The organism is Bradyrhizobium sp. HKCCYLRH2047 (assembly GCF_051168175.1).
In the GTDB taxonomy this organism is placed as follows: domain Bacteria; phylum Pseudomonadota; class Alphaproteobacteria; order Rhizobiales; family Xanthobacteraceae; genus Bradyrhizobium.
The window spans coordinates 1-56474 of the sequence record NZ_JBNPUM010000019.1 but is presented as its reverse complement, the minus strand read 5'-3'; the positions used below and the strand labels follow the sequence as shown (position 1 = coordinate 56474).

Below are 56474 nucleotides of genomic sequence, written 5' to 3'. Positions count from 1 at the left end.
GGATCGATCCGGCACCGGCGATCGCGCGCCGCGTCGTCGACCTGCTGGGCCCCCCGGCTGGCGACGCCGACGATGGCGGCGCCACCATGATCTTCACCTCGAACAAGCCACATCAGCTCGGCCGCGCGCTCACGCCCTATTTCGGCGGCCGCGTCCCGGCCTGACGGAGACCGCCGATGTCCGCACCGCGCCAACCGCTCAACCGCCTCAAGCAGGCCTGGCGCGACAAGCGGCCGACGTTCGGCGCCATCGCCACCATCCCGAGCATCCAGACCGTGCGCATCATGGCGCAACAGCTCGACTGGATCATCGTCGACCTCGAGCATGGGCCGATCGATCTCTCCACCGCGCACGCGATGATCACCGCCACCGCGGGCACGCCCTGCGTGCCGCTGGTGCGGATCGCCGCCAACGAGCCGCATCTGGCGAAGGCGCCGATGGACCTCGGCGCGCTCGGCATCAACTTCCCGATGATTTCGAGCCGAGCGGACGCCGAGAAGGCGGTGCGCAGCGTGCGCTACCCGCCCCGCGGCGACCGCCTGTGGGGTCCCTTCCACGCGCCGTTCCACTGGAACGTGTCGATGGCGGATTACATGGCGACGGCCGATGACGACATGATCTGCATGGTCACGATCGAGCATGTCGAAGCGGTCGAGCGCATCGACGAGATCATGGCCACGCCCGGCATCGACATCGCGGTGATCGGCCCGGGCGATCTCGCGACCTCGATCAACAAGCGCGGGCAACTCGATGATCCCCTGGTGAAATCCCTCATCGCCCGTGCCGAGGCCGGCATCCTCAGATCGGGCGTGCCGATCGGCGGCGCCGCGCGCAGCGCCGATCAGGCCAATGCGATGATCGCGCGCGGCTACGTCGCGCTGGCGCTCGGCTTCGACTGGTCTCTGTTCCAGCGCGGCATTGCCGCAAGCTTCGAGGGGATCAAGCGCTGATTCAGGGCCGCTTCACGTTCCAAACGAAAAACAGGATTGGGGGAGAAGCCCATGACGAAGAAGACGATTTTGGGCACGTCGCTGGCCGTGTTCGGGCCGCTGGCCGCACCGGCGCCCTAGAGCGGCGCTTCCGTAACCCGGCCTGCGGTGTTAACAGCAGCCGCCGCCGGGGAGCCGGATCAGGCCAAGCACAACAAACGGGAGCGACAGGTTCAGGATGCGCGGAACGACCAGGCCGATTTCGCTGCACCGCCGTCTGATCATCGATCTGATGCATGCCTCGCGCGGCGTGCCGTTCGTGTCGCTGGCCCGGACGATCCAGATCGGTCCGCTGCTGGAGGCCCGCGCCGCGGCCGTCCACCCGCCCGGTTTCGCCGCGATCTTCGTCAAGGCGTTCGCCCTGGTCGCCCGTGACGAGCCGGTCCTGCGCACGCTCTACACCGGGTGGCCGCGGCGCTGCCTTTACGAGCTGCCGCGCAGCGTCGCCACCGTCACCATTGCCCGGGTCGAGAATGGCGAGGATTGCGTGCTGCCGCAGCGCGTCTCCGGGCCTGAGGCCATGTCGCTGGCCGAGATCGACGCCCTGATCCGCCAGGGCAAGGAGGCGCCGGTCGACGACGTCGCCATGTTCCGCAAGATCATGCGCGCGACCCGGCTGCCGCTGCCGCTGCGCCGGTTCGCCTGGTGGGTCGGGCTGAATTTCGGCCGCCAGCGCGCCAACTGGTTCGGCAATTTCTCCGTCACCAGCATCGCCGCCTGCGGAGGCGGCCAGTTGCACGCCCTGAGCCCGGGACCGTTCATCATCAATTACGACGTCGTCCAGCCCGACCAGACGATTCCCATCCTGATCCGCTGGGACCACCGGGTTACCGACGGCGCCATGATCGCCCGGACCGCGATCCGACTCGAGCAGGTGCTGAATGGCGAGATCGCAGCCGAGCTGAGGGCCTGCCCGGTTTCCGGGCGCAGTCCGGCGGAAGCCGACCTGGGATGCGAGGCGGGGCGGCGGAAAATGACCGTCCTGAAGGGGCCGAAAGGGTGATTTTGCCGGCAAAAGCGGCCGTTGCGGTTTGACAAGCCGGCAGTTTCTCGCCTAAGAACCCCCTGCTCGCGGGCCGCTTTCGGCCCGCGTTGCGTTTCGCGACCCGTGGCCTTCTCCCTTCATGCTTTGGGGAGGGGTCTGTCGGTGGACCGGATTTCCCGGACACACAGGAGGGCGCGTTTCCTCAAACCCGAACGAAAGACTTGAAGAGGACGCGATGACTAAGCGCAGTGAGGCGAAGTACAAGATCGATCGCCGCATGGGCCAGAACATCTGGGGCCGCCCGAAGAGCCCCGTCAACCGCAGGGAATACGGCCCCGGCCAGCACGGCCAGCGCCGCAAGGGCAAGCTGTCCGATTTCGGCGTGCAGCTGCGCGCCAAGCAGAAGCTGAAGGGCTACTACGCCAACATCTCCGAGCGCCAGTTCCACGGCATCTATGTCGAGGCCGGCCGTCTCAAGGGCGACACCGGCGAGAACCTGATCGGCATTCTCGAGCGCCGTCTCGACACCGTCGTGTTCCGCGCCAAGTTCGTGTCGACCATGTTCGCCGCGCGCCAGTTCATCAACCACGGCCACATCAAGGTGAACGGCCGCAAGGTCAACATCGCGAGCTACCAGGTCAAGCCGGGCGACGTGATCGAGGTCAAGGAAGCCTCGAAGCAGCTCGCCGTGGTGCTGGAAGCGAGCCAGCTCGCCGAGCGTGACGTGCCCGACTACATCGAGGCCGATCACGGCAAGATGACCGCGAAGTTCATCCGCATCCCGGCGCTGTCGGACGTGCCGTTCGCGGTGCAGATGGAGCCGCATCTGATCGTCGAGTTCTACTCGCGCTGATCTTGACCGGACCGCGGTCCGGCACCATCTGATAATCCGAAGGCCCTGGCACGCGCCGGGGCCTTTGCTTTTTGGGGTTTCGGATGCGGCGAACCGATTCCCGAATGCCACACTTGCCACGAATTCGCCCCAACCTGGGCTGACAGGGAATCCGTCCCGTGATTCACTGTCTGCAGTTGTAAAGTAGCGGGGCGTTCGCCATGGAGTTCAACAGGCGCAATATCATCTTTGGTGCGTTGCCGACCGATGCGGTCGGCGCCCCGCCTCTGCCGCCGTTGCGGGCGCCGCCGCTCACCGCTCCGCCGTTACGCGCACGGACCTCCGGCGTCCGCTATCGCTTCAACGACGGCCTCTATCCCTCGACCGTCTTCGACCTCCTCGAACGCTCCTGCTGGCACGTCCAGTCCGATGCGACAGCCCATGTGATCCGCCATGTCGGGACCGGGCTCACCTTTGCCGATGCGCAGCTTCGCCACGATCCCTACGCGCTCGAGCTTCTCCACTGTTTCGACGACTCGCGCGAGCTCACCGACGAATGGCACACCATGCTGGTGGGCTGGGCCGCAGTGAACATGGGCTGGAACGTCAAGCGGCAGCGCCCGGGCGCCGTGCTGCTGCTTTCACCCTCTCGGCAGAGCCCGCTCGAACCCTGGGTGTTCGACTGCACCGCGGCGCCGCCGCTGGTCGCCGAGCCGATCGAGAGCAGGCCGTTGCGGCGGCCGGACATCTGGCTCAACCCGCCGCGCGCGGCGTAGTCGAGGAGGCGTTTTGCGGGAGCGTTGCGAGTTGGGTAAGGTCGGGTCGTGATAAGCGAACGAGGACTGCCGATGTATTACACCCCGCCCCCGCGCGATCCCAAGGCGCCGCCCGTGCGCGTCAATCTGCTGTCGGACACGCAGACCCGCCCGACGCCCGCAATGCGCGAAGCCATGGCGCGGGCCGAGGTCGGCGACGAGCAGATCGGCGACGACCCGACCGTGCACGCGCTCACCGCCCGCGTCGCCGCCCTGCTCGGCAAGGAGGCGGCGGTGCTGATGCCGTCGGGCACGATGTGCAATGTCGCGGCGACCTTGGTGCATTGCCGGCCGGGCGACGAGATCCTGGCGCACGAGACCGCGCACATCATCTCGCGCGAGGGCGGCGCGCATGCGGCGCTCGGTGGTTTCCAGGTGACGCAGCTGAAGGGCCCCGACGGGCAGTTCACACCGGAGACCTTTCGCGCCGCGCTACATCCGCGCAGCCGCTACCAGCCGCCGCAGACCGTGGTCAGCGTCGAGCAGACCGCCAATATCGGCGGCGGCACGATCTGGAAGAAGGCTGATCTCGACGAGATCGTCGAGATCGCCAAGGCGAATGCAATGGCGACGCATATGGACGGCGCGCGGCTGCTCAACGCGACCGTCGCCACCGGCATTCCCGCGGCCGAGATGACCGCGGGCTGGGACTCGGCCTGGATCGATTTCTCCAAGGGACTGGGCGCGCCGATCGGCGGCGTGCTCGCCGGCAGCGCCGCCTTCATCGACGAGGTCTGGCGCTGGAAGCAGCGGCTCGGCGGCGCGATGCGCCAGGCCGGCGTCGTCGCGGCGGCCTGCATCTACGCGCTCGATCATCACGTCGGCCGGCTCGCCGAGGATCACGCCAATGCGCGGGCGCTGGCGCGCGGTCTGTCGCAGATCCAGGGCGTCGAGGTGCAGGAGCCCGAGACCAATCTGGTGTTCTTCAAGCCCGACGGCGCCGGCGTGTCAGGCGACAAGATGGTGAGTGAACTACGCAAGCGCGGCGTGCTGCTGGCGATGATGGACGGTCGCATCCGTGCCTGCACGCATCTCGACGTGTCAGCCGCTATGATTGAGGAAGCGGTCGGCCATGTCAGGGAGATCGTGCGCGGCGCATGACGATCATGACGCGAGGGCTGCGTAAACCAGCCGGCCACACAGGCGGCCGCCGTTATCGCGGCGACCGCTTGCGAGCGCGGCTCTCGATCGCCTTACTCAACGCCTCATCGTGCAGCTCGGCGCTCGCCTCGGAGAAGCAGCAGAACACGATCTGCGACAGCGAGGTCTCGCCGCTGATGGCCTCGATCGTAGTGGCGACCGCAATCGAGGCAGCGCGATCAGCGGGAAAGCGAAAGATGCCGGTCGAGATTGCGGGAAAGGCGACGGAACACAGCAGGTGGTTGTGACACAGCTCAATCGAGCGGCGGTAGCACGAGGCCAGCAGCTCCGGCTCACCGCGGTCGCCGCCCTGCCAGACCGGGCCGACCGTGTGGATCACATGATGGGCGGGCAACCGGTAGCCCTTGGTGATCTTGGCCTCGCCAGTCTTGCAGCCATGGAGCATGCGGCATTCCATGACGAGGTCCGGTCCCGCCGCACGGTGGATCGCGCCATCGACGCCACCACCGCCGAGCAGAGACGTGTTCGCGGCGTTGACGATGGCGTCAACGCCGAGCTTGGTGATGTCGGTGACGACGACCTCGAATCGGGTCGCGCCGATCTTTCGGACCGGGTAGCTCAGGCGGAGGCCGCCGTGCCGACCGGGATGCCCTTGTCGGTGAACAGCTGCTGCAGCTCGCCGCTCTGGAACATCTCGCGCACGATGTCGCAGCCGCCGACGAACTCGCCCTTCACGTAGAGCTGCGGAATCGTCGGCCAGTTCGAGAACGTCTTGATGCCGTTGCGCAGCTCGGCGGATTCGAGAACGTTGAGGCCCTTATAGCCGACGCCGACGTGGTCCAGGATCTGCACGACCTGGCCCGAAAATCCGCACTGCGGAAACTGCGGCGTCCCCTTCATGAACAGGACGACGTCGTTCGACTTCACTTCATTGTCAATGAATTGCTCAATGCTCATCTTCGCTTCCTCTAGGGCGCCTCAAGGAACGCCTGGGGCTCGGTCCGCGCTGATCGCCATCGGACGGATTTCGTCCGCAGCCGATCGCCACTCTTCTATATGTAGCGCAAACCGTTGTTCAGCCAAAGTAAAATGCCGAGGATCGGCCCGCGACCCAGGCCCCCCGGCCGGACCATAGGCTGACGGCAGCAATATTATAGCCGCCACGAGGGTTTCATCCCGTAACCAAGCCCCTATTTAGGACGAACTGTCGAAAGGAACTTGTTCCGTCGAACATCGTTTTCTGCTGGCAAACGGAGACCCTCGTGACCAGTTCTGCCTCCGCTACGGCCTCCATCCCCGACACTGATACGCTTCAGACCGGGTCCGGCTCCCTCGCCGGGCGCCTGACCGAGGCGTACCTCGCCGTTCGGGGCGAGACCGAGCGGCGTGCGGCGCCGCTGAGCCCGGAAGATCAGGTCATCCAGTCGATGCCGGACGCCAGTCCGGCCAAATGGCATCGCGCCCATACGACCTGGTTTTTCGAGCAGTTCGTGCTGGGCGAGCACTGCCGGGGATATATCCCTTTTCACGCCGATTACGCGTTCCTGTTCAATTCCTATTACGTCAGTGCCGGCCCGCGCCACACGCGGGGCGAGCGCGGCCTGATCACCCGGCCGGGCGTGGCCGACATCACGGCATATCGGCAACACGTCGACGCGGCGATGGCGGACTTCCTGGGCAGCGCCGAGCCTGCCACATTGGCCGCTGTGGCGCCGCTGGTGGAGGTCGGCCTCAATCACGAGCAGCAGCACCAGGAGCTGATGCTGACCGACATCCTGCACGCATTCGCGCAGAACCCGACGGCCCCGGCCTATGATCCATCCTGGACCTTTCCTGCCCCGGCAGGCCGGGGCGCGGATTGGATTCACCTCCCCGAGGGCATCCATACCGTCGGACACGCCGGTGATGGTTACCATTTCGACAATGAGGAGCCAGCCCATCGCGCACTCGTCGGGCCGGTGGGCATCGCGCGCAATCTCGTCACCAATGCCGAGTGGCTCGCTTTCATGGATGACGGCGGCTACCGGACCGCCACGCTCTGGCTCATGGACGGCTTCGCCGCCGCCAGTCGCGAGGGCTGGCAGGCGCCCGGCCATTGGTACAAGGTCGAGGGCGAATGGCGCATCATGACGCTGGGAGGGCTGCGGCCGGTCGATCCGGATGCACCCGTGTGCCACGTCAGCTACTATGAGGCCGACGCATTCGCACGCTGGCGCGGCAAGCATCTGCCGACCGAGATGGAGTGGGAGGTCGCCGCGCGCGGCAACCAGCTCAGCGACGCCTTCGGCATTGTCTGGCAGTGGACCCGCAGCGCCTACAGCCCCTATCCCGGCTATCGTGCCACGGAAGGCGCGCTCGGCGAGTACAACGGCAAGTTCATGGTCAATCAGCTGGTGCTGCGCGGCTCATCGCTCGCGACGCCGGCGGGCCACAGCCGCGTCACCTATCGCAACTTCTTCTATCCACATCATCGCTGGCAATTCACCGGGCTCCGGCTCGCGGACTACGCCTGAGCTATCAGCATTCGTTGCCCGACAGTCGCGCGTGTGCGCGTCCAGGAGAGTATCATGAACGTGCACGTCAACGCGCTGCTCGATGCCCATCTCCCCGACGACAAGACGTCGGCCTTTGCGACAGACGCAGTCGCAGGCCTCACCCAGCAGCCCAAGCAGCTATCGCCGAAATATTTCTACGACGCCGCCGGATCAGACCTGTTCGAGCAGATCACGCGCCTGCCGGAGTACTACCCGACGCGCACCGAGCTCGGCATCCTCAGGGATCGCGGCGCCGAGATCGCGGCGGTCATTCCCGACGATGCTGCGCTGATCGAGTTCGGCGCCGGAGCCACCACCAAGGTGCGGCTGCTGCTGGAGAGCTGCCGCTTCGCGGCCTACGTGCCGGTCGATATTTCCGGCGAGTTCCTGACCGCACAGGCCGACAGCCTCCGCCGCGACTTCCCGCAGCTGGCCGTGCACCCGGTCATCGCGGATTTCACCACGGCATTCAAACTGCCTGATGCCATCGAAGGCAAGCCGAAGGTCGGCTTCTTTCCGGGATCGACGATCGGCAATTTCGAGCCGCATGAGGCGTGCCGGTTCCTGCGCTCGGCACGCGAGATCCTGGGGACCGGCGCGCTGATGATCGTCGGGGTCGACCTGGAGAAGGACGAGCGCGTCCTGCATGCCGCCTACAACGACGCCGCCGGCGTGACCGCGCGTTTCAATCTCAATCTGCTGTTGCGGATCAACCGGGAGCTCGGCGGCAATTTCGACCTGTCCGCCTTCGTTCACCGCGCGATCTACAATCGCGAGCAGCACCGCATCGAGATGCATCTGGTGGCACGAAAGCCGCAAACCGTGCGGCTGCTCGGCACCACCCTCTCGTTCCGGGCCGGCGAGAGCATCCACACCGAGAACAGCTATAAATACAGCATCGAGCGCTTCGGCGCGCTGGCCCGCGGCTCCGGCTGGAAAGTCCAGACCGTGTGGACGGATGCGGAAAAAATGTTCTCGGTTCAGGCGCTCGTCGCCGAGGCGTGAGGCTCCGGCTTCGACCGCAGCGACAGCGTCTCCCACAGCGCGACGATCGCCAGCAGCGCGCTCGTCAGCGCTGAGAGCACGAGCGGCGACAGTTCGGTCGCGAACCAGCCGAGCCCGATCAGCGCCAGCAGGCCAGCGCCGTGCGACAGCTGCAGGAAGCCGCGGATGTTGAACTTGAAGAGGATGGTCCCGAGCAGAAACACGAACGGACCGCCGATCGTTGTCGCCGCCGTATTCAGGCCGGTATGCCCGAGGGGGTGCTTCAGGATGATCTCGTCCGATACCGCCGAAACGATGATGCCGGCGACGATCGGCATGTGCAGGTAGGTGTAGGCCGAGCGCGCCATCAGCCCGGATTGCGCCGACTGCGAAATCACCTCCGATCCCGCCTCAGCGCCGCGGTTGAAATACACCGCCCACATCGCCACCGTACCGATGAAGGCACTGGCAAAGGCGGCAATGTTGGCTCCGGTCCAGTCGAGCTCGGCAAAGGTCGCGCCGGTGACGACGATGGATTCGCCGAGCGCGATGATGATGAACAGCGCACAGCGCTCCGCCATGTGGCCGCCTTCGACCATCCAGTCCTCGACGGTGGATGCACCCAGCCCAGGGACCCAGAAGCGGACGGCCGGCGACACATATTCCAGGGTGAGCGCCGCCCCCCACAGCCCCATCCGCGCCGGGCCCTCGGCAAGGCCGCCGAGCAGCCAGAGCACGGCGGAGGCACTGAGCCAGGAGAGAATGCGGGCGGCGTTGCGGCGGACGGCCAATCGCTGCGGCGGCGTCGCGGTCAGCCAGAACGCGGTCCGGCCGACCTGCATGGCGGCGTAGGCCATGGCGAACCACAGGCCGCGGTCCTCGAACGCCCGCGGGATCGACATCGACAGAACGAGGCCCGCCAGCATCAGCGCGAACAAGAGACCTCGGACGAGCGCCTTCTCGGGATCGAGCCAGTTGGTCACCCAGGCGGTGTAGACCCACACCCACCAGACCGCGAGAAACAGAACGGCCGTCTGGGCGGCGCCGAGCGGCGAGAAATGGCCGATCAGATAGTGCGAGATCTGCGTGACCGCGTAGACGAAGACGAGATCGAAGAACAGCTCGACGAAGGTGACCCGGCTGTGCCGGTTCGGCTCGATGACGCGAAACAGCGCACCACGCGGATTGTCCACCGCCATCTCCCCCGGATGCGTGCTGCGCGATCTGCCCCTGAATGGTCAGCGCTGGTCCGGCACCCCGGTCTGCAGCGCCAGAGCATGCAGCACGTCACCCATCTGGCCGCGCAGCGATTGATAGACGAGCTGGTGCTGCTGCACGCGCGATTTGCCGCGGAACGATTCCGAGATCACCGTCGCGGCGTAGTGGTCGCCGTCGCCAGCGAGATCGCGAATCGTCACCTGGGCGTCAGGGATGGCAGACTTGATCATCTGCTCGATATCGTGGGCATCCATGGGCATCCCGGTGCATCTCCTTGTGTCGGGTCGGCGCCGCATCCCGTAGACGATGTAGCCCGCAGGGCCCGCGGCTTGGCTGCAGCTCCCATCAGTGGCCCGCCGAGCACGGCGAATCAAGGCATTCTCGCGGGACCGTGATAGTGAAATCTAGCGCGAACCGCTTTCGAGGTCACGCGCGGAACCACTATATACCGGGATCAGACGAGATACGTCGGACTGGGTGACGCACCCAAAAGGCCGAATCGGGAGGACGACGACATGAAGCTTCCAGGACCGGATCATCCGATCACCGTCACCCCCAACCCAAAACGCGTACGGGTGATCGCCGACGGCGTCGTGATTGCCGACACGACCCGCGCGTTGACGCTGAAGGAAGCGAGCTACCCCGCGGTTCAATACGTGCCGCGGGCCGACGCCAACATGGCGGCCTTGCAGAAGACTGATCGTGTCACCCATTGTCCATACAAGGGGGATGCGAGCTATTTCAGCGTCGTCGCCAACGGCAAGACATTGGACAATGCGATCTGGAGCTACGAGGCGCCCTTCCCGGCGATGACCGAGATCTCGGGCCACCTGGCGTTCTATCCGGACAAGGTGCGGATCGAGGAGGTCGCAGCTGATTGAACCCGGTGACAGCCCGCCGCGCGGCGGGCGCGAGGCGATACCGGCGCGGCGGTTGTTTCGATCACTGACCTGATGGCGTGCTACACTCTGAAAATCGTAAGCCCGAGAATCAGGAGCACGAGGAAGATCACCAGGAAGATATAGAACAGGATCCGCGCAATGTCGGCGGAAGCTGCCGAGATGCCGGTGAAGCCGAGAATACCGGCCACCACCGAGATCACGAAGAACAGCAGCGCCCATTTGAGAAGTGTCACGGTATGGTCCTCCGGTTCTGCGCCGTGCCGGCGCGGCGCCTCACTAACGATGAGGCGGGGAACCGGTTCCTTCGGCCATCGGTCCCGGCGCCGAAGAAATGCGCAACCCACGACCGTCCCGGCCGTAACTTCATAGGTCGTCGGTTCGTAAGGATATCGAGAGCGGAAATCGGCATGTGTGAGAAACCGGCTTGCGGACCGCGGCACTTGCTGATTTGCAGCACCAAAGACGACATCTGGTAGTCCGGCGCCGTCATTCGCCCGCTTGCGGGCGACTCCAGCGAATGACGGTGCCATAGGTCACACGAGCTCATCCACTCATTCCGGCTCGCGCAGCCTTGGACGACGTTTGCATGACGCCCCGCGGCGAGGGGGATGCGAACGTCCCATCCGCTGCACGGGCCGGGCAGCAGCGACGCCGGGGGGCGTATGGTCATATCGGTTACACAATCGGCGGCGGCCGCGAAGATCGAGCTTCAGGCCCGCCCGCGCGCCCGGGCGCGCAACGCCGCGCTCGATCACGCCCGGACATTCCTGACGCTGGTGGTGCTGCTCCACCACGCCGTGATTCCCTATACCTATTTCGGGCACACCGATCCGACGTTCTTCCTCGGCTTCGATGCCATCGTGCTGGCCACCGACAGCTTCTTCATGGCCATGTTCTTCTTTCTGTCGGGCCTGTTCGTGTGGTCGGGCCTTGCTCACAAGTCGACGCTGCAGTTCCTGCGTGACCGGCTATTGCGCCTTGGCCTGCCGTTCGCCATCGCAGCCCTGACCGTCATTCCGCTTGCCTATTACGCGATCGAGCTGCGCGCCAATCCGGACGCCACCTTCGCTGCCTTCTGGTGGAAGACGGTCACGGTCGGTCCATGGCCGAGCGGGCCGATCTGGTTCATCTGGGTGCTGCTGGCGTTCGACACCTCGGCAGCCCTTTTGTACCGCGTCTCGCCACGCCTGCTGGATCCGATCAATCGGCTGTCGCAGCGCGCCTTCGAGCATCCGCGCGACTTCTTCTTTGCCTTCCTGCTGATCACAGGCGGACTCTACATCCCGTCCCGGCTCTATTTCGGCCCGACGTTCTGGTTTGAAGCCGGACCGCTCTCGGTGCAGGCCAGCCGCGTCCTGCTCTACGCCGCCTATTTCTACATCGGGGCTGGCATCGGCTCGGCCAATGTCGAACGCGGCCTGCTGGCCGCAGAAGGGCAGATGTCGCAGCGCGGACTCGGGGCCTGGATCGTGGTCACGCTCGTGCCCTATACGCTGCTCTGGGTGCTCATCACGATCAAGCGCCAGGTGCTGGGCAATCCCCCCGTGTTGCCGCAATGGTACGAGGCAGCCTATGGCTTCCTGTTCGTCATCTTCAGCGCCGCGATCCTGTTTGCGATCCTGTCCTATTTCCTCAACAACCGCCGCTCGGAATTCTCCGTGCTCGATCGCATGCAGGCCGACGCCTATGGCATGTTCCTGGTGCACTATCCGATCGTGCTGTGGATCCAGTACTGGCTGTTCGACTTCGGCCTGCCCGCCATCGCCAAGGCGACGATCGCCTTTGTCGGCAGCATGCTGCTGAGCTGGGGCGCGACCTGGGTGCTCAGGCAGATTCCGGGGGCGAAGAACGTGTTGTAGGACGGTCCTGCCTCCTCCGTCATTGCGAGGAGCGCAGCGACGACGCAATCCAACCTCCCGCCGGAGCTCTGGATTGCGTCGCTGCGCTCGCAATGAGCGCGTGGAAAGGCACCGCGCTGACAACGTACTCCGCTGTCGTCCTGCGAACGCAGGGACCCATAACCGCAAGATCTTGTTGTTGGCGCAGGTCAACGACCAGTCCCGCCGACTACTCCGTACACCGAGTGGGTCCCGGATCGGCGCCACGTCGGCGCGGTGCGCCGCCGTGGCTTGTCCGGGACGACAACGGTGTGTCAGGCAGCCGCCCCGCCCATATATTCTGGTAGCCAGCTCTCGAACCGGCTCTTCAGCGTATCCACTTCCACCGAGGCCTCGCCGGCGATCGCCAGCGCAGTGCCGCCTGTCGTGCCGATGCGCGTGCACGGCACGCCGGCGCCGCGCATCTTGGCGAGCACGCGGCCAGCCTCGGTCTCCGGCACCGTCACGAGATAGCGCGCCTGGTCCTCGCCGAACCAATAGGCATGTGGTACGATCGAGGCAGGCGCGGCCAGCAGCCGCGCGCCGACGCCGGAGGCCATCGCCATCTCGGCGAGCGCGACGAGCAGACCACCGTCGGCCAGATCATGCGCAGCCGTCGCCGTGCCCGCATGGATCATGCCGCGCACGACATCGCCGATACGCTTCTCGGCGGCGAGGTCGACCGGCGGCGGAGCGCCCTCCTCGCGGCCGCAGACGTCGCGCAGGTAGACCGACTGGCCGAGCCAGCCATGGGTCTCGCCGATCAGCAGGATCGCCTCGCCCTCGGCCTTGAAGGCGATGCTCGCCGACTTGGTGAAATCATCGAGCAGGCCGACGCCGCCGATCGAGGGCGTCGGCAGGATCGCGCGGCCGTTGGTCTCGTTGTAGAGCGAGACGTTCCCGGAGACGACGGGGAAGTCGAGCGCGCGACAGGCCTCCGAAATGCCCTTCAGGCAGCCGACGAACTGGCCCATGATCTCGGGCCGTTCCGGGTTGCCGAAATTGAGATTGTCGGTGATCGCAAGCGGCCGGCCACCGACCGCGGTGATGTTGCGCCAGGCTTCGGCGACGGCCTGCTTGCCCCCCTCGAACGGGTCGGCCTCGCAATAGCGCGGCGTGACGTCGACGGTGAGCGCCAGCCCCTTCGGCCCGTCCTGCACGCGCACCACGGCGGCATCGCCGCCCGGGCGCTGCACGGTGTTGCCGAGGATCACATGGTCGTACTGCTCCCAGATCCAACGCTTGGAGCACAGATCGGGCGTTGCGACGAGCTTCTCCAACGCCGGGATGATGGCCAGGGGCGGCTTGACCTCGCGGGCGTGGATCACCGGCAGCGCCGATGAGGCCACGTGCGGGCGATCATACAGCGGCGCCTCGTCGCCGAGCTCCTTGATCGGCAGGTCGGCCATGACGTCGCCGCCATGCTTCACCACGAACCGCTTGCTCGGCGTGGTGTAGCCGACCACCGCGAAATCGAGCCCCCACTTGCGGAAGATCGCTTCCGCCTCCTTCTCCTTCTCGGGCTTCAGCACCATGAGCATGCGTTCCTGACTCTCGGAGAGCATCATCTCGTAGGCGCTCATGCCGATCTCGCGGGTCGGCACGGCATCGAGATCGAGATCGACGCCGAGGTCGCCCTTGGCGCCCATCTCGACCGCCGAGCAGGTCAGCCCGGCCGCGCCCATGTCCTGGATCGCGATCACGCAGTCGGCGGCCATGATCTCGAGGCACGCTTCGAGCAGCAGCTTCTCGGCGAAGGGATCCCCGACCTGCACCGTCGGGCGCTTCTCCTCCGAGGAGTCGTCGAATTCGGCCGAGGCCATCGAGGCGCCGTGGATGCCGTCGCGGCCGGTCTTGGAGCCGAGATAGACGATCGGCATGTTCACGCCGGAGGCGGCCGCATAGAAGATCTTGTCGGCGTCGGCGAGGCCGACCGCCATCGCGTTGACCAGGATGTTGCCGTCATAGCGGGTGTGGAAGCGGGTCTGGCCGCCGACCGTCGGAACGCCAAACGAGTTGCCATAGCCGCCGATGCCGGCCACCACCCCGGACACCAGATGCCGCGTCTTCGGATGCTCCGGCGCGCCGAACGACAGCGCGTTCAGGCAGGCGATCGGGCGTGCGCCCATGGTGAACACGTCGCGCAGGATGCCGCCGACGCCGGTCGTGGCACCCTGGTACGGCTCGATGTAGCTCGGATGGTTGTGGCTCTCCATCTTGAACACGACCGCCTGGCCGTCGCCGATGTCGATCACGCCGGCGTTCTCGCCGGGGCCCTGAATCACCCAGGGCGCCTTGGTCGGCAGGCCCTTGAGATGGATGCGGGACGATTTGTACGAACAGTGCTCGTTCCACATCGCCGAGAAGATGCCGAGCTCGGTGAAGGTCGGGACCCGCCCGATCAGCTTCAGGATGCGCTCATATTCGTCGGGCTTCAGGCCGTGGGCGGCGACGAGCTCGGGGGTGATCTGCGGTTCATTGCGCATGGAGAAATGCCTTTGCCCCGTGGGCCGCTGGTCCCTTAAACCCTGCTTCATAGATACAGAGGCAGAAGCGGAAAAGGCCTTTTACGGCCCTATTCCGCCCTGTCCAGAGCTTTGGCCCGGACCCGCCAAGCGGGATATTTGCAGATTGGCGGCCAATCGGATTTAAGACGGTAAATCAACAGTTAAAGGCCCTTGCACGTGCACGATCTGACCCGTTCCGCCTTCGAGAACCGCCCCGGCATCCATATCGCGACCGACGGCGAGTTCGCCGGCTGGCGCACCTGGATGCGCGACAGCTACGAATCCCATACCGGACCGTTCTGGCACCGGATGGAGGACGACGGTTCGATCCGCTGCGCCTTCCGGGTCGAGAAGAAGCACTTGAACGGCGGCGGCAACGTCCATGGCGGCTGCCTGATGACCTTCGCGGATTACTGCCTGTTCGCCTTCGCCGCGCCGATCATGCAGGGCCCGGGCGTCACGGTCTCGTTCTCGTCCGAATTCCTCGACGCCGCGCGCGAGGGGGAATTGATCGAGGCCACCGGCGAGGTCACCCGCGCCGGCGCGTCGCTGATCTTCCTGCGCGGCATGCTGCATTCCGGCACCAAGCCGCTGTTCTCGTTCTCAGGGACCATCAAGCGCGTCAAGCGGCGGACGCCGGAGGCAGCGAACTCGCCGTAGCCTGATTTGATTTGTAGCCCGGATGAGCGCAGCGATATCCGGGATCTCACGCGCTCCCTCGGTGAACCCGGATGTCGCTGCGCTCATCCGGGCTACGGCCTCACCCCGCGAGCTGCTTCTCGGCGATCGATATCCACTCGGCCTGCGCCTTGCGCACATGGCGCGGGGCGCGCTTCATCTGGATCAGCAGCTCGGTGAATACGATCTTGGCCTCGTCGATGCGGCCGGCCAGCTTGAGCAGCAAGCCGTAGCGGACCTTCGCCTCGCTGCCCGGCGCGTAGTCCAGCAAGGCCTGGTACTCCTCCAGGGCCTCGTCGGTGCGGCCAGCTTCCTGCAAAGCCCGTGCATAGAGCAGATGCGCCTCGGCCGAATTATAGTCCGGCCAGGCCTTCTGCAGCTCGTCGAGCGTCGCCAGCGCATCCGCGGGGCGGCGGCGCGCGAACTGCGCCTTGGCCTTGCCGAGCGCGAACAGCGGCTCGTGGCCCATCGGCAGGCTCAGGATGTGATCGTAATGCCGCTCGGCCTCGTCATGGCGACCGACGGCGACGCATTCCTCGGCGAGCGCGGCGCGGTTGGCAATCGTATCCGTCACGGCGACGCGATCCGACAACTCACGATAGTATTTCTCAGGGTCCAGCTTGTTGGCGACGCGCTTGCGCGCCTTCTGGACGTCGTGGCTGCCCAGCCATTCCGGCACCAGCTCGACGACGATGTAGGCGAGCGCGCCGATCAAGGGGACCAATAAGATGATGAACGCCCAGGGCTGCATCCGCCCGGTCCGCGACGCATGATAGATCAGCGATATCTGAAGAAGTATAATGACGAGTGCAACCGGCACGGCGGTCCCCACGGCCAATCCCTACACGCCAACGTTGATAGCGTGGCCGCGCGCGGCCGACAATCCCGTCCGCGCCAGCTCAATTGACGATGCCGGTTTGACGCATGAGGACAACGGCCGGTTCGAGCAGCGGAGCAAGGCTCGTTCGATGGCCGTACGGAAGGCAATCCTGTCGCGAAAAAGGGCGGAAGCGCGTCGCGCCCCCGCCCTCGAGCCGCCGTCGTATCGCCACGCCGCTATTGCTGCTGGTCGATGACCTGCACCACCTTCTGATCGCGCGGGTCGACCAGCACGACCTGCTCGCCGATCGCCAGATACTGGTAGTTGGCGAGCTCCGGATTGCTGCGCGCGAGCTCATCGGGCACCCGGCGCAGGCTCAGGCAGCTCGTTCCGGACGAGGTCGATGACGATGTCGTCGATCCGACGGTGCCGGTCTCGGTCGCGGCGCGGCGCAGTATCTGGCGCTGATCGTCGGACAGCACGATGCGGGTCGAGCTCACGCCGTAGCCGCCGCGCTCATAGCCGCGATCGGCGCGCATGCCGTCCTGGGGGATGACATCGACGATCTCGCGGCTGCGCGGATCGACGATGGCGATCTCGTCATGCACGATGGTGTACTCGTAGCCGCGATATTCCGGAACGATGGTGACAATGTCCGACGGCAGCGGACGCGGCCGCACGCGCTCGGGCAGGCGCTCGCCGACGTTGATGCGGATGTCGATGTCGGTGCGGGCACGGTCGAAGTCGTGATCACGCTTGAGCTGGTCGACCACGCGAGTCTTCTGTTGCTCGTTGACCGAAACCTGCGTGCTGGAGCGGGTGTTGTTGGTCTGGGTCTGGTTGCTGGCCTGCCCGGTCGCGTCCGGCTTGCCCGCAGCGGCACCGGCCGGACCGGTCTGCTGGTTCTGCTGCGCGCTCGTGCTCTTGCTGTCCGTTGCGCCCGGCTGATTGGCCTGCTTGCTGCGGCCGGTCTGCTTGTCGGCCGCCTGGTCCGACGTGCCGGCCTTGCGCTCGTCCTGGCTTTGCCGGCTCTTGTCGCTGCCGCTGCGCTCGGCCTCGCGGTCGGACTTGCGATCCGTGGCGCCCGACTTGGTTTCGGCGGCGCGATCCTCGCCCTTGCGCGGCTCGTCGGCGCGTCCCTGCTGTTGCTTCGACTCAGCCTTGCTCTTGCTGTCAGACTGCTTGTCGGCCTGCTTGCTGTCGGCCTGCGACTTGCTCTCGGCGCTGTCCTTGGCGTCGCGCTCGCGCTGTGCCGAGGCCGGCCCGCGCTCGCCCTTGCTCTGCTCCGCGCTCTGCTTCGCATCGTGCGCCGAGCGCTCCTGAGCCTGCTCGCGCGCGGCCGATGACGGCTCGCTGCGACCCTGCGCGCTCTGCTTCGCCTCCGACGCGCCGTGTTCCACGGCCGCGCCAGCGCTCTTGGCCTCGCTGCCGGGCCGGATCGCTTCGCGTGCGGTCGGGGCAGCGGCGCCACCCTCGCGCTTCATCTCGGACTGCGCCGATGCGGCACCTGATGCCGTGCCGATCGCCAGAATGATCGCGGCCGTTCCCAGCCAATGTTTCGTCGTCATATGAGAACCTCCTTGGTTCCTGTCCCGTGGAATCGGGCGGACAACGCAAACAGCCGCCCGGCGTTGCCGGACGGCGCGAGAAAAAACTACGGAACGATTTCGATGAACGGCGTCAGGCCGCGCGGTCGAGATGGGCGACGAGGCCGGCAAACAGGCCACGGCCGTCGGTGCAGCCCATGATGTCTTCGACGTGATTCTCGGGATGCGGCATCATGCCGAGCACATTCCCGTTCTCGTTGACGATGCCGGCGATCGAATGCGCAGCGCCGTTGATGTTGCTGAGGTCGCCAACCTCGCCATCGGCCGAGCAGTAACGATAGAGCACGCGCCCATCGCCATTGAGCCGCTTCAAGGTCTCCTCGTCGGCCGCGTAATTGCCCTCGCCGTGAGCGACGGGCACGCGGATGACCTGTCCCGCATTGTAGCCGCGGGTGAACGGAGAATCCGAGCGCTCGACCCGCAGATGCACGTCCTTGCAGATGAATTTCAGCTTATCGTTGCGCATCAGCACGCCCGGCAGCAGGCCGGACTCGCACAGGATCTGGAAGCCGTTGCAGACGCCGAGCACGAGGCCGCCCTTGGCGGCGTGATCGCGCACCGCGTCCATGACCGGCGCCCGCGCCGCGATCGCGCCACAGCGTAAGTAATCGCCATAGGAGAAGCCGCCGGGGACGACGACGAGATCGGTGCCCTTCGGCAGCGACGTCTCGGCGTGCCAGACCATCGCCGGCTCATGGCCGGAGATCATGCGCAGCGCGCGCGCCATGTCGCGCTCGCGATTGATGCCGGGGAAGACGAGGATGGCGGATTTCATGCTTGCGACCTATTTGCTGGCTTCCTGCAGAGCCTTCTCGAATCGCGCGAGATTGGCTCGGCTGGCGTATTCGTCGTTCGACGAACTGATCAAAACGTATTGTGATGTAGCGCTGTCGACGATACCGGAGAGTCTGTGGCTCGTCGTTCGCACCTCGGGCGGCTCGCCCGAGAGCTCAGCGGCCATCTCATCCCACTTGCGCAGGATGCCCGGAAGCAGCGCCGAATGGGGCGGCTTGCTTTGGCAAACAAGCCGAGACCCAGGCACACAGTCGACACGTGCGCATACGAAGACATGCAGGCCGTTCGGTCCAGCGGTGTAGCGCCATCCGTCCATAGTGACCGGAGCCGCTGCGCTCGCCATCGATACCGATAGAAGGAGACCAACTGCCGCGACGCCCAGTCTGACTTCGTTTCGGCGGATCATGTCTCCCCCTCAGCGCCCTACCCCAGCAGTTCCACCCGGTAATTCTCGATCACCGTGTTGGCGAGCAGCTTGTCAGCGGCGGCCTTCAGGGCCGCCTCCGCCTGGGCCTTGTCGGCGCCGGCGAGCTCGATGTCGAACACCTTGCCCTGGCGCACGGACGCGACGCCGTTGACGCCGAGCGACTTGAGGGCGCCCTCGATCGCCTTGCCCTGCGGATCGAGGATGCCGGATTTCAGCGTCACCGTGACACGCGCTTTCACGTCTTTATCCCTTTTAGCTCTTGACCAGGACCGGGCCGGAGCCCGCCGGACGCTCGTTCTCGATGAGGATGCCGAGCCGCTTGGCGACCTCGGTATAGGCCTCCAGAAGGCCGCCAAGATCACGGCGGAAGCGGTCCTTGTCGAGCTTCTCGTTCGACTTGATGTCCCACAGCCGGCAGGAATCGGGGGAAATCTCGTCGGCGACGATGATCCGCATCATCTCGTTCTCGAACAGCCGGCCGCACTCCATCTTGAAGTCGACCAGACGAATGCCGATGCCGAGGAAAAGGCCGGTCAGGAAGTCGTTGACGCGGATGGCCAGCGCCATGATGTCGTCGATCTCCTGGGGGGTCGCCCAGCCGAACGCGGTGATGTGCTCCTCCGACACCATGGGGTCGTTGAGCTGGTCGTTCTTGTAATAGAATTCGATGATCGAACGCGGCAGCTGGGTGCCTTCCTCGATGCCGAGGCGCTGCGACAGCGAGCCCGCCGCCACGTTGCGCACGACGACCTCGAGCGGGACGATCTCGACCTCGCGAATCAACTGCTCGCGCATGTTGAGCCGGCGGATGAAGTGAGTCGGGACCCCGATGTCGTTGAGGTGCTGAAACAGGTACTCCGAGATCCGGTTGTTGAGGACGCCCTTGCCTTCGATCACCTGATGCTTCTTGGCATTGAAGGCGGTGGCGTCGTCCTTGAAGTGCTGGATCAGGGTGCCCGGCTCGGGGCCTTCGTACAGGACCTTGGCCTTGCCTTCATAAATGCGACGCCGACGGCTCATTGGGATGTACCGTGTTTTGTTGAAATCCATGAAATGGTGGGCTCCGGATGACTTTGGACAGGACCACGACGGAGCTGCCGCGAGGGCCCGGACGGACGGAAACAGAACAGGAACCGGGCCTGTGGGAAACCTATCTCATTGGTGTCCCGAGCACAATCGATCCAGACCTCGGGGGCGGAGTTTTACCGCCCTTCCCTGCGGCCTCGTACCCGTTGTATTGGCAAGATGTTCCAATTATTTAGGCGTGCGGCCACCGCCCCGCAACCGCCTGCGCGGTTAACCCTCTTCGGCAACACTGGAAGTTCCGACCATGACCACGTTCGACAAGCGCGAGGACGCCTTCGAGAAGCAATTCGCCCATGACGAGGAATTGAAGTTCAAGGCAGAAGCCCGCCGCAACAAGCTGCTCGGCCTGTGGGCCGCCGAAAAGCTCGGCAAGTCCGGCGCTGACGCCGACGCCTACGCCAAGGAGGTCGTCGCGGCCGATTTCGAGGAAGCGGGCGATGCCGACGTGCTGCGCAAGGTGCTGGGAGACCTCAACGCCAAGGGCGCCGCCGTCACCGAGGCGGACGTGCGCGCGAAGATGAGCGAGCTGCTGTCGACCGCCGTGGCGCAGGTCAAGGCGGGACAATAACGGGCGAGTTGCGAATGGCGAGTAGCGAATAGGGCAAGAAGATCCCTATTCGCCACTCCCTATTCGCCTATTCTTCCTTGAAACCGTACTCCGGCACGTTGCCGCTGGCGCCGTAATATTTGTACGGCAGGAACTTGCCCGACATCGTGATCTTGACGCGGTCGCCCTTGGCATTGGGCAGGCGCTCCATCACCATGTCGAAATCGATCGCCGACATGATGCCGTCGCCGAACTCCTCCTGGATCAGCTCCTTCCAGGCCGGGCCGTTGATCATCACCAGCTCGTAGAAGCGATAGATCAGGGGATCGGTCGGCGGCATCTGCACGCCCTCGCCGCGCATCGGCGTCTCGTTCAGCATCGCGATCTCGGACTTCGACAGGCCGAACAGCTCGCCCGCATTGGCGGCCTGCGGCTTGGTCAGCTTCATCTGGCCGAGAATGGCGCCGACGATCAGCACCTCGGAATAGCCACCGATCGTCTCGCAGATGTACTTCCAGCTCCAGCCCTTCTCGCGCTTGATGTCGAGCAGCTTCTCGGTGAGGTCGGATCGCTTCATGCTTGGTCTCCCTTGATGGATCTTCGTTGATGGGTTTCTTCCGGCTGGCCGTCAGCGGGCGACCGCCAGCGGCGTATCGCTCTCGACCGGCTTGGACGCGACGATCGCCGGCTCGGTGCGCCCGATCTTCACCACCGGCACCTTGCGCGGGTCGTGATCCGGCGTCTCGGCAGTGAAGGTCCTGCTGCGGCTAACCAGGAAATCGATGATGTGATTGCGTAGCGCGTAGTACAGCGGATGACGATGCAGGTCGCCGCGCAGCCGGTCCTTCGGCAGCGGGTTCTCGACGATCTCCGCCAGCACCGCGCCGGGACCGTTGGTCATCAGCACGATCTTGTCGGCGAGATAGATCGCTTCGTCCACGTCGTGGGTGATCATGAACACGGTCTGCCCGGTCTCGACGCAGATGCGGCGGACCTCGTCCTGCAGGGTGCCGCGCGTCAGCGCATCGAGCGCGGAGAACGGCTCGTCCATCAGCATGATCTTCGGCGTGATCGACAGCGCCCGCGCGATGCCGACGCGCTGCTTCATGCCGCCGGACAGCTCCGAGGGACGCTTGTGCTCGGAGCCGGCAAGCCCAACCAGCTCGATATATTTCAGCGCATGCGCCTTGACCTTGGCGCGATCCCATTTGCGCCATTTCGACGAGACGGCATAGGTGACATTGCCGAGCACCGTCCGCCATGGCAGCAACGCATGACTCTGGAAGATGACCGCGCGGTCGAGGCTCGGGCCTTCGATGGCCTGGCCGTCGACGATGACGGCGCCTTCGCTCGGTGCGTCGAGGCCGGCAAGAACATTCAGCACCGTGGTCTTGCCGCAGCCGGAATGCCCGATCACGCAGACGAACTCGCCGCGCGCCATCGCGAGCCACAGGTTCTCGAAGATCGTCGTGCTCCGCGCCCCGTCGTAGCGCTTGGCGATGCCCTCGATGGAGATGAACTTGTCTGAGGTCATCGAGCAGACTCCGCGAGGACGGTGCGCTCCCTCTCCCCGTTCTTCACGGGGAGAGGGTTGGGGTGAGGGGCAGCCGCACGAAAGGTGCCTATGGAAAGAGATGATTCGGGGCACACGCGCCGGGAGTGTCCGTGGATGGACCTGTACCCCCTCACCCGGATTGCATCTACGATGCAATCCGACCTCTCCCCGCAAGCGGGGAGAGGTAAGACGGCCGCTCTGCTTGGGATCACGACCGTCATCCCCCTACTCCGGAAACGTCACAAGCCGCGCGACACGGGCCAGGATCTGATCGAGCATCATGCCGACCAGACCGATCATCAGGATCGCAATGATCACGTTGGTGATCGAGAGGTTGTTCCACTCGTTCCAGACGAAGTAGCCGATGCCGGTGCCGCCGACGAGCATCTCGGCGGCGACGATGACGAGCCAGGCGATGCCGATCGATATCCGCATGCCGGTGAGGATCGTCGGCGCCGCCGCCGGCAGGATGACCGTGAAGGCGCGGCGGAAATTCCCGACCTCGAGCGTGCGGGCGACGTTGATCCATTCCTTGCGCACGCCGGCGACGCCGAAGGCGGTGTTGATGAGCATCGGCCACACCGAGCAGATGAAGATCACGAAGATCGCCGACAGGCTGGAATCCTTGATCGTGTAGAGCGCCAGCGGCATCCAGGCGAGCGGCGAGATGGGCTTGAGAATCTGGATGAACGGATCGAGCGCCTTGCTCATCAACGGCGACATACCGATCAGGAAGCCGAGCGGGATCGCGACCGCGACCGCGATCAGGTAGCCGAGCATGACCCGCCCCAGCGAGAAGGCGAGCTGGATGCCGAGCCCCTTGTCGTTCGGGCCATTGTCGTAGAACGGCCGCCGGAGATGCTCCCACAGCTTGGCGCCGACATCGAGCGGCCCGGGCATCGCCGACTTGCCTTGCGTCGCGGTCATGCCCATCAGCTTGGCGTATTCCGGGCTCATGTTGGCAGCCGTGCCGGTGCTGCGCGTGGCGATGTGCCAGGCGCCGAGGAAGACGGCGAGCAGCACGATTGAGACGACGGCGGCGCGCAGACGAAGTGAGGCGGTCATGCCGTCGCTCCACCACCGGCGTCATCCCTGCGAACGCAGGGACCCATAACCACCGAAATCAATGGATGGATAAGATTGTCGCTACTGCTCCTGCCACAAGCCAGGTTACGGCGTATGGGTCCCCGCGTTCGCGAGGACGACACCGGTGGTGTGGCCGGCAGCGTGCCCATCGCTCCCATCACGACGCCTTCTTGATCTTGAAGCTGGCAACGTAGTCGTCCGGCTTGGTCGGATCGAACGGCTTGCCCATCACCGAGAACGATTTGTAGGAGTCCTTCGGCGGCGTCAGGCCCATGTCGATCATGACCTTGCGGGTGTCGGTGGCGAGATAGATCTGCTCGGCGACCGCCTTGTAGTCGACGTCGCCCTTGATCTGCCCCCAGCGCTTCATCTGCGTCAGCATCCACACCGCGAAGGACTGCCACGGGAACGGATCGAAATCGACGCGTTTCGGATCGGTCTTCACGCCGCCGAGGCCATCGGCGTAGGTGCCGGTCAAGACCTGCTCCATGACGGTCACCGGCGCATTGATATAATTCGCCGGAGCGATCGCCTCCGCGATCTGCTTGCGGTTCTCGGCCTTCGACGCGTACGCGGTGGCATCGACGATGGCGCGGGTGAGCGCCGCGAAGCTGTTCGGCGCCGTCGTGATGAACTCGCGGCTCGCCGCGAAGCTGCAGCAGGGGTGACCGTCCCAGATCTCCTTCGACAGCACGTGCAGGAAGCCGACGCCGTCGAAGATCGCCCGCTGGCAGATGTTGTCAGGCGCGAGAAAACCGTCGATGTTGTCGGCGCGCAGGTTCGCGACCATCTCCGGCGGCGGCACCGAGCGCAGCTGCACGTCGGTGTCGGGATCGATGCCGTGCTCGGCGAGATAGTAACGCAGCAGATAATTGTGCATCGAATAGTCGAACGGAATGGCGAACTTCATGCCCTTCCAGTCCTTCGGGTCACGCTTGTCCTTGTGCTTCATCGCCAGCACGATGCCCTGCCCGTTGATGTTCTCGATCGCGGGCACGGTGAACGGGATCGGCTGTGCACCGAGGCCGAGCGAGATCGCGATCGGCATCGGCGCCAGCATGTGCGAGGCGTCGTATTCCTTGTTGATGGTCTTGTCGCGGATCACGGCCCAGCCGGCGGTCTTGACGACCTCGACGTTCAGCCCGGCCTTAGCATAGAAGCCGAGCGGCGCTGCCATGATGATCGGCGTGGCGCAGGTGATCGGGATGAAGCCGACCTTGAGATCCTTCTTCTCCGGCGCGCCCGCTTCGGCGAAAGCTTCAGTCGCCGTCTTCAGCGGAAAGAATTGCGAGACGGCAGCGAGCGCGGTGGCGGCGCCGACCGACTTCAGGAACGCGCGGCGGGTGGCAGCTTGCGGAAACACCGCGCGCAGCACGGCGGACGCGACCACGTTCTCGTAGCGCTTCTCGGTGGACTCCGCCACGGGCTCGCAGCGCAGCGCCAGCATGGCGTGCTCATGTTCGGCCGGGCTGCGATGCTGGCCGCAGATACAACCAGCATTCACGCGTGAATCGGCATCGAACGGATCATCGAAAATCGACATGTGCTGCGCCCCTTTGTCACACCTGCGCTATCAGCGCCTTCGAACTGCTCATCCGGCCGCGTTTTTCAGCGGCCGGACGTGCTCAACATGCAGCTTCTATGCCGCCTTGCTGGTCATCGCCGGCATCGGAAGACCTTCCTCGATCGGCAGCGACGGATCGCGCGACCACTCGTTCCACGAGCCGAAGTACATCCGCACATCCTTCACGCCGGCGTTCTTCAGCGCCAGGAAGGTGTTCGAGGCCCGCGCGCCCTTGAAACAGTAGAGATACACCGGCGTGTCGACGGTGATGCCGACGGTGGCGCATTCGGCGAGGATCTCGTCCTTCGACTTGAAGCGCGGCCCCTCTCCGGTCGGCTTCATCATGCGGTACCATTCGAGCCAGACGGCACCGGGGATGCGGCCCTTGCGCGGACAGAAATCCTTGCCGTAGGGCGAGGAGGAATCGCCGATCCATTCGTCGACATCGCGGACGTCGAGGATCGCGATCGCGGGATTGCCGACGGCGGCCAGCATCGCCTTGGCGTCGATCAGGATGCTCCCCGCCTCCGGAACGATGCTGAACGATGCCTTCGCCGGCGACGGCACGTCGGTCGTCACGGGCAGGCCGGCGGCGACCCAGGCGTCGTAGCCGCCATGCAGCACCTTGATCTTGGGATAGCCGAGCATTGTGAGCAGGAAATAGCCGCGGCACGACTGGCCGAAGCCGGAGTTCATCGACTGCTCGTAGACCACGGCGGTCTCCGCACCCGACAGGCCGGCGGCGCCGAACGCATCGGCAAACTTCGTCTTCAGCTCCGTGATGCCTTCCGGCGTGGAGGTCGCGAGATAGGTGAAGATCTCGTGGACGTTGACCGCGCCGGGAAGATGTCCCGCGGCATAGGCATCGGGATTGCGGGTGTCGATCACGACACACGGCTCGGTCTTGATGAACTCGGCGAGTTCACCGGCAGTAATCAGAACGTCCGTCATGGCAGGCCTCTCCTGGTGGGATTTGTTGGTTGCCGTTCTCGCCGGCGTCAGCCGTCGGCGAGCATCTTGCGGAGCTGCTTGGTCGCGGGGGTCACGATCGCGACGAAATAGGCCTCGCGCAGGCGACGTTCGGCGCGATTGCCCTTGAGGTAGCCGCGGGCTCCGCAATGGAGCATCGCGGCATGAGCCGCAGCGACGCTGGCCTCGCCGGCCCGCAGGCGCAGCGCGACGACCTTGCGCCAGTAGGTCTCGTCGGTGTTGAACGGATCGCTGGCGAGGATGGCGGTCTCCCGTGCGAGCTCGTCGGCGAGCGCGCTGAAGTCGACCGGCTGTTGCGGCAGATAACGGTTGACGTGGCCGAGCGGCGCCTCGACCTCCTGCATGATCTTGATGCAGTCCTTGATCAGGCCGAGCGCCATGCCGGCCTGCAGCAGGATGAATCCGGCGCGGATCTTCTTGACGAAGGGACCGGCGGGGTCGGCCAGGATCAGTTCGTCCGGAACGAACAGGTCGCGGAACTGAATGCCGTAGGTGCCGGTGCCGTCCATCGCCAGGAACGGCTGGCAGGGCTGCAGGGTCACCGCCGGATCGGCACAGTCGGCGATGAACATCACGATCTCGCCGGGCGCGTCCTCACGCTCGAAGATGGTACCGAACATGTGGTCCGGCCCGAGGTTGGAGACCCAGGGCAGCACGCCGCGCACGACGTAGCCGCCCTCGACCTTGCGGCCCTTCAACTTGAGCTTCTCGATGCCGAAGAAGCTCTTCATCGGGTTCGAGAGCCCGGTGCCACCGAGCAACCGGCCGCTCGCGGCGTCGTCGAGAAGACGGTCGACGAGCGCCTTGTTGGGTGAGTTGGCGATGTACCAGACCAGCGTGTTCTGGCACCACGCCATGAAGGCAGAGGCGCCGCAGACCTCGCCGATCGCGCCGATGGCGTCGATCGCGCAGTTGAGATCCGCCGCGCCATTGTCCGGCACGTGGCTGCTCCACGCGCCGACCTCGCCGAAGCGGCGGAGCACGTCGGCCGGGTACACCGTCCCGGCGTCGATGCCAGAGGCCAGCGGCGCGAGCTCCTTGCGCGCGATCGCCGTGACCTGCTCCACGGTCGACGGCACGGGCATCACGCCCGCACCGTCGACTGCCAGATGCTGTCCGAGTGAACCCATGACGTCCTCCGCTACTCGCAGGCCCTCGGCCGATCAGATTCCGACTTCGAGATTGACCGGGCGGGTAAACGTGTTGGCAACCGGCGACCACTTCTTGACGTGATCGATCAGCGCCTTGACCTCCTCCTGCGGAATGCCCTCGCACTCCATGTCGACCTTGACGCGGACGTCGGTGAAGCCGACCGGCTTCTCGCTGACGTCGCCGGTGCCCCAGACTGCGGTGATGTTGAGATCGCCCTCGAGCTCCAGCTCGAGCTTGTTGACGATCCAGCCGCGATGCACCGCATTGGCGTGCAGGCCGACGGCCAGGCACGAGCCGAGCGCAGCGAGCGAGGCTTCCGACGGATTGGGCGCGGTGTCGTCACCGAGCAGCCCCGGCGGCTCGTCGACGATGTACGGCGCGAGGTTGCGGATGTAGTTGGCGTGGCGGAACTTGCCCTCGGCGACGGTCTTGCACTTCAGGGTCTTGATGACCTTGGGGTTGGCCTTGCCGTTGACGATGAGCTGCTCGAGCCCACCTCTGTCGATGGGCGCGAGGCAGCCCGTCAGCGCCGTCTTCTGAACCACAGCGGTCATCTCATTTCTCTCCCTGGGATGAGGATACCGAACGGTCTGTATCCTGCACGAAGCGTGCCAGGGAGGCCGAAAATCAAAAGCCGGAGTGATCCTCGCGGCTTACGCGATCATCGCGGCAAGTGGCGAACCGCTGCGTCCCCTCCGCTGCCCAAGCGCAGTGCAGAATGCCGCCTTCGGAGATCAAATTGCGCGCAACGCTGCCTCGCGCACATCAGCAGTCTTGCTGACTCACGCGCACAGCGATTAAGCTCGCACGCATGGCAAAGTCAGTTGCGGGCAAACAATCCGGCAAGAAGCAGGCGATCGCGAGGACGATCTCGGCCGGCGATGACGAATCCGCGCGCGGCCGTCTGCTCGGCGCCGCTACGCGGCTGTTCTGCAAGAACGGAATCAATGCCACCGGCATCGATGCGATCATCAGCGAGGCCGGCACCGCGAAGACCACGCTCTACAAGCTGTTCGGATCGAAGACCGCGCTGGTCACCGCCGTGCTCGAAAGCGAAGGCAAGCAGTGGCGCGAATGGTTCATCGCGGAAATGGAGACCGGCGGCGGTGACGCCGAGACCAAGCTGGCACGCATCTTTCCGGCGTTGAAGAGCTGGTTCGGCGAGGAGCGCTTCTACGGCTGCCCCTTCATCAATGCGGTCGGCGAGCACGACAAGGATCAGAAGCAGTTTCGTACCATCGCGATGCGCCACAAGAAGGTGGTGCTGGCGCATATCGAGAGGCTCGCCCGCGAGATGGGCGCCGCCGAGCCGGAGAGCTTCTCGCATCAGCTCGCATTGCTGATCGACGGCGCGATCGTGGCGGCAATGGTGTCACGCAATCCCGAGGTCGCGGACACGGCCGGCCTGGCCGCGAAGGCGCTGATCGAGCCGGCGAAGCTGAAGGCGGCACAGCGCAACAGCAAGGCGAACCCGCAGCTCGCGACGGCGTGAGCCGCCCTGCTCCACGACCGAGCGTCTGGATTAGCGGAAATACTCCGTCACCAGCTTCAGGTCGGCCTGGTCTGCGCACGCGCCGTTGAGGCTGGCATCGATGACGCGGCGGCAGGCGGCGACCGCAGCCTCATCGCCGAGCTCGTTGGCCGCTTCGAGCACGTGCCAGGCCGCATCGGCCGCCGCGCGGTCCGCACGCGCCTCGCGATGGCCGAGCCGTTGCTCTCTGCGAAGAGGGAGTTCCGTGCCGTTCATCCGCGATCACCTCCGTCCGTCGCTGCAGATTCAATACGCCGCCGCGCGCGGCGTGGACGCCTTGCCGCCTTTGCCCGGATTCTTGCGGGACTGATAGAATTCGAGCACGCTGCGCGACGTCTGCGACTGGAGCTTGGCATAGTCACGCTCCAACTCCTGCAATTCACCGGCCGTGATGCGATGTTCGCGGGCGCCGAGGAAGGCGAGCGCCATCATCGTATCCCAGGTGAAGCCGAGCGCCTTTGCGAGCATCAGCAGCATCTCGCGGTTACGGTCGAACAAGGCGCGCTCGACGACGTCGACCGGCAGTCCCGACAGCAGCGCGAGGCCGATCGTCACCTCCTCGACCTTGTGCGCCGTCGCATAGCTGGCGATCGTGCTCTCGTGCAGATTGCCGAGGCGGTGCTGGATCGTCACGGTGCGCTTGGCGACGAAGTAGTTGCGCGAGCCGGGTCCGAACTTCGACTGGAGGTCGCCGGCGATGTTGGCGACCGAGCTGTTGATTTCACCGAGCAGTTCAGGGCGCTCGCCGGCCAGCCGCTTGCCGACATCGTCCGAGGCCTTGGCGATGAGCTGCTGGAACAGATGGCGCGGGATGTCGAGCCGACGGCCGAGATGCTCGGCGAGGATCGAGTCGTTCTCGGCGCGCTTGACCATGTGCAGGAATCCGGCGCCGGAGAACTGGGCGCCCTGGTTGCGCGCCACCGCCGTGGCGACGGCGCGGTTGCCGCGCGTCGCCAGCACGTCGGTCACCGCCGGGCTCAGCGTTCGGCGTTCGGCGATCGCGAGCAGATGGTCCTGGCTCTTGGTGCTGGCGTTCTCGACCAGCGTGGCGTCATCGAGCCGCTCGGATTCGCGCAGCACCGGGCCGGCGACCCAGATCTCGTCGTCGAAGGCGAGCTTGCGGATGACGCTGGCCGGTGAATATTCGATCCTGGCGAGGCGATCGGCGAGTTTGGCGCGCGCTTCGACCTCGATCTCGTCAGCCAGCCGGCCGATGACCTCGCCGAAGGTGGCGATCTCCTCCTCGCAGTACCGTCCCGCGATCAGCAGGTCGGTCGCATGCCACAGCGCGCGCTCCCGGCTGTCGGCGGTCCCCCGCGCGATCGCATCCTCGAGGTCCCGCAACACCGATCTGGTTTCGTTCATGATGAAAGGCCGCACCGCTGCAACAATGGAAGGGCAATGCGCAGATCATACCGTTCGAACCCGAGCGTTCCGTAACCCGCCGCGTGCGGATTTGACCGGGCATTTTCACTCAAATGCGCGCGTGCGCGTTAAGCATGCGCGCACGCGCATGCTGTCTACGGCATGACGTGGAGCGCGCGCGCCTCTGCCTCGGCGACCGACCGTTCGCGCGACGTCCACCGGCACTCGGCGAGAGCCCGGTCGATCAGCTGCATGGCGTCGCCCTCGCGACCCTGGTGGAGCATCAACTCGCCGGCGAAGAAGCTCGCCTCGCAGCGCCGTGCCTGGCGCGTGGCGGGAGCACCGCGGTCCGCCGCCGCAAGCACGGCCTCTGGCGTTTCCTGGCCGAGAAACAGGCGGACGATCGGCGCCGGCCATTTGCCCATGTCGAGCCGCTTGGCGTGGTCGGCAAGCTCGCTCGCGAGCCCGGCACGGCGGCGCGCCAGGTCCAGCCACAAGGCCGCATCGGCATTGTTGGGATCGATCTCGCTGAGCCATCGGAAGTCGTCCTGCGACTGCTCCAGGAGACCCGCCTGGAAGCTTGCGATCCCCAGCGCGCGATAGGCTTGCGCGCGGTAGCCATTGCGACCGAACGCCCGCCCGAAACCCGACCCCGGCTGCGGCTCGCTCTCGCGCAGATCGGGGCCGGCGCGATCGAATGCGGCAAGAAGACCGGCCGAGGACTGCTCGATGACGATCTTGTAGTCGTCGATCGCATGCTCGACATCTCCCTTGCGGAAATAGGCGCCGGCGCGTGCGAAACGGGCTTCGATCACCTGCGGCGTCGCCGGCTTGCCGTGCTCGATCACGACAGTGCAGCCGGCGATGCGCTCGTCGGCGCCGAGATCGGCCGCGGTCGTACACCGCTTCGGTGCCGCCGCCTCGGCGCTCGCCGACAAGCCGAAGATCGAACCGGTGATCAACGCACCACTCAAAAACGAGCGCCATCGTCGCGTAGCCATGAATGCCCCCTTAGGTCTTGCTCTTTGTGCTGCGATCTAACCAGAACCGATCGGACGAGCCACAATCTGGAATTGCGTTCGCAAATCATCGTTCAGCCGGTGTAAACGTGATCGCAGACTCGAGGCCCGCCGGGGCGCGGATGAATTGCCAGGGCCGTGTGAGCCGCGCGACAACTCAATCGACAATTGCGCGCGATGGACGGATGCGCGAAGCCATCGATAGCCGCCACGCGGCACGCGATGCGACCGTCGGCGACTACTTGGCTGCGCCGATCAGCGCCTGCAGCCGCACCAGTTCGGCCTCCAGATTCGCCTCGACATCCGCCGCCTTCACCTCGGTGACGCGATAGTCGCGGCTTTCCAGCCATGCCCGCCGTGCTCTGCGATCGGCGACGACGCCCTCGCTCTCGTCGGGGCCGACGAGCTCGATGGCCAGGCGGTGGATGAAGGAGACGAAATCGGGGATGTGGCGGCCGACCGGGGTCTGGCGCTTGAACTGGCCGGCGAAGCGGCGGTCGCGCGACAGCGCGTGCCACAGCGCCCGCTCGGCGTCGGTGGGATTGCGGCGGAGCAGCCGCGCCAGCCCGCGCAGCGAGCCGCGCGAATCCGGCAGGTTGGCGACGGTACCCTGCTCGGCGATCAGCGCGCGCAGCCGCGTCGCCTGCTCGCTGTCGAGCACGCCGCCCTTGGCCGGTCCCTTGCGTCCCTCGGCGATCGCCATCACCACGCCGTGCAGGGTGTGGATGTCCTGCCGCGACGGCTCCATGCGGAAGAAGATGTTGCGCAAATTGACCAGCATGGTCTCGCGCTTCTCCGGCGGGCGCAGGAATTCGACCCGGTCGAGCTCGCGCACCAGGTTCTCGAAGAACGCTTCCATCTGCCCCTGGCTGGCGCGCTCCGAGCGCTCGGGCATGGCGAAGGGCAGCGCGCCCGACGTCGCCAGCTTGAACCACTCATAACCCATCAGCAGCACGGCCTGCGCGAGGTTCAGCGAGGCGAAGCCCGGATTGACCGGATAGGTGATGATGCGATTGGCGCGGGCGACCTCCTCGTTGGTGAGCCCCGCCCGCTCGCGGCCGAACAGAATGCCGGCGCGGCCGCCGGCGGCAATCTGGCCCTGCATCTCCCGCGCGGCCGCCTCCGGGCCCATCACCGGCTTGGCCTGGTCGTGGGCGCGGGCGGTGGTGGCAAACACCAGGTCGAGGTCGGCGATCGCCTCCGGCAGGGTGTCGAACAGCCGGACATGATCGATGATGTGGTCGGCCCCGGCGGCGGCCCGCTGGGCGGCGATGTTCGGCCAGCCGTCGCGCGGGTTGACCAGTCGCAGCTCGGACAACGCAAAATTGCCCATGGCGCGCGCGGCCATGCCGATGTTCTCGCCGAGCTGCGGCTCGACCAGGATCACCACCGGGCCCGTGATCTCCAATCCCGCCTTCGTCTTGTCGGTGCCCGACACGGTCAATCCTCGACTTCCAGATCCGGTTGAAGGGCGCGCCCGCGCGCCCTGCCCGCTCCGTTGGCCCGGCTGGCGAGAATTCTCAAGCAAAATAATCGGCTTAGCCAAGAATTTTACGGTTTGCGCGAAACCGCAGCCGGCCGCCTCGCCGCCGTTGCCCAGCGCATGAGCGGGCTGCGAAAATCACCACCGTGGGCCCACCGGGTGCGCTTCCGCCCGCGGTGCAGCAGTGCTATGACGCGCTTGATTTCACAAGCGCTTTCCATTCCTGGCGCGCTGTTCCCAAGAAGGCCCCATCGATCATGGCAAAAATCAAGGTGACCAACCCGGTCGTCGAGCTCGACGGCGACGAGATGACGCGGATCATCTGGCAGTACATCAAGGACAAGCTGATCAACCCGTTCCTTGACATCGATCTGCAGTATTTCGACCTGGGGATGGAGAGCCGCGACAAGACCAACGACCAGATCACGATCGATGCCGCCAACGCCATCAAGAAGGTCGGCGTCGGCGTCAAGTGCGCCACCATCACCCCGGACGAGGCCCGGGTGAAGGAGTTCGGCCTCAAGGAGATGTGGAAGTCGCCGAACGGCACCATCCGCAACATCCTCGGCGGCGTCGTGTTCCGCGAGCCGATCATCTGCAAGAACGTGCCGCGCCTGGTCCCCGGCTGGACCAAGCCGATCATCATCGGCCGCCACGCCTATGGCGACCAGTACCGCGCCACCGACTTCAAGTTCCCCGGCAAGGGCGTGCTGACGATGAAGTTCGTCGGCGACGACGGCACCGTGATCGAGAAGGAAGTCTTCAGGGCGCCCGGCGCCGGCGTCGCGATGGAGATGTACAACCTCGACGAGTCGATCTACGACTTCGCCCGCGCCTCGCTCAACATGGGCCTCGCCAAGAACTACTCGGTCTACCTGTCGACCAAGAACACCATCCTGAAGGTCTATGACGGCCGCTTCAAGGACATCTTCCAGGAGGTGTACGACAAGGAGTTCAAGGACAAGTTCGAGGCCAAGAAGATCACCTATGAGCACCGCCTGATCGACGACATGGTCGCCGCGGCGCTGAAGTGGTCGGGCGGCTATGTCTGGGCCTGCAAGAACTATGACGGCGACGTGCAGTCCGACACGGTGGCCCAGGGCTACGGCTCGCTCGGCCTGATGACCTCGGTGCTGATGACGCCGGACGGCCAGACCGTCGAGGCCGAGGCCGCCCACGGCACGGTGACCCGCCACTATCGCGAGCACCAGAAGGGCAAGGAGACCTCGACCAACTCGATCGCCTCGATCTTCGCCTGGACCCGGGGCCTGTCGCACCGCGCCAAGCTCGACAACAATGCCGAGCTCGCGAAGTTCGCCTCGACCCTGGAGAAGGTCTGCGTCGACACCGTCGAGTCCGGCTACATGACCAAGGACCTCGCGCTGCTGGTCGGCGCCGACCAGCGCTGGCTCTCGACCACCGGCTTCCTCGACAAGATCGCCGAGAACCTGACCAAGGCGATGGCGGCGTAAGTTTCCCCACTTTCGCCTTCTGGTTTCGTCACCTATCAACGGGCCGCGCCGCCAGCGCGGCCCGTTTTCGTTTCACTCCTGCCGTCGAGGAACCTGATCATGCGCTTGACCTCATCGCTCGCTCTGCTGGTGCTCGGTGCCCAGATCGGCTCCTCCCACGCCGCAGAGACCACGATTCCCGACGCGCTGGTCGCCGCCGGCGAAAAGGCCGTGCTGACGCTGCATGCCGAAGGCGCGCAGGTCTACGACTGCAAGGCCGACAAGGACGGCAAGCTCGCCTGGACCTTTCGCGAACCGATCGCCAGTCTGTTCGAGGACGGCAAGACCGTCGGCCGGCACTACGCCGGCCCGAGCTGGGAGCATCAGGACGGCTCGATCATCGGCGGCCGCGTGCAGGGCACCGCGGTCGGCGCCACCGACAACGACATCCCCTGGCTGAAGCTCGAGGTCGTCTCCCATCGTGGCGCGAAGGGCGTGCTCTCGGATGTGACCACCGTGCAGCGGATCAACACGGCCGGCGGCAAGCTGGCAGGCGCCTGCGACGCCGCCGGGCAACTCCGCAGCGTCGCCTATTCCGCGGACTACGTGTTCCTGCGGAAGCAGTAAGGCGCCTCACGCTTCGCGATAATCCAGCAGGATCAATCCCACCAGCACGAACGCCACCGGCCAGACCCAGGCGGCGACGCGGCTGATGCGGCCGTCCATGCGCAGCTCCAGCCAGCGCGCCCAGCCGGCGGTGATGCCGCACAGCGCCAGCGGCGTGTGGCTCATCTCGATCAGGAGCTGGTCCTTGATGTTGGCGATGGCGTGCGAATGCGTCAGCAGCAGCGCGCCGCCGGCGGCGACCGTCAGCGGAAACACCAGCGCCGCCCGCCCCGCCTGCTGCCCGCGCAGCCGCACCCGCCATTCGAACAGGCCGAACAAGATGATCAGCACCACGAACAGCCGGTGCTGCGCCACTTCCGGATCGCGCCACGAGGCCCAGAAACCGATCGGGCCGAGCGGCCAGGCCATCTCGTCGGCGCGCAGGAACAGGAACGCCGCCATCACCAGGAACAACAGCGGCCAGTGCCGCGCCCACCTGCCCCAGGCAAAGCGCTCGATCAGCGCGAGCAGGCCGATCAGCACGACGAAGATGCCGGCCCAATGGTGGTTGTATTCCGACCAGGCGATGTCGGCGGCGCTGCGCGGCAGGATCACGCCCTCGCCCGGCACATAGGCTTGCGGCGCCGTCAGGCGCTGCGCGTCGGCGGCGTCGATCCTCGCCTGGAGCTGCGAGATCGTGAGCTGGTCGACCGAGGGGCTCGTCAGCCGCGGCCATTGCGGCGCGGCGCGCTCGACGATCTCGCTTAAGCTCAACCGGTCCTGGCTGAGATCGATGCCGGGCGGCAGCGACGTCAGCGAGCCCGCGGTCAGGAGCACCGTCAGCCCGATGCCGAGCTCGACCTCGACGAAGCGCTTCATGCGCGAGAGCGGTGCTGCGGGATCACCGCGGCGCAAACGTTCGACGGCGAAGAAGTTGCCGGCGCCGAGCGCGAGCAGCATCAGCAGCATCGCGACCTTGGCCGACATCATCACGCCATAGGCGGTGCCGTAGATCGCCTCGAACGAGCCGAGATAGGCGATCGCCATCACAATGCCGCCGAGCACGATCGCCGCCACCGAGACCATCGACATCAGCGAGTAGCGCCGTCCGATCAGGCGCTGATCGTCATCCGCCTTGCAGCCGTGCAGCGCCATCAGGAAGTACGGCAGGCCGCCGATCCAGATTCCGGCGCCGAGCATGTGCAGGAAGTCAGCGGCGAGCAGCGGCCAGCGCACCTCGAGCCGGCTCGCCGCGTGCGTCAGGTTGAGCTGCAGCAGCAGCGCGGCACCAGCCAGCACGGCCAGTGCCACGACGCGCCAGGCGGCCCAGCTGCCGGTCCGGGCGAGCGCCGCGATGCCGAGCGCGCAGGCGCCAACGGCCATGCCGGAGCGCGCGAAGTCGGCGCCCGCCGCCGCGCCGAGCGACAGGTCGAGCGTCCCGATCAGCGCCGCCATGTTGACCGCGAGCGAGGCCAGCACGACCGCGAACCAGCCGAACGCGCTTCGGCGCAGGAAGCGCTGGCTGCGCTTCCCCACGACGATCGCGTCGGCGGACAGCCTTTGCTGTAGCGGGCGAAGCAGCAACAGCAGAAACGCCAGGCCGCCCACGGTGAAGCATTGTGCCAGCAGGGTCAGGCCGCGCAGCACCACCGAGAGATAGCCGAAGATGTCGAGGAAGAGCGCCACGGCTAGCGCACGTTGAAAGGAATGTCGCCACGGGTGATGTGGCCATCGACGCTGAGCACCTGCCATTGCAGATGCCAGGCGCCGGGGCTGAGCGCCCTGGCCTCGGCGTCGATCTCGTCGGCCGGCGCGTCGGCGGCCGGCGTGAGCGCCTGCTCGGCGCCGTCGGGCGCGCGCAGCTTCAGCCGCGAGCGGGCGTGATCGATGCGGCTGTTGAAGCGCAGCCGGATCAGTGTCGGCTGCTTCTCGATGGTCCCGCCCGCCGCGGGCTGCGACGAGACGATGATAGCATGGGCCGAGGCGGCGCCGGGGGCGGCCAGAAGCAGCGCGGCAAGGGTCGGCAGGTGACGGAATCGGATGACGGACGACATGGGACGCGCGGGCGGAGGCTGCGGCGGGAACGTTCGGGCTGGACCGGGTCGAACAAAACTCTACCGTTCAAATCTAAGCGCCCTTCCTGTTCCCCGCGTAGCCACAAAGTCGTGACTGCGCCGAACCGGGACCTGCGGCTGTGGACAGCCGCACGCCGGCCCTGCCCGCGGAGCATCCCGGAACGGCGAAATTTAGGGTCGAATCATCAAGCACTTCGCTGTATGCCTCGCCGCATCATTGCCGTCTGTCCGGCCCGGCCTGCCGGCCCGCAGACCAACATTGCCCTTCGAGGAACGCCTGAGGAAACCCGTCATGCCCGCCTATCGCTCCCGCACCTCCACCCATGGCCGCAACATGGCCGGCGCCCGCGGCCTGTGGCGCGCCACCGGCATGACCAACGAGGATTTCGGCAAGCCGATCATCGCCGTCGTCAACTCCTTCACCCAGTTCGTGCCGGGCCATGTCCACCTCAAGGACCTCGGCCAGCTGGTCGCCCGCGAGATCGAGAAGGCCGGCGGCGTCGCCAAGGAGTTCAACACGATCGCGGTCGATGACGGCATCGCGATGGGCCATGACGGCATGCTCTACAGCCTGCCGTCGCGCGAGCTGATCGCCGACAGCACCGAATACATGGTCAACGCGCATTGCGCCGACGCCATGGTCTGCATCTCCAACTGCGACAAGATCACGCCCGGCATGCTGATGGCCGCGATGCGCCTCAACATCCCCGCGGTGTTCGTCTCGGGCGGCCCGATGGAGGCCGGCAAGGTCAACATCGAGGGCAAGCTGCGCAAGGTCGATCTGATCGATGCGATGATCGTGGCCGCCGACGACAAGGTCTCGGACGCCGACGTCGAAGTGATGGAGCGCTCGGCCTGCCCGACCTGCGGCTCGTGCTCCGGCATGTTCACGGCCAACTCCATGAACTGCCTGACCGAGGCGCTCGGCCTGTCGCTGCCCGGCAACGGCTCGGTGCTGGCGACGCATGCCGACCGCCGCGGCCTGTTCGTCGAGGCCGGTCACCTGATCGTCGATCTCGCCCGCCGCTATTACGAGCAGGACGATGCGTCGGTGCTCCCGCGCTCGATCGCCAACTTCAAGGCGTTCGAGAACGCGATGAGCATGGACATCGCGATGGGCGGCTCGACCAACACCGTGCTGCATCTGCTCGCCGCCGCGCATGAGGGCGAGATCCCGTTCACGATGACCGACATCGATCGCCTGTCGCGCAAGGTCCCCTGCCTGTGCAAGGTCGCTCCCGCCGTGGCCGACGTGCACATGGAGGACGTGCACCGCGCCGGCGGCGTGATGGGCATCCTCGGCGAGCTCGCCCGCGCCGGCCTGCTGCACACCGAATTGCCGAGCGTCCATTCGGCCTCGCTGGCATCAGCGCTGGAGCGCTGGGACATCCGCAGCACGGCGAGCGAGAGCGTCAAGAACTTCTACATGGCCGCCCCCGGCGGCGTGCCGACGCAGGTCGCGTTCAGCCAGGACCGCCGCTACCAGGAGCTCGATCTCGACCGCGAGAAGGGCTGCATCCGCGACCTCGCGCATGCCTATTCCAAGGATGGCGGCCTGGCCGTGCTGACCGGCAACATCGCGCGCGACGGCTGCATCGTGAAGACCGCGGGCGTCGATGCCTCGATCCTGAAGTTCTCGGGTCCTGCGCGCGTGATGGAGAGCCAGGACGCCGCGGTCGAAGCGATCCTCACCAACAAGATCAAGGCCGGCGACATCGTCGTCATCATCTATGAGGGCCCGCGCGGCGGCCCCGGCATGCAGGAGATGCTGTATCCGACCAGCTATCTGAAGTCGAAAGGCCTCGGCAAGGCCTGTGCACTGATCACCGATGGCCGCTTCTCCGGCGGCACCTCGGGGCTGTCGATCGGCCATGTCTCGCCGGAAGCCGCCGAGGGCGGCCTGATCGGCCTGGTGCAGGACGGCGACCGCATCGAGATCGACATCCCCAACCGCACCATCCATCTCGCAGTGTCGGATGAGGAGCTCGCCCGGCGCCGCGCCGCGATGGAGGCCCGGGGGGACCAGGCCTGGAAGCCGGCCAAGCGCGCCCGCAAGGTCTCGACCGCGCTGAAGGCCTACGCCGCGTTCGCCTCAAGCGCCGCGAAGGGCGCCGTGCGCGTGGTGAGGGATTGAGCCTCTAGCCCGCAGGACGGAGAAAGCATCTGCCTTCGCTCGACAGAGTGAAGGCAGATGCGTGCCTGCCGTCCTACTATGAGGCCGATTACTACGACCGACGGGCGGTGGGCACGGCGCGTCCGCTGACACTCCGCACCAGCCTTTTACTCAATCTGAAATTGCATTCAGCTCGTGATGGTTGATTCAGGTCAACGCCCGATCTAGCGCCGTGCCGATACTGCGTCAGCACAGGGCCGCACGCGTCCCGGCGGTCACGTCCGGCCCGCATGGATGGGAGACGATCATGTCACAGCAGCCGCTCCTCGACGAGCCGCGCCTTGCCTACCAGATCATCGTCACCGCGCCGGGCACGAAATCGCAGAACTGGCACGGCGTGCTGTACGATCAGAAGGGCGAGCCCGTGACGATCGCCGCCGGCGCGACGGTCAAGACCGGCGTCGGCGTGTTCGTCGGCGTCCCCGAGGACCGTCCTTTCCATCCCTTTGGTGCGATCCACGCCGACACCATTGCCTGGATGAAGACGGCGCAGGGCAACGTCATCATGGACACCGAGCCCTGGGCCTACCGGCTTCATGTCGGCGCGGAAGGCTCCAAGAACGAAGGCTGGCAGGGCGAGTTGCTGCATGGTCGGGGTGTGGTCGGGCCCCAGCCCGGCAAGTTTGAAACGCCGATGGGACCGTTCATCTGGTTGGAACGGACTCACCCCTGGGGCCTCGGCGGCTGGTTCCACGCATCCTGGTCGGCGGCCCAACGACAGGCACCGGCCAAACAAAGCGGCGCGGCCTGAGACGCGCGCGGTCGGCGCGCCTGGGTTTCCATCTGACGGCTCAACCCGCCGGGTCAGAACTTGTATGTGGGCAGGTCGCTCGCGCACCCCTGCCTAATCTACGTACTATGGCTGTGACCCAGTGAGCTTCGGTGTCGTTGTCCGAAGCTCCAATGCTCCGGCTCCCGCTCCGGCGTCGCGGAACGACACCAGCCGGCGCTGCTGTTCGTCCCACAGCACCAGTCGGACGCAGCGCAGGCTCTCGGGCAGCGTGATGCGGCCGATCTCGCGCAGCTCGGGATGATCGCGCAGCACGACCGGCAGCCGGTAATAGGGAATCCGGCTCGAGAGATGGTGGACGTGGTGGATGCCGATGTTGGCGGTGAGCCAGTGCAGCCATGCCGGCAGGTCGTAATGTGAGCTGCCGTAGAGCGCAGCGTGCTGCTGCGTCCAGCGCTCGCCCCGCTCCCAGACGGTGTGCTCGAACTGATGCTGGACGTAGAACAGCCACACCCCGGCCATGGCGGCGAGCAGCATGATCGGCAGATGCACGACCAGGAACGCCTGGATGCCGATCAGCCACATCAGCCCGGCGACCACCAGGGCGATGCCGAGATTGGTGGCCATCGTGCTGACCCAGGGCGACCAGCCGGCCCGCATGAGACCGAACGGAAGACGGTGCTGCAGGAAGAACAGGTAAGCGGGTCCGGCCACGAACATGACCAGGGGATGGCGGTAAAGCCGGTAGCGCAGCCGCGCCCAGGACGACCGCGCCTGATATTCCCGCACCGTCAACGTATCGATATCGCCGATGCCGCGCCGGTCGAGGTTGCCGCTGCTGGCGTGGTGGATCGCATGCGTGCGCCGCCACCAGTCGTAAGGCGTCAGCGTCAGCACGCCCAGGATGCGGCCGACCCAGTCGTTCGCCTGACGCCCGGCGAAGAAGGTGCCGTGGCCGCAATCGTGCTGGATCATGAATAGACGCACCAGAAAGGCGCCGGCCGGAATCGCGATGAGCAACGACGCCCAGGCGTGGCCGAGCGAGAACGCGAACCAGGCGGCCGTCCACAGCGCCACCAGCGGCACGGCCGTGATCACCAGCTCCGTCACGCTGCGCAGGCGGTTTGGCGTGCGGTAGCTGCTGAGAATCTGCATCCAGTACCTTGCGTCGGCCGCCGCGCGGCCCCCGTCGTCGCCGGCGCGCAGCGTGGCGCGGTCCTTGGGCGGCACAGTCGCCATCGCGACTGGCTGATCGAACTGCAATGTCGTCTCCACCTTGTGTTCTTGGCGATCGCGCAGGGCGCGACCGCGGCCAAATGAACCCTGCGGACCGCCGCAGGCGTTCGAAACCAGAGCTTTCGCGGATTCAACCGGGGTCGAAGCCAAATGATTCATCATGCGCCCGACGATGAGCCGGTCTGAAAGAGCAGCCTGAGACATGCCCGCGGGGAGAGAGGTCAAGGGCGCAGGACAGAACGTAACCCGCCGGACTCCGCATTGCTAGGAGATGGCGGATTACGATCCGTTAATTCCCTCTTGTTTGCCGCGCCGATATGGCGCTGCGCTGTTTTCTCCGGGTTATTGCGGGGTGGGCCCGGGCTTCGTAGCCACAACTGCACGAGATGAGACGAGCGCAGCGATGATCCCGCCAATGACGGCCTTTTGGTGGTCATGAATCCGGGCCGGCCCCTGGCGCTTCTGCCCGGGAATGACGGGAGCAGAATTCGAGTCATCCTCACGGTGGCGGTCATCGGCCCATCGTGACGTGCCTCATCGTCCAGTACCCTGCGTGGTGTCGTGCACGAACGCCCCATCGCCGCGCGCGTCGGAGAACATGTTCCAGATCGCGATGAACATTGCGGCGATGACCGGCCCGATGATGAAGCCGTTCAGACCGAACGCCTCGATCCCGCCGAGGGTCGAGATCAGCACGACATAGTCGGGCATCTTGGTGTCCTGGCCGACCAGGAGGGGACGCAGCAGATTGTCGACAAGCCCGATCACCAGGGCGCCATAGGCGATCAGGATCACGCCGTGCCAGACCGATCCGGTGGCCAGCAGATAGAGCGCGACCGGAAACCACACCAGCCCTGCTCCGACAGCCGGAAGCAGCGACAGAAACGCCATCACGACGGCCCATAGCAGCGGCGCGGTGATGCCGAGGAACCAGAAGATCAGACCGCCCAGAGCGCCCTGCGCCAGCGCCACGACCAGATTGCCCTTCACCGTCGCGCGAATGACGACCGTGAACTTGCCCAGCAGCGCGTGCCGCTGCTCCGCGCGCAGCGGAATGGCGTTGGCGATACGCGCCGACAACGCCTCCTGGTCGCGAAGCAGGAAGAACAGCAGATACAGCATGAGGAACAGATTGACGAAGAACTCGAAGGTCCCTTGGCCGATGTTCAGCGCCTGGCCCGCAATCATCTGGCTGCCTTTCAGCAGGCCGGCCGACAGCCTGTCCTTCAGTCCGTCCAGGCTGCCGAGTCCAAAACGGTTGAGGAGATCGACCACCCATGTCGGAAGCGCCTCCAGCATCTTCTGGAAATACTGCCCGAGGTCCAACTGGCCCGACTGCGCCTGGCCGTAGACACCGGAGGCCTGCTGCGCCAGCGCCGCCCCGATCAGCGACAGCGGCAGAATGACGATCAGGACGACCAGCAGTACGGCGACGGCTGCGGCAAGCCCATCTCTGCCGTGCATCGACCGCGACAATCGGCGGTGGAGGGGAGAAAACACGATGGCCCCCACGACGCCCCACAGCACGGCGGGGTAGAATGGCAGCAGGATCCAGCCGAGCAGCAGCGTGATCACCACGAGCAGGAACAACAGAACTCGGTCTTCGAAGCTGCGCATGTCAACTTTCCAGTCTGGCCGCGACATCTGGACGCGTGCCGTGGTCTTTCGAGCGTCGCGAGTCGGCTATCGCCGAATCTAACAGGGGTCATCGCGGGCAGCCGCCATTCGGGCTCCAAGCTGGTCGCGAGATCGATGCGGCACGTTGCATGACATCCACCATCGCGTCGCAGTCCATATCACGCTCTGCGCCGGTCGACCGAACCCGACGCCAGCGACTCCGATGTCGCCTGCCCTATCGCAGCGGACAGTGCGAGCCTGGACTCTGTAACCACGACAGCTCGAGATGAAGCGAGCTGGGCGTGGGCTCACCTCATCCTCGCAGGGGCCATCCTGAATATGGATTCCGGCTCGGCCACTGGCGCGGCTGCCCCGGAATACCCTGGAATGACGACAGATTACGTGGTCACTCGCTGCGGCAAAACACCGATTTTGCCCACGCGATCAACCACAAGACCGGTTTCAAGAGCCCTCGTCCAAAATAAATCGCTTCCGAAAATCAGCAAATCAGGCGTATGCTGCCCGCGTTCCGGTCCGGATGAGGGACGTACGCGTCGTCACGATACGTTGGGCCGGCAATGCGGTGGACGTGAGGGCATCGGCGCGCATCATGTGCGGACGAACGATGCACTTGCGGACGTGAAGTCGCGTGGTCCTGACACCCCGAAGCTGGTGTCCCCGCGGCGGCGTGCGAGAAGCGCGTCGTCGCGTACGGTGGCCAACAAGCCCGGTGCACCGAGGAGAGCGCGTATAAGCGTTAAAACCTCCGCGCAGGGAATGCCGGGATGTCTCGGCTGACCTGTGGTGACTGCCGCCTGCTTTTTTTCTGCAGGCGGGCCATGGGTGCGGCCAGCGCCCGGCATTCCCTGCGCCCTCATCATGTCACGAGGGCCCGCCTATCGCATGACCCGGACGCACTGGGCGTCGCGGCGATGCTGCGGCTCGTCCTGATCCGGATCCTCGTCTGCGGCCTCCGCCCCGGTTGCCAACCGCGCGATGAGTCGCAATAAACAGCGCTTCCGAGCCGGCGCGACCGGCCCGTCGACCTGGAGGCATGATGATGACGACGAGACCGACCGCAAAATCATCCGACAAGGATGTCTGGCGCGTCGGCGTGCTGTTCTCACGCAGCGGCCTGATGGAGGTCACGGAGTCCGAGCATTTCTTCGGCACCGCGCTGGCGATCCAGGAGATCAACCGGGACGGCGGCGTGCTCGGCCGCGAGATCGAGGTCATCGCCTATGATCCGGGCTCGCAGCCTGAGACGTTCCGCAAGCTCGCCGATCGACTGCTGACCGAGGACGGCGCCTCCGTCATCTTCGGCTGCTCGACCTCGGCCGAGCGCAAGGCGGTGCTGCCGGCGATCGAGCGTCGTAACGGCCTGCTGTGGTATCCCTCGCTCTACGAGGGTTTTGAATATTCGCCGAACGTGATCTACACCGGGCCGGCGCCGAACCAGAACGCGTTCCAGCTTGCCGAATACATCGTGCGCAAGCATGGCCCGCGCGTCTACCTGATCGGCTCGGACTACATCTATCCGCGCGAATCCAACCGCATCATGCGCGACCTCGTCGAGTCCTATGCGGGCCGCGTCGTCGGCGAGCAATATGTGGCGATGGAGGCGACCGATGCCGAGCTCTCGCGCGGCCTCAATGCCATCAGGGATGCCGCGCCCGACGTCGTGTTCTCGACCATCGTCGGCCGCACCGCACAGCGCTTCTATCGGATGTATGCGCAGGCCGGCTTCGACCCGAAGCGGCTGCCTATCGCCAGTCTCACGATGGCCGAGGGCGAGGTCCGCGCCATCGGTCCCGAATATTGCGCCGGCCACCTCACTGCGGCGAGCTATTTCGGTACGCTCGCGCGCGACAGCAACGACCGCTTCAAGGCGGCGTTCGCGGCCGCCTTCGGCGCCGACAAGCCGGTCAGCATGTGGAGCGCCTCGGCCTATGCGCAGATCAAGCTGTTCGCGCTGGCGTTGGCGCAGGCGGGCAGCCTCGATACCCAGAAGCTGGTCGAAGCCGCGCTCGGCCTCAGCCTGGAGGCGCCGGAGGGACCGATGCGGATCGATCCCGACAACAACCACGTCTGGACCACGCCGCGCATCGGGCGCGTGCGCGCCGACGGGCAGTTCGACATCGTCTGGGAGAGCAAAAGCCCGATCAAGCCGGACCCGTATCTTTCAGTGTCGCCGATCGGTGGCCGCTGGCTGAGCGAAGAGGCGCTCTCAGCATGAGGCCGGATGACCGCATGAAGCCGGGGGTGCGCCGGCTGATCGAGGAGCTGCGCGGCGCGCGCGTGCTGGTGATCCATCCGCGCGATGCCGAGGGCGATGCGCTGATCGACCAGCTCAAGCGCATCGGCTGCAACGTGCGCGGCGTGTGGCCGCCGCCGGCCGCGATCCCGCACGACATCGACACCGTGTTCCAGCTGATCGAGACCTCGGAGGAGATGATCTTTCCGGAAGGCACCAGCGAGCATCCCCTCACCTTCATCGCCATCGTCGACTACGAGAATCCGACCATCCTGAAGCGGCTGCTCGACAGCAACGCGCATGGCGTCGTCAACAAGCCGATCCGCTCGTTCGGCATCTTGTCGTCGCTGGTGCTCGCGCGCTCGCTACGCGGCTACACGCGCAGGCTCGAGGGCAAGGTGCAGAAGCTGGAGGAGACCTTGAAGGCGCGGCGCGACGTCGACAAGGCGGTGAAGATCCTGATGGGGCTGAAGCAGGTCGGCGAGGTCGAGGCCTATGAGCTGATCCGCGCCCAGGCGACGCAGAAGCGCGTCGCGATGGCGGATATCGCGATCTCGATCATCAATGCGCAGGAGACGCTCGGCGGATTGGGTGTGCTGGATGCGCCGGCCTCGCGCTGAGCGGGTGTTTCCGCGCTCATGCGCTGGGCAGCCGCGGCCCGAAATTTTTGCAGCCGATGGCGTTGACTTCGTATCAAGCATGGGAATTACTTGAGGACGTCGCGGACATCGGATGTCCGCCAATGGCCGGTCGGCCATTTCACATCAGGCTATGCAGCCCTCGCATTGCGCCGCAAGGCGCAGTCGGGGGCTTTTTGTTTGGCGCGCGCGACCCTCGCGAACGCAACGGAGACTCGTGCCTTGACGACGGATGACGACAGCAAAGTGCGGATCGCCTGCATCCAGATGCAGCCGATGGTCGGCGAGTTGGCAACCAACCTCGCCCACAGCCTCGACCTGATTCACCAGGCCGTGGCGCAAGGCGCCAGGCTCGTGGTGCTTCCCGAGCTCGCCTCCTCCGGCTACGTATTCAAATCGCGCGAGGAGGCCTTCGCCGCCTCCGAGACCATTCCAGGCGGTCCCGCAGTGACCGCCTGGAGCGAGATCGCCGCCGAGCACGGCCTGCATCTCGTAGCAGGGATCTGCGAGCGCGACGGCGCCAAGCTCTACAACAGCGCCGTGCTGATCGGACCGAACGGCTATATCGGAACGTTCCGCAAGGTGCACCTGTGGAACGAGGAGAACCTGTATTTCGAGCCCGGCAATCTCGGCTTCCCCGTCTACCACACCGAGATCGGCCGCATCGGCATGGCGATCTGCTACGACGGCTGGTTCCCGGAGAGCTATCGTCTCAATGCGCTGCAGGGCGCCGACATCGTCTGCGTGCCGACCAACTGGGTGCCGATCCCCGGCCAGGCCGAGGGCCGCGAGGCCATGGCCAACATCCTGGCGATGGCGGCCGCTCATTCCAACTCGATCTTCATCGCCTGCGCCGATCGCGTCGGCGTCGAGCGAGGCCAGCCGTTCGAAGGCCAGAGCCTGATCGTCAGCTACACCGGCTGGCCGGTCGCCGGCCCTGCGAGCCGCGACAAGGAGGAGATCGTGATCGCTGACGTGGCGCTCGGCGAGGCCCGCCGTGCCCGCAACTGGAACGCCTTCAACCAGGTCCTGCGCGACCGTCGCTCCGACGTCTACGACGAGATGCTCGGCAGCGAGGTCAAACGGGGGTGGTACTGACTGCTCCACGGCAATTTTCATCTCGACCATTCACGGAGGACAATCGATGACGTCGCGTTTGATCACCACCTCGCTGGCGCTCGCCCTTGCGGCGGGAACGGCACTCTCGCCTGCTCTGGCCGCCGATCCGATCAAGATCGGCGTTCCCGTCGGCCTGTCGGGCGCCAACTCCGTCGTTGCACCGTCGGTGGTGCAATCCGCCGAGCTCGCGGTGGAGGAGATCAACGCCAAGGGCGGCGTGCTCGGCCGCAAGCTCGCGCTCGAGGTCGCCGATGACGCCTCGGGCGCGGCCGGCGCCCAGAAGGCATTCGACGCGCTGATCTTTCAGAAGAAGGTCAACGTGCTGATCTCGATGGAGACCAGCGCGGCCCGCAACGCCGGCCTGCCGATCGTCGCCCGCGGCAAGACGCCCTACATCTACACCTCGTTCTACGAGGGCAAGTCCTGCAGCCCCTATCTGTATGTCAACGCCTGGGTGCCGGACCAGCAGGTGCCGCCGATCGTCGACTACTTCAACAAGGAGAAGAAGGCGAAGAACTATTTCCTGATCGGCTCCGACTACGCCTTCGGCCGCGGCATGCTCGGCTTCACCAAGAGCTACATCGAGAAGACCGGCGGCAAGGTGGTCGGCGAGGAATATCTGCCGATGGACGGCTCGGACTGGACCTCGATCATCTCCAAGCTCAAGACTTCCGGGGCTGACGCGCTGATCACCTCGACGGCGGGCGGCGCGCCGAACGTGACCCTGACCAAGCAACTGCGCGCCGCCGGCGTGAATCTGCCTTACGGCAACCTCGCCGTCGACGAGGGCACCGCCAAGGGCATGGGTGCTGATGCCGCCGGCATCTATCTGTCGGCCTCGTACGTCACGGGCATCGACACCCCCGCCAACAAGACCTTTTTGGCGGCGATGGCCAAGAAGTTTGGTGCCGAGCTGAAGACGCCGAACGATCTGTCGGTTCCGGAGTATGAGGCGGTGTACGCCTACAAGGCGGCGGTCGAGAAGGCCGGCAGCACCGACCAGGACAAGGTGCTGAAGGCGCTGGCCGAGGTCTCGGTCGACGGCCCGCGCGGCACGATCAAGATGGACAAGCAGCGCCATGCGCCGCTGACGATGTATCTCGGCCAGGTCCAGGCCGACGGCAGCGTCAAGGTGATCCAGAGCTTTGCGAACGTCGATCCCGGAGCGCAGTGCCCGGGCAAGTCCTGATCGCGTATGCTCCCGCGGGGCGGACGCGCGTCCGCCCCGCAACCTCTCGACCGGGAATGACCATGCTGACCGTCGCCCTCGATGCCGTCACGACGGCCGCCATGCTCTTCATCATCGCCGCCGGCCTTCTGATCGTGTTCGGCGTGATGAAGATCATCAACTTCGCCCATGCCGCCTTCCTGACCGTGGGCGCTTATGCAGCCCTGGTCGGCGCGCAACTGGGCCTGCCGTGGTTTCTGATCCTGCCGCTCGCCTTCGTCGCCGGCGCGGTCTGCGGCGGCGTGACGGAGATCGTGATCGTCCGCCGGCTCTACAAGCGTCCGCTCGATGCGATCCTCGCCACCTGGGGCCTCGGCATCGTGCTCGGGCAGCTCATCACGCTGATGTTCGGCCGCGAGGTGCAGTTTGTGCAAGCGCCGATCTCGGGAACGGTGCATCTGTTCGGCGCCGATTATTCGGCCTACCGGCTGGTGATGATCGCCGCGGCCATCGTCGTCGGCCTGCTGTTCACCGCTCTTCTCAACGGCACGCGGCTTGGTCTGTCGACCAAGGCCGTGATCATGAACGAGATGCTGGCGCAGGGCCTCGGCGTCGACTCCTCACGGGTCAGGCTGATCACCTTCGCACTCGGAAGCGGACTCGCCGCGCTGTCGGGCGCACTGATCACGCCGCTGTCGAGCGTCGACCCGAACATGGGCGTGCCCTGGCTGATCGGTGCGTTCATGCTGGTCATGGTGTCCGGCGGCTCGCTGCTGGCGCTGGCCGGCTCCTGCGCGGTCCTCGGCACTCTCCAGGTCCTGGTTTCGACCTTCGTCAATCCGATCCTCGGCGGTCTCACCATCGCGATCTGCGCCGCCGTCGTGCTGCGGATCCGCCCGGAGGGTTTTGCCCGTGCCTGATGCGCGCCCCCTCGCCTCTCCTGCGTCCCCAACGAAGCGCGCGATGCCGCTCCTGATCGTCCCCGCGTTGCTGGTCGCGCTCGCCGCCGGCGTGATCGTCGTGGCGCCGCTGCTGCTCGATACCTACCTCGTGAACATCCTGGTGCGCGCCTGCTTCGTCGCCATCGCGGCGATCACCGTCGACATCATGTGGGGCTATTGCGGCACGCTGACGTTCGGCCAGTCCGCCTTCTTCGGCATCGGGGCCTATGCGCTCGCGATCATGTTCACCGAATATGGCTTCGGCCCCTGGCAGATCTGCGCCGCGATCGGCGCAGCCGTGGTGGTGGCGGCCGCTGTCGCCGCCTTCACTGGCTGGCTGTCGTTCTACCCTGGCTCGACGCCGCTCTACGCCTCCGTGATCTCGCTGGTGGTGCCGATCGTGCTGGTGCAGATCCTCTATTCCGGCGGCACATTCACCGGCTCGTCGAGCGGACTTGTCGGCTTCGAAAGCTTCGATCTGGAGATCGAGACCTGGCTGCGACTCGCTGGTTTCGGATTGCTGGCGACGGCGACGCTCGCGCTCGTCGTGATGCGCAGTGACACCGGACGTCTGCTGGCGGCGCTGCGCGACAACGACGCACGCTGCACCTATCTCGGCATCGACACGTCGCGGCTGCGTATCACGGTGCTGGTATTGTCCGCGATCGTCTCCGCGCTGGCCGGATTCTTTTATGCCGGATTCGGCGGTATCGCCGCGCCCGAAAACGCGAGCTTCAGCTTCGGAACCAACCTCGTGATCATGGTCGCGCTCGGCGGCCGCGGCACCGTGATCGGTCCGGTGATCGGCGCGCTGTGCATCGAGGTGACGAGCGCCTACCTTGCCAATAGCCTCCCCTATGTGTGGGAGCTGATCGTCGGGCTTGCGCTGATCATCGTGATCCTTGTCTTCCCGGACGGTCTGCTTGGCGCTGTGATGCGCCTGGTCAAGCGCGGCGGTTCGGGACGGCGCACTGCGACGACGCTGCGCCCGGCCGCTGCCGCCACGGCGGTCAGCAATCCGGACGCCGTTGCCATCGAAGTTCGCGCGCTCGGCAAGCATTATGGCAGTCTCGCAGTGCTGGACGGCGTGCAGTTCACGGCATATCGCGGCGAATTGTTGAGCCTCGTCGGTCCCAACGGGGCTGGCAAGACCACCTTGATCCGCTGCCTGTCCGACGGCCGCGAACGCTCGACCGGCGACGTCGCGATCGCCGGCCACGACATCGTACGGCTGCCGCCGGATCGCGTCGTTCGGTTTGGCCTGGGACGCAAGTTCCAGACGGCATCGGTGTTCGAGACCCTGACCGTCGCAGAGTGCCTGCGCGTCGCGCGGACACATGCTGATCCTCCCGCACTGACCTCGCGCGCGGTGACGCTGGCGCTGCCGCCTGCAGCCATGTCGGTCGTCGAACGCTCCGGGCTCAGCGAGCGGCTCGATGAGGAAGCGCGCAATCTGAGCCACGGGCTCAAGCAGGCACTCGAGCTCGCGATGGTGCTGTCGCTCGAGCCCGACGTGCTGCTGCTGGATGAGCCAACCGCCGGACTGACGCGCGCGGAACGGCAGAGCTTCGCCGACATCCTCACCGCCCTCGCCCGCCGCGACCGGCTCTGCATTCTCCTGGTCGAGCACGATCTCGATTTCGTGCGCGAGATATCCTCGCGCATCATCGTGCTGCACCAGGGGCGCCTCGCGCTCGACGGCTCGGTCGACGAGGTCGTGAACAGCGAGCTGGTGCGCGAAATATACACCGGACAGCATGTTCCGCATGCGGAGGCCCTCGCATGAGCAACGTTCTGGATGTTCACGAGCTGGCAAGCGGCTACGGCTCGTCGGAGGTGATCAGCAATGTCGGTTTTGCGCTCGGCAAAGCCGAAACCCTCGCGATCGTGGGCAAGAACGGCATGGGCAAGACCTCGCTGCTCAAGGCCATCGTCGGCTTCCTGCCGGCCTGGCGCGGCCGAGTGAGACTTGCAGGCAAGGACGTGACGCGGATAGCGCCGCATCTGAAGCGGAAGATGGGGCTGGTCTATGTGCCGCAGGAGCATGCGCTGTTCCAAGACCTGTCGGTGCGCGACAATCTCAGGCTCGGCGTGCTCACGGACGACGACATGACCGCGCGTTTCGAGCAGGTCGGCGGCTGGTTCCCCGTGCTCACCAAGCGGCTGAGCCAGCGGGCCGGCACACTGTCCGGCGGCGAGCAGAAGATGCTGATCGTGGCGCGCGCGCTGATGGCGAAGCCCGACGTGCTGCTGCTCGACGAGGTCACGGAAGGTCTGCAGCCGTCCGTCGTCGACCGGCTGTCCGAGGTGCTGGTGCGGGCTCGCCGCGAGATCGGCACCTCGATGATCGTGGTCGAGCAGCATCTGCCGTTCGCGCTCTCGATCAGCGACAGATACCTCGTGTTCAAGCGCGGCGAGATCGTCGATGCCGCCGCTGTCGACCGTGACTCCGCCGCGCGCATCGACGAGCACATGCGGATCTAGCGAACGCCTCGGCGGGAGAACAGCGAGATCAGCACCGGCAGCGTGATCAGGATGACCATCGGGGCCAGCATCATGCCGGTGACCACGACGATCGCGAGCGGCTTCTGCACCTGCGAGCCGATGCCGGTCGACACCGCGGCCGGCATCAGGCCGATGCCGGCGACGACGCAGGTCATCAGCACCGGACGAAGCTGCAATTCGCCGGTACGGATGACGGCCTCGATGCGGTCGACGCCCTCATCGATCAGCTGGTTGAACTGCGACAGGATGATGATGCCGTCCATCACGGCGATGCCGAACAAGGCGATGAAGCCGATCGCCGCCGAGACGCTGAACGGGATTCCGGTCAAGACGAGGCCGACCACGCCGCCGAAGATCGCCATCGGGATCACGCTCATGGCGAGCAAGGTATCGGCCATCGAGCCGAAATTGAACCACAGGAGCACGCCGATCAGCGCGAGGCTGATCGGCACCACGATCGACAGCCGCTTGATCGCGTCCTGCAGATTGCCGAACTCGCCGACCCACTCGACATGCGAGCCGGGCGGCAACTGCACCTGCTCGGCGACCTTCTGCTGCGCCTCCTGGATCGCGCTGCCGAGGTCGCGCTCGCGCACCGAGAACTTGATCGGCAGATAGCGCTCCTGCTGCTCGCGATAGATATAGGCCGCGCCCGACACCAGCTTGATGGTGGCGACCTCGCTCAGCGGAATTTGCGTAATGCCGTTCGGCCCCTGCGCACCGATGCGCAGATTCTCGATCGCCTCCGCGCTCTTGCGATATTCCGGCGCCAGACGAACGATGATCGGGAAATGCCGGTCGGAGCCGGGCTCGTAGAGATCGCCCGCGGTGTCGCCGCCGATCGCGACCTTGATGGTGGCGTTGATGTCGCCAGGCGCGAGCCCGTAGCGCGCCGCCTTGGCGCGGTCGATGTCGATCTGCACGGTCGGCTGTCCGAGCGAGGTGAACACCGCGAGATCGGTGATGCCCTGCACCGTCGACAGCACCTGCTTGATCTTGTTGGCGGTATCCGTCAGCGCCTGCAGATCATTGCCATAGAGCTTGATCGAGTTCTCGCCTTTCACGCCGGAGACGGCTTCGGAGACGTTGTCCTGCAGATATTGCGAGAAATTGAACTCGACGCCGGGGAAGCGGTCGTCGAGCTGCTTCAGCAACTCCGCGGTAAGCTGATCCTTGTCCTTGGTGCCGGGCCAGTCCTTCACCGGCTTCAGCGGCGCGAAGAACTCGGCATTGAAGAAGCCCGCGGCATCGGTGCCGTCGTCGGGACGGCCGTGCTGCGAGACCACCGCATCGACCTCGGGCCGCGCGCGGATGATCTTGCGCATCTCGTTGACGTAGGCGTTGCCCTCCTGCAGCGAAATCGTCGGCGGCAGGGTCGCACGGATCCAGAGATTGCCCTCCTCCAGCTTGGGCAGGAATTCGAGCCCGAGCAGCCGGCCGACCACCACGGTCAGCAGCACGAGACCGATCGCGCCGGTCATCACCAGATTGCGGTTGCCGACCGCCCAGCGCAGCACCGGCGAATAGATCGCGTGCAGCAGCCGCATCAGCCGGGTCTCGGTCTCCTCGACATGTGCGGGCAGGATGATCGCGCTCAGCGCCGGCGTCACGGTGAAGGTCGCAAGCAGACCGCCGGCGAGCGCATAGGCATAGGTGCGCGCCATCGGCCCGAAGATGTTGCCCTCGACGCCGCTCAGGGTGAACAGCGGCAGGAACGCGGCGATGATGATCGCGGCGGCAAAGAAGATCGAGCGCGACACGTCGGCGGCCGCCGACAGGATCGCGTGGCTCTTCATGCCCATCATCGTCTCTGGCGAGATGTGACTCTCCTCGGCCTCGGACAATGGCGTGGTCTGCGTCAGCCGGCGGAAGATCGCCTCGACCATAATGACGGTGGCATCGACGATCAGGCCGAAATCGATCGCGCCGACCGACAGCAGGTTCGCCGACTCGCCGCGCAGCACCAGGATGACGACGGCGAAGAACAGCGCGAACGGAATCGTGGCGCCGACGATCAGCGCGCTGCGCAGATTGCCGAGGAATATCCACTGCAACAGCACGATCAGACCGATGCCGACCACCATGTTGTGCAGCACGGTGTGGGTCGTGGTGTCGATCAGGTCCTTGCGGTCGTAGATGCGCTCGATGCGCACGCCCGGCGGCAGGATCGTCGAGTTGTTGATCTGGTCGACCAGTTGCTCGACCCGCGCGATCGTCGGCGAACTCTGCTCGCCGCGCCGCATCAGCACGATGCCCTGGACGATATCGTCGTTGTTGTTGAGGCCGGCGATGCCGAGCCGCGGCTTCTCCGCCACCGTGACGTTGGCGACGTCCTTCACCAGCACCGGATTGCCGCCGCTCTGCGACACCATGGTATTGGCAAGGTCGTCCATCGAGCGGATCAGGCCGACGCCGCGCACGACCGCCGACTGCGTGCCGATCTCGACCGTGTTGCCGCCGACATTGATGTTGGAGTTGCCGACCGCCTGCAAGAGCTGCGGCAGGGTCAGACCGTTGGCGACCAGCTTGTTGAAATCGACCTGGATCTCATAGGTCTTGGTCTTGCCGCCCCAGCCGGTGACGTCGATGACGCCAGGCACGGCGCGGAAGCGCCGCTGCAGCACCCAGTCCTGCAAGGTCTTGAGGTCGAGCACGCTGTAGCCGGGCGGACCACGCAGCCGGTAGCGATAGATTTCGCCGACCGCGCTCAAGGGCGAGATCTGCGGCGTGACGTTGCCCGGCAGTGGTGACAGCTGCGACAGCCGGTTCAGCACCTGCTGCAAAGCTTCGTCGTAGGTGTAGTCGAACGAAAACTGCAGCTTGACGTCGGACAGGCCGTACAACGAGATCGTTCTGATCGTGCGCAGGTTCTTGATGCCCGCAACCTGGGTTTCGATCGGGATCGTGATGTAGCGCTCGATCTCCTCGGCCGAGAGACCCGGGCTCTGCGTCACGATGTCAACCATCGGCGGGGTCGGATCGGGATAGGCTTCGATGTTGAGCTGGCGGAACGCGATCAGGCCGCCGATCAGGACGGCGACGAACATTCCGACCATCAGGAAGCGCCGCTGGACGGCGATGGCGACGAGGCGGTCCATTCAGATCGGCACTTTCAGGAAGGCAGGCGGGAGGCGCGCATCTCAGCTGCCCGAGGCTGCGCGATCGATGAACAGGCTGCCCTTGGTGACGATCTGCTCGCCTGCGCTCAGATTGCTTTCGACGGCGACCTGATCGCCATTGATCAGACCGGTCTTGATCTTGCGCAGCTCGATCGACTTGTCGGGACGGGCGACCCAGACGCGAACCTGGTTGCCTTCGTAGATCAGCGCCTGTCGGGGCACTGCAACGGCAGGCTGTTCGCCTGGCGAATAGATCGTCACGTTGGCGAACATCTCCGGCTTCAGCAGCCCGTCCTTGTTGTCGATGGTGGCGCGGACGAGCAGCCTGCGGCTCGCCGGGTCGATCGAAGCGGCGACGTAGTTGATGCTGGCCTTGAGCGGCCGGCCGGGCAGCGCCAGCACGTTGACGAGGATTTCCTCGCCGATGTTCACCAGCGCCGCATCGCTCTCACGGACGAACGCGGTCAGCCAGACCGTGGAGAGATCACCGATCACGAAGACCGGGTCGCTCGCGCCGGAATTGACATATTGTCCGGGGCCGACCTTGCGCTGCACGACCGTGCCGGCGATCGGCGAGTAGATGGTGATCTCGCGGTCGATCACGCCCTTGCTCTGGAAATCGGTGATCGCGGCATCGGTGAAGCCGAGGATACGCAGCTTGTTGCGCGCGGCCTCCAGCGCCGTTTGTGACGACCGCATGTCGTTCTGAGCCTGAACGGAGGTCGCCTCCGCCTGCTGAAAATCCTTCAGCGGGATCGCCCGGCCTTCGAAGAGGTCCTTGGCGCGCTTGTACTGGATGTCGGCGAGGTCGAGCGCGGACTTCGCCTTGTTCATCGCGCTGATGGCGGCGATGAAATCGTTCTGGGCCTGCACCGTGTCGGCGGCCTCGATCACGAACAGCGGCTGGCCCTGGCGCACGGTTTCGCCGGGACGGGCGAGCAGCTTGGTGACGCGGCCGGCATAGGGCGAGAAAACCGGTGTCGAGCGATCCTCGTCGACGGCAACCTTGCCCTCGGTAATGTGCTCGGCACGAAATATCTTCTCACACACCGGCTCGATCGTCAGCGTCGACCATTCCGCCGCCGACGGCGTGAAGGTGGTGCCGTTGCGCTTGGACTGGCTGGAGAGCTCGATATTGTCTTTCGCCGCCGATCGCGACGGGAGCTGCATGTAGCCATAGCCGCCCGCGCCGGCCATCGCCAGGGCAGCAAGGCCGATCAGCAGCCGCTTGGTGCTGAGCATCTGCGGAGATGGGTTCATGTCAGACGCCATGGCTGGTCAGATAGGCTCGCTTTATCTGTCGACGATTCCGGCTCTGGCGGTCTCATCGTGGCGCTAATAGTGCGGAACTGGAGCTTTAAACAACCTAAAAATCGCCCAACTCGTCCCTGTTTTGCTTTAAAAATTTGAAAGTTCAACGACAGCCGTTCAGCTTGCATTCAGCTCGTTCCGGGCAATCGCGGTTGCACCGCGGCGCACCATGGACGCATCGACGGCGCCGCGGATCGCCGGGACGGTGTCGCCGGTCGATGAGCCAACCTCCGCGGGTACGCCTCTACTCCGGCCTCACCTTTTGTGCTCCGGCTCGGGCGAGATCGCAACGTCGTGCGTGTTCGCGAAAATCGAGTCATGGTTTCCATGGCCCTGCGATGGCTGGCGGCCATGCGATCATCGATGGCAGCCTCGATCAGGTGACTGGGACGCGCACATGAAGACGCAGTCTCGCGGCGCAGATGCGTCCGAGTCTTGCTGATTTTCTTGCCGATCGCTTCACCCTCTCGTGAACAGGGCGCAGGGAAGGCCAGGCGCCGGCTGGCGCCTGCGGCCCGCCTGCGAAAAGAATGCAGGCGGCAGGTACCACAGGTGCAGCCGAGAACGCCCGGCCTTCCCTGCGCGATGGTTTTCACGGTTATAGCGCGCTCTCCCCGGTGTCCGGCTTGATAGCCACCGTCGTCGGCGGGATCATCACCCGCGGACTTAGCGCCAGCGTCGGGGCGCCAGGACCACACGCCTTCCCGTCCGTGCCACCCCGTTCGTCCGCGTAGCCAAGCTACGCTGCTGCATGAACACAGCCATCGCTGCCCGCCCCGCGTGTCGTGACGATCGCGCGCTACGCCCCTTCTTCATGGAGCGGGATGCGCGGAATAGAGCATGATTTCTGAAAAAATGAAAGAGGAATTTTGGAGTGGAGCGAAGTTTTCCGGATTTCTGAATTCCAATGATGCGACCTCTGCCGGTGGGCAGGTCGCGCAGCGCCGTTATCAGCTTAAGTTAGGTCCTGGATGCGCTGTGAGATACAGCGCCCTCTCCCCTTGTGGGCTACCGCATTCACACATCGATGTTGAATACGGGAAGAACGTCTGATTCCCTGTCATTCTCTTTCGGAGGAGGCT

General features: G+C 65.5%; 53 protein-coding genes (1 of these 53 running past the window's edge). 24 read left to right on the top strand and 29 right to left on the bottom strand.

Features of this window, described 5'->3' with window-relative positions:
- From murI to ACQR1D_RS29950, 6 genes are all read left to right on the top strand, one after another.
- A protein-coding gene (gene murI, locus ACQR1D_RS29975) for a glutamate racemase (protein WP_316183087.1) crosses the window boundary here: on the top strand, positions 1-164 show its 3' portion. 634 nt of this gene lie to the left of the window's left edge; the window shows 164 of its 798 coding nt (coding positions 635-798); its start codon lies off the left edge, out of view; the stop codon is at positions 162-164.
- 12 nt (positions 165-176) lie between these two features.
- Complete coding sequence (locus ACQR1D_RS29970; protein ID WP_316183086.1) at positions 177-950, top strand: HpcH/HpaI aldolase family protein; 774 nt, start codon at positions 177-179, stop codon at positions 948-950.
- 217 nt (positions 951-1167) lie between these two features.
- Positions 1168-1992, top strand: coding sequence for an acyltransferase (locus ACQR1D_RS29965; protein WP_316183085.1), 825 nt, complete (start codon positions 1168-1170; stop codon positions 1990-1992).
- A 217-nt stretch (positions 1993-2209) separates the two neighbouring features.
- The gene (gene rpsD, locus ACQR1D_RS29960; RefSeq protein ID WP_315801195.1) at positions 2210-2827 is read left to right on the top strand and encodes a 30S ribosomal protein S4; all 618 of its coding nucleotides are present in this window, start codon (positions 2210-2212) and stop codon (positions 2825-2827) included.
- A gap of 200 nt (positions 2828-3027) precedes the next feature.
- A complete protein-coding gene (locus tag ACQR1D_RS29955; protein ID WP_316183084.1) occupies positions 3028-3582 on the top strand; it encodes a hypothetical protein in 555 nt (184 codons plus the stop codon).
- Positions 3583-3654: 72 nt separating this feature from the next.
- Positions 3655-4722: a threonine aldolase family protein gene (locus ACQR1D_RS29950; protein WP_434840335.1), complete on the top strand. Its 1068-nt coding sequence runs from the start codon at positions 3655-3657 to the stop codon at positions 4720-4722.
- A gap of 52 nt (positions 4723-4774) precedes the next feature.
- Here the strand turns inward: ACQR1D_RS29950 and ACQR1D_RS29945 are convergent, their stop codons facing one another.
- On the bottom strand, positions 4775-5344 hold the full coding sequence (locus tag ACQR1D_RS29945) for an O-acetyl-ADP-ribose deacetylase (RefSeq protein WP_434840356.1): 570 nt from the start codon (positions 5342-5344) through the stop codon (positions 4775-4777).
- Positions 5341-5679 (bottom strand): Grx4 family monothiol glutaredoxin, encoded by a 339-nt coding sequence (grxD, locus tag ACQR1D_RS29940; RefSeq protein ID WP_006609190.1) that lies wholly within the window; start codon positions 5677-5679, stop codon positions 5341-5343. Before grxD ends, ACQR1D_RS29945 begins: the two co-directional genes overlap by 4 nt.
- 305 nt (positions 5680-5984) lie before the next feature.
- On the opposite strand from grxD, the gene egtB reads away from it, so the two are divergent.
- Both egtB and egtD read left to right on the top strand, forming a co-directional pair.
- Entirely contained in the window at positions 5985-7235 is a 1251-nt protein-coding gene (egtB, locus tag ACQR1D_RS29935; protein ID WP_315801198.1) for an ergothioneine biosynthesis protein EgtB, read from the top strand.
- A gap of 54 nt (positions 7236-7289) precedes the next feature.
- The gene (gene egtD / locus ACQR1D_RS29930) at positions 7290-8261 is read left to right on the top strand and encodes an L-histidine N(alpha)-methyltransferase (protein ID WP_315801199.1); all 972 of its coding nucleotides are present in this window, start codon (positions 7290-7292) and stop codon (positions 8259-8261) included.
- On the opposite strand, the gene ACQR1D_RS29925 is transcribed toward egtD, so the two are convergent.
- Together ACQR1D_RS29925 and ACQR1D_RS29920 are read right to left on the bottom strand one after the other, a co-directional pair.
- Complete coding sequence (locus tag ACQR1D_RS29925; protein WP_315801200.1) at positions 8237-9439, bottom strand: low temperature requirement protein A; 1203 nt, start codon at positions 9437-9439, stop codon at positions 8237-8239. The genes egtD and ACQR1D_RS29925 overlap by 25 nt on opposite strands.
- Before the next feature lie 39 nt (positions 9440-9478).
- A complete protein-coding gene (locus ACQR1D_RS29920; protein WP_315714834.1) occupies positions 9479-9718 on the bottom strand; it encodes a BolA family protein in 240 nt (79 codons plus the stop codon).
- A gap of 255 nt (positions 9719-9973) precedes the next feature.
- Here ACQR1D_RS29920 and ACQR1D_RS29915 point away from each other — a divergent pair, with 255 nt between their 5' ends.
- The gene (locus ACQR1D_RS29915; RefSeq protein WP_316183081.1) at positions 9974-10339 is read left to right on the top strand and encodes a DUF427 domain-containing protein; all 366 of its coding nucleotides are present in this window, start codon (positions 9974-9976) and stop codon (positions 10337-10339) included.
- 80 nt (positions 10340-10419) lie between these two features.
- Here the strand turns inward: ACQR1D_RS29915 and ACQR1D_RS29910 are convergent, their stop codons facing one another.
- Positions 10420-10593, bottom strand: a complete 174-nt coding sequence (locus ACQR1D_RS29910; protein ID WP_009031962.1) for a DUF1328 domain-containing protein — start codon at positions 10591-10593, stop codon at positions 10420-10422.
- Positions 10594-11022: 429 nt separating this feature from the next.
- Here ACQR1D_RS29910 and ACQR1D_RS29905 point away from each other — a divergent pair, with 429 nt between their 5' ends.
- Positions 11023-12219, top strand: a complete 1197-nt coding sequence (locus tag ACQR1D_RS29905) for an acyltransferase family protein (protein ID WP_434840336.1) — start codon at positions 11023-11025, stop codon at positions 12217-12219.
- Between the two features lie 293 nt (positions 12220-12512).
- Here the strand turns inward: ACQR1D_RS29905 and purL are convergent, their stop codons facing one another.
- Positions 12513-14723: a phosphoribosylformylglycinamidine synthase subunit PurL gene (gene purL / locus ACQR1D_RS29900; RefSeq protein WP_434840337.1), complete on the bottom strand. Its 2211-nt coding sequence runs from the start codon at positions 14721-14723 to the stop codon at positions 12513-12515.
- 198 nt (positions 14724-14921) lie between these two features.
- On the opposite strand from purL, the gene ACQR1D_RS29895 reads away from it, so the two are divergent.
- Complete coding sequence (locus tag ACQR1D_RS29895; RefSeq protein WP_315801205.1) at positions 14922-15404, top strand: PaaI family thioesterase; 483 nt, start codon at positions 14922-14924, stop codon at positions 15402-15404.
- 100 nt (positions 15405-15504) lie between these two features.
- Here the strand turns inward: ACQR1D_RS29895 and ACQR1D_RS29890 are convergent, their stop codons facing one another.
- From ACQR1D_RS29890 to purC, 6 genes are all read right to left on the bottom strand, one after another.
- Positions 15505-16242, bottom strand: coding sequence for a tetratricopeptide repeat protein (locus ACQR1D_RS29890; protein ID WP_434840357.1), 738 nt, complete (start codon positions 16240-16242; stop codon positions 15505-15507).
- Between the two features lie 236 nt (positions 16243-16478).
- Positions 16479-17726, bottom strand: coding sequence for a DUF1236 domain-containing protein (locus ACQR1D_RS29885; protein ID WP_434840358.1), 1248 nt, complete (start codon positions 17724-17726; stop codon positions 16479-16481).
- A gap of 196 nt (positions 17727-17922) precedes the next feature.
- A complete protein-coding gene (purQ, locus tag ACQR1D_RS29880; protein WP_315801206.1) occupies positions 17923-18624 on the bottom strand; it encodes a phosphoribosylformylglycinamidine synthase subunit PurQ in 702 nt (233 codons plus the stop codon).
- A gap of 9 nt (positions 18625-18633) precedes the next feature.
- Positions 18634-19050 (bottom strand): hypothetical protein, encoded by a 417-nt coding sequence (locus ACQR1D_RS29875; protein WP_315801207.1) that lies wholly within the window; start codon positions 19048-19050, stop codon positions 18634-18636.
- A 17-nt stretch (positions 19051-19067) separates the two neighbouring features.
- Positions 19068-19310, bottom strand: coding sequence for a phosphoribosylformylglycinamidine synthase subunit PurS (purS, locus tag ACQR1D_RS29870; protein WP_315801208.1), 243 nt, complete (start codon positions 19308-19310; stop codon positions 19068-19070).
- A gap of 13 nt (positions 19311-19323) precedes the next feature.
- Positions 19324-20091 carry a phosphoribosylaminoimidazolesuccinocarboxamide synthase gene (purC, locus tag ACQR1D_RS29865; protein ID WP_016843454.1) on the bottom strand — a complete coding sequence of 256 codons (768 nt, stop codon included), beginning with the start codon at positions 20089-20091 and terminating at the stop codon, positions 19324-19326.
- Positions 20092-20401: 310 nt separating this feature from the next.
- On the opposite strand from purC, the gene ACQR1D_RS29860 reads away from it, so the two are divergent.
- Complete coding sequence (locus tag ACQR1D_RS29860) at positions 20402-20725, top strand: DUF1476 domain-containing protein (RefSeq protein ID WP_316183078.1); 324 nt, start codon at positions 20402-20404, stop codon at positions 20723-20725.
- Positions 20726-20792: 67 nt separating this feature from the next.
- Here ACQR1D_RS29860 and cynS read toward each other — a convergent pair whose 3' ends face one another.
- From cynS to ACQR1D_RS29825, 7 genes are all read right to left on the bottom strand, one after another.
- Positions 20793-21281, bottom strand: coding sequence for a cyanase (cynS, locus tag ACQR1D_RS29855; RefSeq protein WP_315779742.1), 489 nt, complete (start codon positions 21279-21281; stop codon positions 20793-20795).
- A 51-nt stretch (positions 21282-21332) separates the two neighbouring features.
- A complete protein-coding gene (locus tag ACQR1D_RS29850) occupies positions 21333-22238 on the bottom strand; it encodes an ABC transporter ATP-binding protein (RefSeq protein WP_316215928.1) in 906 nt (301 codons plus the stop codon).
- 246 nt (positions 22239-22484) lie between these two features.
- Positions 22485-23324: a nitrate ABC transporter permease gene (ntrB, locus tag ACQR1D_RS29845; RefSeq protein ID WP_316183076.1), complete on the bottom strand. Its 840-nt coding sequence runs from the start codon at positions 23322-23324 to the stop codon at positions 22485-22487.
- Between the two features lie 178 nt (positions 23325-23502).
- Entirely contained in the window at positions 23503-24888 is a 1386-nt protein-coding gene (locus tag ACQR1D_RS29840) for a CmpA/NrtA family ABC transporter substrate-binding protein (RefSeq protein ID WP_316183075.1), read from the bottom strand.
- A gap of 96 nt (positions 24889-24984) precedes the next feature.
- Positions 24985-25860 carry a sulfurtransferase gene (locus tag ACQR1D_RS29835; protein ID WP_315801214.1) on the bottom strand — a complete coding sequence of 292 codons (876 nt, stop codon included), beginning with the start codon at positions 25858-25860 and terminating at the stop codon, positions 24985-24987.
- Positions 25861-25907: 47 nt separating this feature from the next.
- A complete protein-coding gene (locus ACQR1D_RS29830) occupies positions 25908-27029 on the bottom strand; it encodes an acyl-CoA dehydrogenase family protein (RefSeq protein ID WP_434840338.1) in 1122 nt (373 codons plus the stop codon).
- Between the two features lie 33 nt (positions 27030-27062).
- The gene (locus tag ACQR1D_RS29825) at positions 27063-27605 is read right to left on the bottom strand and encodes an OsmC family protein (RefSeq protein WP_315801216.1); all 543 of its coding nucleotides are present in this window, start codon (positions 27603-27605) and stop codon (positions 27063-27065) included.
- A gap of 257 nt (positions 27606-27862) precedes the next feature.
- Here ACQR1D_RS29825 and ACQR1D_RS29820 point away from each other — a divergent pair, with 257 nt between their 5' ends.
- On the top strand, positions 27863-28543 hold the full coding sequence (locus tag ACQR1D_RS29820; protein ID WP_434840339.1) for a TetR/AcrR family transcriptional regulator: 681 nt from the start codon (positions 27863-27865) through the stop codon (positions 28541-28543).
- 30 nt (positions 28544-28573) lie between these two features.
- Here the strand turns inward: ACQR1D_RS29820 and ACQR1D_RS29815 are convergent, their stop codons facing one another.
- The 4 genes from ACQR1D_RS29815 to ACQR1D_RS29800 form a co-directional block, all read right to left on the bottom strand.
- Positions 28574-28798 carry a hypothetical protein gene (locus tag ACQR1D_RS29815; protein ID WP_316183073.1) on the bottom strand — a complete coding sequence of 75 codons (225 nt, stop codon included), beginning with the start codon at positions 28796-28798 and terminating at the stop codon, positions 28574-28576.
- A 30-nt stretch (positions 28799-28828) separates the two neighbouring features.
- On the bottom strand, positions 28829-29947 hold the full coding sequence (locus ACQR1D_RS29810; RefSeq protein ID WP_316183072.1) for a DUF2336 domain-containing protein: 1119 nt from the start codon (positions 29945-29947) through the stop codon (positions 28829-28831).
- A 155-nt stretch (positions 29948-30102) separates the two neighbouring features.
- Positions 30103-30948, bottom strand: a complete 846-nt coding sequence (locus ACQR1D_RS29805) for a hypothetical protein (RefSeq protein ID WP_434896501.1) — start codon at positions 30946-30948, stop codon at positions 30103-30105.
- A gap of 256 nt (positions 30949-31204) precedes the next feature.
- The gene (locus ACQR1D_RS29800) at positions 31205-32404 is read right to left on the bottom strand and encodes a TrmJ/YjtD family RNA methyltransferase (protein WP_434840341.1); all 1200 of its coding nucleotides are present in this window, start codon (positions 32402-32404) and stop codon (positions 31205-31207) included.
- Positions 32405-32706: 302 nt separating this feature from the next.
- Here ACQR1D_RS29800 and ACQR1D_RS29795 point away from each other — a divergent pair, with 302 nt between their 5' ends.
- Positions 32707-33921: an NADP-dependent isocitrate dehydrogenase gene (locus ACQR1D_RS29795; protein WP_434894242.1), complete on the top strand. Its 1215-nt coding sequence runs from the start codon at positions 32707-32709 to the stop codon at positions 33919-33921.
- Between the two features lie 99 nt (positions 33922-34020).
- The gene (locus ACQR1D_RS29790) at positions 34021-34527 is read left to right on the top strand and encodes a DUF3455 domain-containing protein (protein ID WP_434894243.1); all 507 of its coding nucleotides are present in this window, start codon (positions 34021-34023) and stop codon (positions 34525-34527) included.
- A gap of 6 nt (positions 34528-34533) precedes the next feature.
- Here the strand turns inward: ACQR1D_RS29790 and ACQR1D_RS29785 are convergent, their stop codons facing one another.
- Positions 34534-36192 (bottom strand): copper resistance D family protein, encoded by a 1659-nt coding sequence (locus ACQR1D_RS29785; RefSeq protein WP_434894244.1) that lies wholly within the window; start codon positions 36190-36192, stop codon positions 34534-34536.
- A 2-nt stretch (positions 36193-36194) separates the two neighbouring features.
- Positions 36195-36560 (bottom strand): copper resistance CopC family protein, encoded by a 366-nt coding sequence (locus ACQR1D_RS29780; protein ID WP_316183066.1) that lies wholly within the window; start codon positions 36558-36560, stop codon positions 36195-36197.
- 313 nt (positions 36561-36873) lie between these two features.
- Between ACQR1D_RS29780 and ilvD the strand changes: the two genes are divergently transcribed.
- On the top strand, positions 36874-38715 hold the full coding sequence (gene ilvD / locus ACQR1D_RS29775) for a dihydroxy-acid dehydratase (RefSeq protein WP_316183065.1): 1842 nt from the start codon (positions 36874-36876) through the stop codon (positions 38713-38715).
- A gap of 286 nt (positions 38716-39001) precedes the next feature.
- Entirely contained in the window at positions 39002-39505 is a 504-nt protein-coding gene (locus tag ACQR1D_RS29770) for a hypothetical protein (protein WP_316183064.1), read from the top strand.
- 105 nt (positions 39506-39610) lie between these two features.
- On the opposite strand, the gene ACQR1D_RS29765 is transcribed toward ACQR1D_RS29770, so the two are convergent.
- Positions 39611-40639: a fatty acid desaturase gene (locus ACQR1D_RS29765; protein WP_434894247.1), complete on the bottom strand. Its 1029-nt coding sequence runs from the start codon at positions 40637-40639 to the stop codon at positions 39611-39613.
- A 615-nt stretch (positions 40640-41254) separates the two neighbouring features.
- Positions 41255-42337 carry an AI-2E family transporter gene (locus ACQR1D_RS29760; protein ID WP_434894245.1) on the bottom strand — a complete coding sequence of 361 codons (1083 nt, stop codon included), beginning with the start codon at positions 42335-42337 and terminating at the stop codon, positions 41255-41257.
- Between the two features lie 1060 nt (positions 42338-43397).
- Between ACQR1D_RS29760 and ACQR1D_RS29755 the strand changes: the two genes are divergently transcribed.
- The 7 genes from ACQR1D_RS29755 to ACQR1D_RS29725 all read left to right on the top strand — a co-directional run bounded on the left by ACQR1D_RS29755 (position 43398) and on the right by ACQR1D_RS29725 (position 50941).
- Complete coding sequence (locus tag ACQR1D_RS29755; protein WP_316183057.1) at positions 43398-44573, top strand: transporter substrate-binding domain-containing protein; 1176 nt, start codon at positions 43398-43400, stop codon at positions 44571-44573.
- Between the two features lie 14 nt (positions 44574-44587).
- Positions 44588-45211 carry an ANTAR domain-containing response regulator gene (locus ACQR1D_RS29750; protein WP_172131072.1) on the top strand — a complete coding sequence of 208 codons (624 nt, stop codon included), beginning with the start codon at positions 44588-44590 and terminating at the stop codon, positions 45209-45211.
- Between the two features lie 240 nt (positions 45212-45451).
- Positions 45452-46327 carry a nitrilase family protein gene (locus tag ACQR1D_RS29745; RefSeq protein WP_434840349.1) on the top strand — a complete coding sequence of 292 codons (876 nt, stop codon included), beginning with the start codon at positions 45452-45454 and terminating at the stop codon, positions 46325-46327.
- Between the two features lie 46 nt (positions 46328-46373).
- The gene (locus tag ACQR1D_RS29740) at positions 46374-47537 is read left to right on the top strand and encodes a substrate-binding protein (RefSeq protein WP_316215918.1); all 1164 of its coding nucleotides are present in this window, start codon (positions 46374-46376) and stop codon (positions 47535-47537) included.
- A 62-nt stretch (positions 47538-47599) separates the two neighbouring features.
- The gene (locus ACQR1D_RS29735; protein ID WP_434840350.1) at positions 47600-48436 is read left to right on the top strand and encodes a branched-chain amino acid ABC transporter permease; all 837 of its coding nucleotides are present in this window, start codon (positions 47600-47602) and stop codon (positions 48434-48436) included.
- A 43-nt stretch (positions 48437-48479) separates the two neighbouring features.
- Positions 48480-50243, top strand: a complete 1764-nt coding sequence (locus ACQR1D_RS29730) for a branched-chain amino acid ABC transporter ATP-binding protein/permease (protein ID WP_434894246.1) — start codon at positions 48480-48482, stop codon at positions 50241-50243.
- Positions 50240-50941, top strand: a complete 702-nt coding sequence (locus tag ACQR1D_RS29725) for a branched-chain amino acid ABC transporter ATP-binding protein (RefSeq protein ID WP_434840352.1) — start codon at positions 50240-50242, stop codon at positions 50939-50941. The genes ACQR1D_RS29730 and ACQR1D_RS29725 overlap by 4 nt, the downstream gene beginning before the upstream one ends.
- Here the strand turns inward: ACQR1D_RS29725 and ACQR1D_RS29720 are convergent.
- Together ACQR1D_RS29720 and ACQR1D_RS29715 are read right to left on the bottom strand one after the other, a co-directional pair.
- Positions 50938-54060 (bottom strand): efflux RND transporter permease subunit, encoded by a 3123-nt coding sequence (locus tag ACQR1D_RS29720; RefSeq protein ID WP_434840353.1) that lies wholly within the window; start codon positions 54058-54060, stop codon positions 50938-50940. The genes ACQR1D_RS29725 and ACQR1D_RS29720 overlap by 4 nt on opposite strands.
- Before the next feature lie 42 nt (positions 54061-54102).
- Entirely contained in the window at positions 54103-55341 is a 1239-nt protein-coding gene (locus ACQR1D_RS29715; RefSeq protein ID WP_434840354.1) for an efflux RND transporter periplasmic adaptor subunit, read from the bottom strand.
- Between the last annotated feature and the right edge of the window lie 1133 nt (positions 55342-56474).

What these genes read in the sequence shown, in the direction of transcription:
- ACQR1D_RS29970 (WP_316183086.1), top strand. Translation starts at nt 177, where the DNA reads ATGTCCGCACCGCGCCAACCGCTCAACCGCCTCAAGCAGGCCTGGCGC.
- ACQR1D_RS29965 (WP_316183085.1), top strand. Translation starts at nt 1,168, where the DNA reads ATGCGCGGAACGACCAGGCCGATTTCGCTGCACCGCCGTCTGATCATC.
- rpsD (WP_315801195.1), top strand. Translation starts at nt 2,210, where the DNA reads ATGACTAAGCGCAGTGAGGCGAAGTACAAGATCGATCGCCGCATGGGC.
- ACQR1D_RS29955 (WP_316183084.1), top strand. Translation starts at nt 3,028, where the DNA reads ATGGAGTTCAACAGGCGCAATATCATCTTTGGTGCGTTGCCGACCGAT.
- ACQR1D_RS29950 (WP_434840335.1), top strand. Translation starts at nt 3,655, where the DNA reads ATGTATTACACCCCGCCCCCGCGCGATCCCAAGGCGCCGCCCGTGCGC.
- grxD (WP_006609190.1), bottom strand. Translation starts at nt 5,679, where the DNA reads ATGAGCATTGAGCAATTCATTGACAATGAAGTGAAGTCGAACGACGTC.
- egtD (WP_315801199.1), top strand. Translation starts at nt 7,290, where the DNA reads ATGAACGTGCACGTCAACGCGCTGCTCGATGCCCATCTCCCCGACGAC.
- ACQR1D_RS29925 (WP_315801200.1), bottom strand. Translation starts at nt 9,439, where the DNA reads ATGGCGGTGGACAATCCGCGTGGTGCGCTGTTTCGCGTCATCGAGCCG.
- ACQR1D_RS29920 (WP_315714834.1), bottom strand. Translation starts at nt 9,718, where the DNA reads ATGCCCATGGATGCCCACGATATCGAGCAGATGATCAAGTCTGCCATC.
- ACQR1D_RS29915 (WP_316183081.1), top strand. Translation starts at nt 9,974, where the DNA reads ATGAAGCTTCCAGGACCGGATCATCCGATCACCGTCACCCCCAACCCA.
- ACQR1D_RS29905 (WP_434840336.1), top strand. Translation starts at nt 11,023, where the DNA reads ATGGTCATATCGGTTACACAATCGGCGGCGGCCGCGAAGATCGAGCTT.
- purL (WP_434840337.1), bottom strand. Translation starts at nt 14,723, where the DNA reads ATGCGCAATGAACCGCAGATCACCCCCGAGCTCGTCGCCGCCCACGGC.
- ACQR1D_RS29885 (WP_434840358.1), bottom strand. Translation starts at nt 17,726, where the DNA reads ATGAAGCGCGAGGGTGGCGCCGCTGCCCCGACCGCACGCGAAGCGATC.
- purQ (WP_315801206.1), bottom strand. Translation starts at nt 18,624, where the DNA reads ATGAAATCCGCCATCCTCGTCTTCCCCGGCATCAATCGCGAGCGCGAC.
- ACQR1D_RS29875 (WP_315801207.1), bottom strand. Translation starts at nt 19,050, where the DNA reads ATGATCCGCCGAAACGAAGTCAGACTGGGCGTCGCGGCAGTTGGTCTC.
- purC (WP_016843454.1), bottom strand. Translation starts at nt 20,091, where the DNA reads ATGAGCCGTCGGCGTCGCATTTATGAAGGCAAGGCCAAGGTCCTGTAC.
- ACQR1D_RS29860 (WP_316183078.1), top strand. Translation starts at nt 20,402, where the DNA reads ATGACCACGTTCGACAAGCGCGAGGACGCCTTCGAGAAGCAATTCGCC.
- cynS (WP_315779742.1), bottom strand. Translation starts at nt 21,281, where the DNA reads ATGAAGCGATCCGACCTCACCGAGAAGCTGCTCGACATCAAGCGCGAG.
- ACQR1D_RS29850 (WP_316215928.1), bottom strand. Translation starts at nt 22,238, where the DNA reads ATGACCTCAGACAAGTTCATCTCCATCGAGGGCATCGCCAAGCGCTAC.
- ntrB (WP_316183076.1), bottom strand. Translation starts at nt 23,324, where the DNA reads ATGACCGCCTCACTTCGTCTGCGCGCCGCCGTCGTCTCAATCGTGCTG.
- ACQR1D_RS29840 (WP_316183075.1), bottom strand. Translation starts at nt 24,888, where the DNA reads ATGTCGATTTTCGATGATCCGTTCGATGCCGATTCACGCGTGAATGCT.
- ACQR1D_RS29835 (WP_315801214.1), bottom strand. Translation starts at nt 25,860, where the DNA reads ATGACGGACGTTCTGATTACTGCCGGTGAACTCGCCGAGTTCATCAAG.
- ACQR1D_RS29830 (WP_434840338.1), bottom strand. Translation starts at nt 27,029, where the DNA reads ATGGGTTCACTCGGACAGCATCTGGCAGTCGACGGTGCGGGCGTGATG.
- ACQR1D_RS29825 (WP_315801216.1), bottom strand. Translation starts at nt 27,605, where the DNA reads ATGACCGCTGTGGTTCAGAAGACGGCGCTGACGGGCTGCCTCGCGCCC.
- ACQR1D_RS29820 (WP_434840339.1), top strand. Translation starts at nt 27,863, where the DNA reads ATGGCAAAGTCAGTTGCGGGCAAACAATCCGGCAAGAAGCAGGCGATC.
- ACQR1D_RS29815 (WP_316183073.1), bottom strand. Translation starts at nt 28,798, where the DNA reads ATGAACGGCACGGAACTCCCTCTTCGCAGAGAGCAACGGCTCGGCCAT.
- ACQR1D_RS29810 (WP_316183072.1), bottom strand. Translation starts at nt 29,947, where the DNA reads ATGAACGAAACCAGATCGGTGTTGCGGGACCTCGAGGATGCGATCGCG.
- ACQR1D_RS29805 (WP_434896501.1), bottom strand. Translation starts at nt 30,948, where the DNA reads ATGGCTACGCGACGATGGCGCTCGTTTTTGAGTGGTGCGTTGATCACC.
- ACQR1D_RS29795 (WP_434894242.1), top strand. Translation starts at nt 32,707, where the DNA reads ATGGCAAAAATCAAGGTGACCAACCCGGTCGTCGAGCTCGACGGCGAC.
- ACQR1D_RS29790 (WP_434894243.1), top strand. Translation starts at nt 34,021, where the DNA reads ATGCGCTTGACCTCATCGCTCGCTCTGCTGGTGCTCGGTGCCCAGATC.
- ACQR1D_RS29780 (WP_316183066.1), bottom strand. Translation starts at nt 36,560, where the DNA reads ATGTCGTCCGTCATCCGATTCCGTCACCTGCCGACCCTTGCCGCGCTG.
- ilvD (WP_316183065.1), top strand. Translation starts at nt 36,874, where the DNA reads ATGCCCGCCTATCGCTCCCGCACCTCCACCCATGGCCGCAACATGGCC.
- ACQR1D_RS29770 (WP_316183064.1), top strand. Translation starts at nt 39,002, where the DNA reads ATGTCACAGCAGCCGCTCCTCGACGAGCCGCGCCTTGCCTACCAGATC.
- ACQR1D_RS29765 (WP_434894247.1), bottom strand. Translation starts at nt 40,639, where the DNA reads ATGCAGATTCTCAGCAGCTACCGCACGCCAAACCGCCTGCGCAGCGTG.
- ACQR1D_RS29760 (WP_434894245.1), bottom strand. Translation starts at nt 42,337, where the DNA reads ATGCGCAGCTTCGAAGACCGAGTTCTGTTGTTCCTGCTCGTGGTGATC.
- ACQR1D_RS29755 (WP_316183057.1), top strand. Translation starts at nt 43,398, where the DNA reads ATGACGACGAGACCGACCGCAAAATCATCCGACAAGGATGTCTGGCGC.
- ACQR1D_RS29750 (WP_172131072.1), top strand. Translation starts at nt 44,588, where the DNA reads ATGAAGCCGGGGGTGCGCCGGCTGATCGAGGAGCTGCGCGGCGCGCGC.
- ACQR1D_RS29740 (WP_316215918.1), top strand. Translation starts at nt 46,374, where the DNA reads ATGACGTCGCGTTTGATCACCACCTCGCTGGCGCTCGCCCTTGCGGCG.
- ACQR1D_RS29735 (WP_434840350.1), top strand. Translation starts at nt 47,600, where the DNA reads ATGCTGACCGTCGCCCTCGATGCCGTCACGACGGCCGCCATGCTCTTC.
- ACQR1D_RS29730 (WP_434894246.1), top strand. Translation starts at nt 48,480, where the DNA reads ATGCCGCTCCTGATCGTCCCCGCGTTGCTGGTCGCGCTCGCCGCCGGC.
- ACQR1D_RS29725 (WP_434840352.1), top strand. Translation starts at nt 50,240, where the DNA reads ATGAGCAACGTTCTGGATGTTCACGAGCTGGCAAGCGGCTACGGCTCG.
- ACQR1D_RS29720 (WP_434840353.1), bottom strand. Translation starts at nt 54,060, where the DNA reads ATGGACCGCCTCGTCGCCATCGCCGTCCAGCGGCGCTTCCTGATGGTC.
- ACQR1D_RS29715 (WP_434840354.1), bottom strand. Translation starts at nt 55,341, where the DNA reads ATGAACCCATCTCCGCAGATGCTCAGCACCAAGCGGCTGCTGATCGGC.